Annotated in this window: 56 protein-coding genes, 1 tRNA gene and 1 pseudogene (2 of these 58 cut by a window edge); 38 read left to right on the top strand and 20 right to left on the bottom strand. The window is 57.4% G+C overall.

The window, feature by feature from the left end:
- Both tamB and PU683_RS18470 read left to right on the top strand, forming a co-directional pair.
- Positions 1-50, top strand: partial view of an autotransporter assembly complex protein TamB gene (tamB, locus tag PU683_RS18475; RefSeq protein ID WP_277173965.1) — the 3' end only. Its footprint begins 3,727 nt before the window's first position; only the last 50 of its 3,777 coding nucleotides appear in the window; the start codon falls outside the window, past its left edge; it ends in the stop codon at positions 48-50.
- Between the two features lie 2 nt (positions 51-52).
- Positions 53-406: a gamma-glutamylcyclotransferase family protein gene (locus PU683_RS18470; RefSeq protein ID WP_277173963.1), complete on the top strand. Its 354-nt coding sequence runs from the start codon at positions 53-55 to the stop codon at positions 404-406.
- Between the two features lie 342 nt (positions 407-748).
- Here the strand turns inward: PU683_RS18470 and ppa are convergent, their stop codons facing one another.
- Positions 749-1,279 carry an inorganic diphosphatase gene (gene ppa, locus PU683_RS18465; RefSeq protein ID WP_277173961.1) on the bottom strand — a complete coding sequence of 177 codons (531 nt, stop codon included), beginning with the start codon at positions 1,277-1,279 and terminating at the stop codon, positions 749-751.
- 400 nt (positions 1,280-1,679) lie between these two features.
- Here ppa and ytfQ point away from each other — a divergent pair, with 400 nt between their 5' ends.
- From ytfQ to PU683_RS18435, 6 genes are all read left to right on the top strand, one after another.
- Complete coding sequence (ytfQ, locus tag PU683_RS18460; protein WP_023478471.1) at positions 1,680-2,636, top strand: galactofuranose ABC transporter, galactofuranose-binding protein YtfQ; 957 nt, start codon at positions 1,680-1,682, stop codon at positions 2,634-2,636.
- A gap of 54 nt (positions 2,637-2,690) precedes the next feature.
- Positions 2,691-4,193, top strand: a complete 1,503-nt coding sequence (gene ytfR / locus PU683_RS18455) for a galactofuranose ABC transporter, ATP-binding protein YtfR (protein ID WP_277173960.1) — start codon at positions 2,691-2,693, stop codon at positions 4,191-4,193.
- Between the two features lie 10 nt (positions 4,194-4,203).
- A complete protein-coding gene (gene ytfT / locus PU683_RS18450; RefSeq protein WP_277173959.1) occupies positions 4,204-5,229 on the top strand; it encodes a galactofuranose ABC transporter, ATP-binding protein YtfT in 1,026 nt (341 codons plus the stop codon).
- The gene (gene yjfF, locus PU683_RS18445; protein ID WP_277173957.1) at positions 5,216-6,214 is read left to right on the top strand and encodes a galactofuranose ABC transporter, permease protein YjfF; all 999 of its coding nucleotides are present in this window, start codon (positions 5,216-5,218) and stop codon (positions 6,212-6,214) included. Before ytfT ends, yjfF begins: the two co-directional genes overlap by 14 nt.
- A gap of 110 nt (positions 6,215-6,324) precedes the next feature.
- Complete coding sequence (locus tag PU683_RS18440) at positions 6,325-7,890, top strand: methyl-accepting chemotaxis protein (RefSeq protein WP_277173956.1); 1,566 nt, start codon at positions 6,325-6,327, stop codon at positions 7,888-7,890.
- Positions 7,891-7,906: 16 nt separating this feature from the next.
- A complete protein-coding gene (locus tag PU683_RS18435) occupies positions 7,907-8,404 on the top strand; it encodes a DUF2569 domain-containing protein (RefSeq protein WP_277173955.1) in 498 nt (165 codons plus the stop codon).
- A 44-nt stretch (positions 8,405-8,448) separates the two neighbouring features.
- Here the strand turns inward: PU683_RS18435 and fbp are convergent, their stop codons facing one another.
- Complete coding sequence (gene fbp, locus PU683_RS18430; RefSeq protein ID WP_023478503.1) at positions 8,449-9,447, bottom strand: class 1 fructose-bisphosphatase; 999 nt, start codon at positions 9,445-9,447, stop codon at positions 8,449-8,451.
- 279 nt (positions 9,448-9,726) lie between these two features.
- On the opposite strand from fbp, the gene mpl reads away from it, so the two are divergent.
- Positions 9,727-11,109: a UDP-N-acetylmuramate:L-alanyl-gamma-D-glutamyl-meso-diaminopimelate ligase gene (gene mpl / locus PU683_RS18425; protein ID WP_277173953.1), complete on the top strand. Its 1,383-nt coding sequence runs from the start codon at positions 9,727-9,729 to the stop codon at positions 11,107-11,109.
- A 57-nt stretch (positions 11,110-11,166) separates the two neighbouring features.
- Here the strand turns inward: mpl and PU683_RS18420 are convergent, their stop codons facing one another.
- Together PU683_RS18420 and yjgA are read right to left on the bottom strand one after the other, a co-directional pair.
- The gene (locus PU683_RS18420) at positions 11,167-12,375 is read right to left on the bottom strand and encodes an aldose 1-epimerase family protein (protein WP_277173951.1); all 1,209 of its coding nucleotides are present in this window, start codon (positions 12,373-12,375) and stop codon (positions 11,167-11,169) included.
- A 258-nt stretch (positions 12,376-12,633) separates the two neighbouring features.
- Complete coding sequence (gene yjgA / locus PU683_RS18415; protein WP_277173950.1) at positions 12,634-13,191, bottom strand: ribosome biogenesis factor YjgA; 558 nt, start codon at positions 13,189-13,191, stop codon at positions 12,634-12,636.
- A 94-nt stretch (positions 13,192-13,285) separates the two neighbouring features.
- On the opposite strand from yjgA, the gene pmbA reads away from it, so the two are divergent.
- From pmbA to PU683_RS18350, 13 genes are all read left to right on the top strand, one after another.
- Positions 13,286-14,638 (top strand): metalloprotease PmbA, encoded by a 1,353-nt coding sequence (gene pmbA / locus PU683_RS18410; protein ID WP_277173948.1) that lies wholly within the window; start codon positions 13,286-13,288, stop codon positions 14,636-14,638.
- Between the two features lie 55 nt (positions 14,639-14,693).
- Complete coding sequence (gene cybC / locus PU683_RS18405) at positions 14,694-15,080, top strand: cytochrome b562 (RefSeq protein ID WP_277173947.1); 387 nt, start codon at positions 14,694-14,696, stop codon at positions 15,078-15,080.
- 841 nt (positions 15,081-15,921) lie between these two features.
- Positions 15,922-16,260, top strand: coding sequence for a glycine dehydrogenase (locus tag PU683_RS18400; protein ID WP_083699312.1), 339 nt, complete (start codon positions 15,922-15,924; stop codon positions 16,258-16,260).
- 10 nt (positions 16,261-16,270) lie between these two features.
- Positions 16,271-16,633 (top strand): SFCGS family glycine-rich protein, encoded by a 363-nt coding sequence (locus PU683_RS18395; RefSeq protein ID WP_277173946.1) that lies wholly within the window; start codon positions 16,271-16,273, stop codon positions 16,631-16,633.
- 2 nt (positions 16,634-16,635) lie between these two features.
- A complete protein-coding gene (locus tag PU683_RS18390) occupies positions 16,636-16,932 on the top strand; it encodes a DUF4312 family protein (RefSeq protein ID WP_277173945.1) in 297 nt (98 codons plus the stop codon).
- Positions 16,933-16,983: 51 nt separating this feature from the next.
- Entirely contained in the window at positions 16,984-17,760 is a 777-nt protein-coding gene (locus PU683_RS18385) for a DUF4311 domain-containing protein (protein ID WP_277174333.1), read from the top strand.
- Positions 17,761-17,769: 9 nt separating this feature from the next.
- The gene (locus PU683_RS18380) at positions 17,770-18,411 is read left to right on the top strand and encodes a DUF4310 family protein (RefSeq protein ID WP_277173944.1); all 642 of its coding nucleotides are present in this window, start codon (positions 17,770-17,772) and stop codon (positions 18,409-18,411) included.
- 42 nt (positions 18,412-18,453) lie between these two features.
- Positions 18,454-19,587, top strand: coding sequence for an amidohydrolase/deacetylase family metallohydrolase (locus tag PU683_RS18375; RefSeq protein ID WP_277173943.1), 1,134 nt, complete (start codon positions 18,454-18,456; stop codon positions 19,585-19,587).
- Positions 19,571-20,689: a DgaE family pyridoxal phosphate-dependent ammonia lyase gene (locus PU683_RS18370; RefSeq protein WP_277173942.1), complete on the top strand. Its 1,119-nt coding sequence runs from the start codon at positions 19,571-19,573 to the stop codon at positions 20,687-20,689. Before PU683_RS18375 ends, PU683_RS18370 begins: the two co-directional genes overlap by 17 nt.
- Positions 20,686-21,423, top strand: coding sequence for a 2-dehydro-3-deoxy-phosphogluconate aldolase (gene dagF / locus PU683_RS18365; protein WP_277173940.1), 738 nt, complete (start codon positions 20,686-20,688; stop codon positions 21,421-21,423). Before PU683_RS18370 ends, dagF begins: the two co-directional genes overlap by 4 nt.
- A gap of 93 nt (positions 21,424-21,516) precedes the next feature.
- Positions 21,517-23,427: a BglG family transcription antiterminator gene (locus tag PU683_RS18360; protein WP_277173939.1), complete on the top strand. Its 1,911-nt coding sequence runs from the start codon at positions 21,517-21,519 to the stop codon at positions 23,425-23,427.
- 78 nt (positions 23,428-23,505) lie between these two features.
- Entirely contained in the window at positions 23,506-23,748 is a 243-nt protein-coding gene (locus PU683_RS18355; protein WP_277173938.1) for a type II toxin-antitoxin system RelB/DinJ family antitoxin, read from the top strand.
- Positions 23,738-24,022: a type II toxin-antitoxin system RelE family toxin gene (locus PU683_RS18350; RefSeq protein ID WP_277173937.1), complete on the top strand. Its 285-nt coding sequence runs from the start codon at positions 23,738-23,740 to the stop codon at positions 24,020-24,022. The genes PU683_RS18355 and PU683_RS18350 overlap by 11 nt, the downstream gene beginning before the upstream one ends.
- A gap of 5 nt (positions 24,023-24,027) precedes the next feature.
- On the opposite strand, the gene nrdG is transcribed toward PU683_RS18350, so the two are convergent.
- The 3 genes from nrdG to treR all read right to left on the bottom strand — a co-directional run bounded on the left by nrdG (position 24,028) and on the right by treR (position 28,359).
- Positions 24,028-24,492, bottom strand: coding sequence for an anaerobic ribonucleoside-triphosphate reductase-activating protein (gene nrdG, locus PU683_RS18345; protein WP_277173936.1), 465 nt, complete (start codon positions 24,490-24,492; stop codon positions 24,028-24,030).
- A 439-nt stretch (positions 24,493-24,931) separates the two neighbouring features.
- Positions 24,932-27,067: an anaerobic ribonucleoside-triphosphate reductase gene (gene nrdD, locus PU683_RS18340; RefSeq protein ID WP_277173935.1), complete on the bottom strand. Its 2,136-nt coding sequence runs from the start codon at positions 27,065-27,067 to the stop codon at positions 24,932-24,934.
- Between the two features lie 347 nt (positions 27,068-27,414).
- Complete coding sequence (gene treR / locus PU683_RS18335) at positions 27,415-28,359, bottom strand: trehalose operon repressor TreR (RefSeq protein ID WP_277173934.1); 945 nt, start codon at positions 28,357-28,359, stop codon at positions 27,415-27,417.
- Positions 28,360-28,552: 193 nt separating this feature from the next.
- On the opposite strand from treR, the gene mgtL reads away from it, so the two are divergent.
- The 3 genes from mgtL to PU683_RS18325 all read left to right on the top strand — a co-directional run bounded on the left by mgtL (position 28,553) and on the right by PU683_RS18325 (position 34,142).
- Positions 28,553-28,603, top strand: coding sequence for a mgtA regulatory leader peptide MgtL (mgtL, locus tag PU683_RS22475; protein WP_431190968.1), 51 nt, complete (start codon positions 28,553-28,555; stop codon positions 28,601-28,603).
- A gap of 138 nt (positions 28,604-28,741) precedes the next feature.
- Positions 28,742-31,450: a magnesium-translocating P-type ATPase gene (mgtA, locus tag PU683_RS18330; protein ID WP_431190951.1), complete on the top strand. Its 2,709-nt coding sequence runs from the start codon at positions 28,742-28,744 to the stop codon at positions 31,448-31,450.
- A 307-nt stretch (positions 31,451-31,757) separates the two neighbouring features.
- On the top strand, positions 31,758-34,142 hold the full coding sequence (locus tag PU683_RS18325) for a beta-N-acetylhexosaminidase (RefSeq protein WP_277173933.1): 2,385 nt from the start codon (positions 31,758-31,760) through the stop codon (positions 34,140-34,142).
- Between the two features lie 161 nt (positions 34,143-34,303).
- Here the strand turns inward: PU683_RS18325 and ridA are convergent, their stop codons facing one another.
- From ridA to PU683_RS18305, 4 genes are all read right to left on the bottom strand, one after another.
- Positions 34,304-34,690, bottom strand: a complete 387-nt coding sequence (ridA, locus tag PU683_RS18320) for a 2-iminobutanoate/2-iminopropanoate deaminase (protein ID WP_277173932.1) — start codon at positions 34,688-34,690, stop codon at positions 34,304-34,306.
- 75 nt (positions 34,691-34,765) lie between these two features.
- Positions 34,766-35,227 (bottom strand): aspartate carbamoyltransferase regulatory subunit, encoded by a 462-nt coding sequence (gene pyrI / locus PU683_RS18315; protein WP_277173931.1) that lies wholly within the window; start codon positions 35,225-35,227, stop codon positions 34,766-34,768.
- Between the two features lie 13 nt (positions 35,228-35,240).
- Positions 35,241-36,176 carry an aspartate carbamoyltransferase gene (gene pyrB / locus PU683_RS18310; protein WP_277173930.1) on the bottom strand — a complete coding sequence of 312 codons (936 nt, stop codon included), beginning with the start codon at positions 36,174-36,176 and terminating at the stop codon, positions 35,241-35,243.
- The gene (locus tag PU683_RS18305; RefSeq protein ID WP_223284269.1) at positions 36,169-36,315 is read right to left on the bottom strand and encodes a pyrBI operon leader peptide; all 147 of its coding nucleotides are present in this window, start codon (positions 36,313-36,315) and stop codon (positions 36,169-36,171) included. The genes pyrB and PU683_RS18305 overlap by 8 nt, the downstream gene beginning before the upstream one ends.
- A gap of 251 nt (positions 36,316-36,566) precedes the next feature.
- On the opposite strand from PU683_RS18305, the gene PU683_RS18300 reads away from it, so the two are divergent.
- Positions 36,567-37,019, top strand: coding sequence for a YhcH/YjgK/YiaL family protein (locus PU683_RS18300; protein ID WP_277173929.1), 453 nt, complete (start codon positions 36,567-36,569; stop codon positions 37,017-37,019).
- A gap of 33 nt (positions 37,020-37,052) precedes the next feature.
- Here the strand turns inward: PU683_RS18300 and argF are convergent, their stop codons facing one another.
- A complete protein-coding gene (argF, locus tag PU683_RS18295) occupies positions 37,053-38,057 on the bottom strand; it encodes an ornithine carbamoyltransferase (protein ID WP_277173928.1) in 1,005 nt (334 codons plus the stop codon).
- Positions 38,027-38,122 (bottom strand): putative translational regulatory protein ArgL, encoded by a 96-nt coding sequence (gene argL / locus PU683_RS22470; RefSeq protein WP_431190967.1) that lies wholly within the window; start codon positions 38,120-38,122, stop codon positions 38,027-38,029. The genes argF and argL overlap by 31 nt, the downstream gene beginning before the upstream one ends.
- A gap of 97 nt (positions 38,123-38,219) precedes the next feature.
- On the opposite strand from argL, the gene rraB reads away from it, so the two are divergent.
- From rraB to PU683_RS18280, 3 genes are read left to right on the top strand one after another with little or no spacing between them, the layout of a single operon-like run.
- Positions 38,220-38,645, top strand: coding sequence for a ribonuclease E inhibitor RraB (gene rraB, locus PU683_RS18290; RefSeq protein WP_277173927.1), 426 nt, complete (start codon positions 38,220-38,222; stop codon positions 38,643-38,645).
- A 46-nt stretch (positions 38,646-38,691) separates the two neighbouring features.
- Entirely contained in the window at positions 38,692-39,450 is a 759-nt protein-coding gene (miaE, locus tag PU683_RS18285; RefSeq protein ID WP_277173926.1) for a tRNA isopentenyl-2-thiomethyl-A-37 hydroxylase MiaE, read from the top strand.
- A gap of 20 nt (positions 39,451-39,470) precedes the next feature.
- Positions 39,471-40,292 carry a topoisomerase II gene (locus PU683_RS18280; protein WP_277173925.1) on the top strand — a complete coding sequence of 274 codons (822 nt, stop codon included), beginning with the start codon at positions 39,471-39,473 and terminating at the stop codon, positions 40,290-40,292.
- 28 nt (positions 40,293-40,320) lie between these two features.
- Here the strand turns inward: PU683_RS18280 and PU683_RS18275 are convergent, their stop codons facing one another.
- Positions 40,321-40,824: a GNAT family N-acetyltransferase gene (locus PU683_RS18275; RefSeq protein ID WP_277173924.1), complete on the bottom strand. Its 504-nt coding sequence runs from the start codon at positions 40,822-40,824 to the stop codon at positions 40,321-40,323.
- Between the two features lie 191 nt (positions 40,825-41,015).
- Between PU683_RS18275 and PU683_RS18270 the strand changes: the two genes are divergently transcribed.
- Complete coding sequence (locus PU683_RS18270) at positions 41,016-42,218, top strand: YjgN family protein (RefSeq protein ID WP_277173923.1); 1,203 nt, start codon at positions 41,016-41,018, stop codon at positions 42,216-42,218.
- A 125-nt stretch (positions 42,219-42,343) separates the two neighbouring features.
- Here the strand turns inward: PU683_RS18270 and PU683_RS18265 are convergent, their stop codons facing one another.
- The 3 genes from PU683_RS18265 to pepA all read right to left on the bottom strand — a co-directional run bounded on the left by PU683_RS18265 (position 42,344) and on the right by pepA (position 47,273).
- On the bottom strand, positions 42,344-45,199 hold the full coding sequence (locus PU683_RS18265; protein ID WP_277173922.1) for a valine--tRNA ligase: 2,856 nt from the start codon (positions 45,197-45,199) through the stop codon (positions 42,344-42,346).
- Positions 45,199-45,642, bottom strand: coding sequence for a DNA polymerase III subunit chi (holC, locus tag PU683_RS18260; protein WP_277173921.1), 444 nt, complete (start codon positions 45,640-45,642; stop codon positions 45,199-45,201). The genes PU683_RS18265 and holC overlap by 1 nt, the downstream gene beginning before the upstream one ends.
- A gap of 119 nt (positions 45,643-45,761) precedes the next feature.
- Positions 45,762-47,273 carry a leucyl aminopeptidase gene (gene pepA, locus PU683_RS18255; RefSeq protein ID WP_023480432.1) on the bottom strand — a complete coding sequence of 504 codons (1,512 nt, stop codon included), beginning with the start codon at positions 47,271-47,273 and terminating at the stop codon, positions 45,762-45,764.
- A 153-nt stretch (positions 47,274-47,426) separates the two neighbouring features.
- Here pepA and PU683_RS18250 point away from each other — a divergent pair, with 153 nt between their 5' ends.
- The 5 genes from PU683_RS18250 to PU683_RS18230 all read left to right on the top strand — a co-directional run bounded on the left by PU683_RS18250 (position 47,427) and on the right by PU683_RS18230 (position 51,991).
- Positions 47,427-47,477, top strand: coding sequence for a hypothetical protein (locus tag PU683_RS18250; protein WP_216848985.1), 51 nt, complete (start codon positions 47,427-47,429; stop codon positions 47,475-47,477).
- A 63-nt stretch (positions 47,478-47,540) separates the two neighbouring features.
- Positions 47,541-48,641 (top strand): LPS export ABC transporter permease LptF, encoded by a 1,101-nt coding sequence (gene lptF / locus PU683_RS18245; protein ID WP_277173920.1) that lies wholly within the window; start codon positions 47,541-47,543, stop codon positions 48,639-48,641.
- Entirely contained in the window at positions 48,641-49,726 is a 1,086-nt protein-coding gene (gene lptG, locus PU683_RS18240) for an LPS export ABC transporter permease LptG (protein ID WP_277173919.1), read from the top strand. Before lptF ends, lptG begins: the two co-directional genes overlap by 1 nt.
- A gap of 49 nt (positions 49,727-49,775) precedes the next feature.
- The gene (locus PU683_RS18235; protein WP_277173918.1) at positions 49,776-50,267 is read left to right on the top strand and encodes a hypothetical protein; all 492 of its coding nucleotides are present in this window, start codon (positions 49,776-49,778) and stop codon (positions 50,265-50,267) included.
- Positions 50,268-50,353: 86 nt separating this feature from the next.
- Positions 50,354-51,991 (top strand): dihydroxyacetone kinase subunit DhaK, encoded by a 1,638-nt coding sequence (locus PU683_RS18230; RefSeq protein WP_277173917.1) that lies wholly within the window; start codon positions 50,354-50,356, stop codon positions 51,989-51,991.
- A gap of 172 nt (positions 51,992-52,163) precedes the next feature.
- Here PU683_RS18230 and ahr read toward each other — a convergent pair whose 3' ends face one another.
- The gene (gene ahr / locus PU683_RS18225) at positions 52,164-53,183 is read right to left on the bottom strand and encodes an NADPH-dependent aldehyde reductase Ahr (RefSeq protein WP_023480305.1); all 1,020 of its coding nucleotides are present in this window, start codon (positions 53,181-53,183) and stop codon (positions 52,164-52,166) included.
- Between the two features lie 235 nt (positions 53,184-53,418).
- Between ahr and PU683_RS18220 the strand changes: the two genes are divergently transcribed.
- Positions 53,419-53,871 (top strand): lysozyme, encoded by a 453-nt coding sequence (locus PU683_RS18220; protein WP_277174331.1) that lies wholly within the window; start codon positions 53,419-53,421, stop codon positions 53,869-53,871.
- Here the strand turns inward: PU683_RS18220 and PU683_RS18215 are convergent.
- Entirely contained in the window at positions 53,868-54,446 is a 579-nt protein-coding gene (locus tag PU683_RS18215; protein ID WP_277174330.1) for a class I SAM-dependent methyltransferase, read from the bottom strand. The genes PU683_RS18220 and PU683_RS18215 overlap by 4 nt on opposite strands.
- Positions 54,446-55,468, bottom strand: coding sequence for an HNH endonuclease family protein (locus tag PU683_RS18210; protein ID WP_277173916.1), 1,023 nt, complete (start codon positions 55,466-55,468; stop codon positions 54,446-54,448). The genes PU683_RS18215 and PU683_RS18210 overlap by 1 nt, the downstream gene beginning before the upstream one ends.
- 221 nt (positions 55,469-55,689) lie before the next feature.
- Here PU683_RS18210 and PU683_RS18205 point away from each other — a divergent pair.
- Both PU683_RS18205 and PU683_RS18200 read left to right on the top strand, forming a co-directional pair.
- A tRNA-Leu gene (locus PU683_RS18205) sits at positions 55,690-55,774 on the top strand.
- A 189-nt stretch (positions 55,775-55,963) separates the two neighbouring features.
- Positions 55,964-56,231, top strand: a pseudogene (locus PU683_RS18200) (tyrosine-type recombinase/integrase) (it continues 983 nt past the right edge of the window).

Raw genomic sequence — 56,231 nt, 5'->3', positions numbered from 1 at the left:
TGTCTGGCGTAGATCAGGCACTAGATTTGCTCTATCAGTTTGAGTTTTAGCAATGCGAATATTTGTCTACGGCAGTTTACGACGCAAGCAGGGCAACAGCCACTGGATGACCAACGCTCAGTGGCTGGGCGACTTCAGCGTTGAAAATCATCAGCTGTACAGCCTGGGGCACTACCCGGGCGCGGTGCCGGGCGACGGCAGCGTGCTGGGTGAAGTCTACCGCATCGACGCCTCAACGCTCGGTGAGCTGGATGCCCTGCGTACCGCAGGCGGCGAGTATAAACGGCAGTTGATCCAGACGCCGTACGGTAGCGCATGGATGTACGTCTACCAGCGTTCGGTCAAGGGGAAAACCTTGATTGAAAGCGGCGACTGGCTTGACCGCGACCACTATCAAAAGCAGTAATCAGTCACAGAGAACCGCGCCGATGGCGCGGTTTTTTTTGCGCCGCGCATGTTTGCCGGATGGCGCTGCGCTTATCCGGCCTACGTTTGACCGCAACCTCTGTAATTTCACATGCCAGAGGCGCAGTTCGTAGGCTGGATAAGGCATCGCCATCATCTGGCAAAGCAGGTCAGCACCGAAAGCCGGACATTCGCAGTTCGTAGGCCGGATAAGGCATCGCCGCCATCCGGCAAAGCAGGCCAGCGCCAAAAGCCGGAGGAACAACCCGCTATCCCCGATCCGCAGCCATAAAAAAAGCCCTGCGCGCGTTATGCGCTACAGGGCTTCTTTTAAGAAATGGGCTTACTTCTTGGCAGCACGCTCGAAGGAGGCAACGATTTCAGCTTTCGCCGCGTCAGCGTTGTCCCAACCGTCCACTTTCACCCATTTGCCTTTCTCGAGATCTTTGTAGTGCTCGAAGAAGTGGGTGATCTGTGCTTTCAGCAGTTCCGGCAGGTCGTTCACATCTTTAATGTGATCGTACTCTTTGCTCAGCTTGGTGTGCGGAACCGCAACCAGTTTGGCATCTTCACCAGATTCGTCGGTCATTTTCAGCACGCCAACCGGACGGCAGCGGATCACAGAGCCTGGCTCCAGCGGGTACGGCGTCGGCACCAGCACGTCTACCGGGTCACCATCCAGAGAGAGGGTGTGGTTGATGTAACCGTAGTTGCACGGATAGAACATCGCGGTGGACATGAAGCGGTCAACGAACAGCGCGCCGCTCTCTTTGTCGACTTCGTATTTGATCGGGTCAGCGTTAGCCGGAATTTCGATAATGACGTAGATATCTTCTGGCAGATCTTTACCCGCCGGGACGTTGAGTAAGCTCATGTTTGTTTCCTTTAAAATGTGTGGCAAACAAGTGCCGGGTATTATAGCCAACTGGCGGTGAATGTCTTGGGCTGTTTTACTCGGCTGCCACTTTTCAGACCCTTTACCGGCGCCATTTCATGACAACTTTGTCCATATCCATAGCAGCATACTGAATAATTTTGTGTAAACGATTACAGCGAAAAAATGCGTTTTTGCTGCGTCAGTAAATTTCTGCAATTTCAAGGGAGATTCCTGCTGTGTTTCGCCTCCCCTTTTCGCGCGCCAGATCGCAACTGATAACTAACAATTCATTCACTTTTCCGATTTGTGATGTAACTCATTTTGTTACATCTCCGATTGTCTATAGTTTCCCCGCAGGCGAAGTAGTAGCCAACAATAACCCTACGAGGATGCTCTTATGTGGAAGCGTTTACTTCTTGTCACAGCAGTTTCGGCAGCTATGTCGTCTATGGCGATGGCTGCGTCGTTAACCGTGGGATTTTCGCAGGTCGGCTCGGAGTCCGGCTGGCGTGCCGCTGAAACCAACGTTGCAAAAAGCGAAGCCAGCAAACGCGGCATTACGCTGAAGATTGCTGACGGTCAGCAAAAACAGGAGAACCAGCTTAAAGCGGTGCGCTCCTTTATCGCGCAGGGCGTCGATGCCATCTTTATCGCCCCGGTGGTTGCTACCGGTTGGGAGCCAGTACTGAAAGAAGCGAAAGAGGCGAAGATCCCGGTCTTCCTGCTCGACCGCTCCATCGATGTGAAAGACAAGTCGCTCTATATGACTACCGTCACCGCTGACAACGTTCTCGAAGGGAAGCTGATTGGTGAATGGCTGGTGAAAACCGTCGCAGGTAAACCGTGTAACGTGGTTGAACTGCAGGGCACCGTTGGCGCAAGCGTCGCCATCGACCGTAAGAAAGGGTTCGCGGAAGCGATCTCTAAAGCCTCTAATATCAAAATTATCCGCTCTCAGTCCGGTGACTTTACCCGCAGTAAAGGTAAAGAGGTGATGGAGAGCTTTATCAAAGCCGAGAACAACGGCAAAAACATCTGCATGGTTTACGCCCATAACGATGACATGGCGATTGGTGCCATTCAGGCCATCAAAGAAGCGGGCCTGAAACCGGGCAAAGATATCCTCACCGGCTCTATCGACGGCGTACCGGATATCTACAAAGCGATGATCGATGGCGAAGCCAATGCCAGCGTCGAGCTGACGCCGAACATGGCAGGCCCGGCCTTCGACGCGCTGGAGAAATTCAAAAAGGATGGCACCGAGCCGCCGAAGTTGACCATTACCAAATCCACCCTCTATCTGCCGGATACGGCGAAAGAGGAGCTGGAGAAGAAGAAAAACATGGGCTACTGAGTCCTGTCGTCCCTCTCCCCACCAGGGAGAGGGCATCTGTGTAAGGGGTCAACAATGAACGCGGAAGCACACCAGGAAATCCTGCGTACCGAAGGCTTAAGTAAATTCTTTCCCGGCGTAAAAGCGCTCGATAACGTGGATTTCTCGCTGCGACGCGGTGAAATCATGGCCCTGCTCGGCGAGAACGGCGCGGGTAAATCGACGCTTATCAAAGCGCTGACCGGGGTTTACCACGCGGATAAAGGCACCATCTGGCTCGAAGGCAAGGCCATCAATCCCAAAAATACCGCCCATGCCCAACAGTTGGGGATTGGCACCGTTTACCAGGAAGTGAACCTGCTGCCGAATATGTCGGTGGCAGATAACCTGTTTATTGGCCGTGAGCCGCGTCGCTTCGGCCTGCTGCGCCGTAAAGAGATGGAGCAGCGCGCCAGCGAGCTGATGCAATCTTACGGCTTCTCGCTCGACGTGCGCGAGCCGCTTAACCGTTTCTCCGTGGCGATGCAGCAGATTGTCGCTATTTGCCGCGCCATCGATCTCTCGGCGAAAGTGCTGATCCTCGATGAGCCAACCGCCAGCCTGGATACCCAGGAGGTGGAGATGCTCTTCACCCTGATGCGCCAGCTGCGCGATCAGGGCGTCAGCCTGATCTTCGTGACCCACTTTCTCGACCAGGTTTACACCGTCTGCGATCGCATCACCGTGCTGCGCAACGGTAGCTTTGTCGGCTGTCGCGAAACGCGCGAGCTGCCGCAAATTGAGCTGGTGAAGATGATGCTGGGTCGCGAGCTGGAGAGTAACGCCCTGCAGCGCGCCGGGCGCACGCTGCTGAGCAACAAGCCGGTGGCCGCCTTTAACAACTACGGTAAGAAAGGGGTGATCGCCCCGTTCGATCTTGAGGTTCGTCCCGGTGAGATCGTCGGCCTCGCCGGGCTGCTCGGCTCCGGGCGCACCGAAACGGCAGAGGTGATCTTCGGTATCAAACCCGCCGATAGCGGCAGCGCGGTGATCAAAGGCCAGCCGCAAACTCTGCGTTCGCCCCATCGCGCCTCCTGTCTTGGGATCGGTTTCTGCCCGGAAGATCGTAAAACCGACGGCATTATCGCCGCGGCTTCGGTACGCGAAAATATCGTGCTGGCTCTGCAGGCCCAGCGCGGCTGGCTGCGGCCGATTCCGCGTAAAGAGCAGAACGCGATTGCCGAGCGCTTTATCCGCCAGCTTGGGATCCGCACGCCGAGCGCCGAACAGCCGATTGAGTTTCTCTCCGGTGGCAATCAGCAAAAAGTGCTGCTCTCGCGCTGGTTGCTGACGCGCCCGCAGTTCCTGATCCTCGATGAGCCCACGCGCGGGATTGATGTTGGCGCACATGCTGAAATCATCCGCCTGATCGAAACCCTCTGTGCCGACGGGCTGGCGCTGCTGGTGATCTCCTCTGAGCTGGAGGAGCTGGTGGGCTACGCGGATCGGGTAATCATCATGCGCGATCGCAAGCAGGTCGCCGAGATCCCGCTCGCCGAGCTTTCCGTTCCGGCAATCATGAATGCCATTGCGGCGTAAGGAGTAGAGTGTGATGCCTCAATCACTGGGCCAACAAGCGCAGCCGAAGCGCCGTTTTAGCTGGCCGACCGGCACGCCGCAGATCTTAGCCCTGCTGCTGGTTTTACTGGTGGACAGCCTGGTCGCGCCCCATTTTTACCAGGTGGTGCTGCAGGATGGTCGCCTGTTTGGCAGCCCAATCGATATTCTTAACCGCGCTGCGCCGGTCGCGCTGCTGGCCATCGGCATGACACTGGTGATCGCTACCGGCGGCATCGATCTCTCGGTGGGCGCGGTGATGGCGATTGCCGGCGCGACGGCAGCGTCACTAACCGTTTCTGGTCATAGCCTGACGGTGGTGCTGCTGGCGGCGTTGGCAACCGGCGTGCTGGCCGGGCTGTGGAACGGCATTCTGGTGGCGATCCTCAAGATCCAGCCCTTTGTCGCCACGCTGATCCTGATGGTCGCCGGGCGCGGGGTCGCGCAGCTTATCACCTCCGGGCAGATCGTTACCTTTAACGCGCCGTCGCTGGCGTGGCTCGGCAGCGGCTCGCTGCTGCTCTTTCCAACGCCGGTGATCATTGCGCTGGTGACGTTAATCATCTTCTGGCTCTTTACCCGCAAAACGGCGCTGGGCATGTTTATCGAAGCGGTGGGGATTAATATTCGCGCGGCAAAAAACGCCGGGGTGAATACGCGGCTGGTGGTGATGCTCACCTATGTGCTGAGCGGCGTTTGCGCGGCCATCGCCGGTGTGATTGTCACGGCCGATATTCGCGGTGCGGATGCCAACAACGCCGGACTGTGGCTGGAGCTGGACGCCATTCTGGCGGTCGTGATTGGCGGCGGCTCGCTGATGGGCGGGCGCTTCAACCTTGTGCTGTCGGTGGTGGGGGCGCTGATTATTCAGGGCATGAACACCGGTATTCTGCTCTCCGGTTTTCAGCCGGAGCTTAACCAGGTGGTGAAAGCGGTGGTGGTGATGTGTGTGCTGATTGTCCAGTCGCCGCGCTTTATTGCGTTGCTTAAAGGAGTGCGCGGTCATGATAAAACGTAACCTGCCGTTGATGATCACGCTGGGCGTTTTCGTGCTCGGCTACCTCTACTGTCTGACGCAGTTTCCCGGCTTCGCCTCGACGCGCGTCATCTGTAATATCCTGACGGATAACGCCTTTCTGGGCATTATCGCCGTCGGCATGACCTTTGTGATCCTCTCCGGCGGTATCGATCTCTCCGTCGGCTCGGTGATCGCCTTTACCGGCGTCTTCCTGGCGAAAGCGATTGGTGCCTGGGGCATCTCGCCGCTGCTCGCCTTCCCGGTAATTTTGCTGATGGGCTGCGCCTTCGGTGCCTTTATGGGACTTTTGATCGATGCGCTGAAAATCCCGGCATTTATCATCACCCTCGCCGGGATGTTCTTTCTGCGCGGCGTCAGCTACCTGCTCTCGGAAGAGTCGATTCCCATTAACCACCCGATGTATGACACCCTTTCCAGCCTCGCCTGGACTATCCCAGGCGGCGGGCGGCTAAGCGCGATGGGGCTGCTGATGCTGATGGTGGTGGTGGTCGGTATTTTCCTTGCTCACCGTACCCGGTTTGGCAACGAAGTGTACGCCATTGGCGGTAACGCCACCTCGGCGAACCTGATGGGCATCTCGACGCGCAGCACCACCATTCGCATCTATATGCTCTCAACGGGGCTGGCGACACTTGCCGGGATTGTCTTCTCGATCTACACCCAGGCAGGCTATGCGCTGGCGGGCGTGGGCGTTGAGCTGGACGCGATTGCATCTGTGGTGATTGGCGGCACGCTGCTGAGCGGCGGTGTTGGCACGGTGCTCGGTACGCTGTTCGGGGTGGGTATTCAGGGGCTGATTCAGACCTATATCAACTTCGACGGCACGCTCAGCTCCTGGTGGACGAAGATCGCCATCGGTATTCTGCTGTTTATCTTTATTGCACTGCAACGCGGTCTGACGGTGCTGTGGGAGAGCCGGCAGAACTCGCCGGTGACGCGGGTAAGCCCAACGGCAACAAAGTAACAACATATTGATATTGCTCTTTTTCCTCTAAAGGAATTCCGGTAGCGGCCGATAACTGTCGAATGGGCTTAATCTACGCCAAAAAGTTCTTCGCTACCGGAATCCACATCATGCTTAAAACGCTTTCGATCCGTACGGGCTTACTTTCTCTGCTGGCTGTTATGACTCTTCTGCTGCTGCTGGTCAGCGGTATCGGTATTTATGCACTCAATAAGAGCTCCGCGTCGCTGGCTCGCATCAACCAGCTACAGGGCGAAAAGATGGCGCGCCTGAACAGCGGTTACACCATGATTTTGCGCGCGCGCAACGAAGCGGGCCAGGCGGTGCGCATGATGGAGGTGGGCCTGCTTGATGATGCAGCCAACTCCGTAAAACTGATTAATAACGAAATCGCGCGCGGCGAGAAATCCCTTACCGGGGTTATCAACGCGGGCGTTGATGACGAGCAGGGCGCGGCGCTGCTGGCAAAGGTGGCGAAAAGCTATGGCGATTACGTCACCCAGGGCATTAAGCCGATGCAGGACGCGCTCAATCAACAGAGTGCCGACGCCTATTACGAACTCCTCGAAAGCAAACTGATCCCCGTCTCCCGACATTTTGATAACGATATGCAGGCCTTCCAGGCATGGGGGGAAGCGCGCGGTAAAACCGAAGTGGCGGCGGTGCAGAGCAGTAAGCGCTTTGTGATGACGCTGATCTTTGTCGTCGCGCTGCTGGTCGCCGGGATTATCGTGCTGGCCTGGCTGGCGCTGCGCCATATGCTGCTTAAACCGCTCGACACCTCCATCCAGCAGCTTGAACAGGTGGCGGCGGGCAACCTGATCGCTACGAAAACCGAGGTGACGGGGAGAGAGTTTAACCGCCTGAATGCGGCGATTGAGGAGATGCGCCATGCGCTGATCGGCTCGGTGATGCGCGTGCGCGACGCCAGCTCGCAGATTGATACCGGCAGCCGGGAGCTGGCGGCCGGCAACCTCGATCTCTCCCAGCGTACCGAATCGACCGCCACATCCCTTGAGCAAACCGCCGCCAGCATGGAGCAGCTCACCGCCACGGTGAAGCTCAACGCCGACAACGCCGAGCAGGCGCATACGCTGGCGAAAGCTGTCTCTGATACCGCCGATCGCGGCAGTGAAATGGTCTGCTATGTGATTGAGAAAATGCGCGATATTGCCGGCAGTTCCGATCGCATCGCCGATATTCTCAGCGTCATTGATGCGATTGCTTTCCAGACCAATATTCTGGCGCTCAACGCCGCCGTCGAAGCAGCGCGCGCGGGCGAGCAGGGCAGAGGCTTTGCGGTGGTGGCGGGCGAAGTGCGTAGCCTCGCCAGCCGCAGCGCCGATTCGGCGAAAGAGATCCGCCAGCTTATCAGCAGCTCGCAGGCGCAGGTCTCCGAAGGCAGCGAACTGGCGATGCAGGCCGGTGAAACGATGGACGAAATCGCCGAAGAGGTGTTGCGAATGACGCGCTTGATGCGCGAGATAGCCAACGCCTCTCAGGAGCAGAGCCGCGGCATTGAGCAGGTCAATATTGCGGTCAGCCAGATGGATGAAACGGCGCAGCAGAATGCGGCGCTGGTACAACAATCATCTGCGGCGACGCGCTCGCTGGAGCAGCAATCACGCGAGCTGATCGACGCGATGTCATCGTTCCGTTTGCAGACGCAAGCATAATCAAAGGTTAGGTGTCATGGCTGTATGTATTCAATGTGATAGCGAGGCGCTGAAGGGCAGCGACTTCTGTGCCCTCTGCGAGGAGCGCGAGTTTAAAAAGATCCGTGGCTGGCTCTATGTTCCGGCGGTGGGGTTGATTGCGGCGATCATCATCAACCTGATATCCATTAACTTTACGCTGCGCTTATTAATGGAGAACTTCGCGCTGATTGGCGGGGCGCAAAAGGGGATCCTCTTTTTCGAGCTGGCGTCGTTTGTTGGCATGTTTGCCTATGCGCTGTTTGTCAGCAGCCTCTTTTTCCGTAAGAAGCGTCAGCTGCCGCGGCATTACATTGTGTTGGTGGGGCTGGGCACGGCCTTTGTCGCCGTCGATCTGCTGTTAGGGCACCACTATCTGAATGTGCCTTACCTCTTTGAGACGGTGAAACCGCTGGTGCGCAATGTGCTGAGCGCCTGTATCTGGATCCCTTACTTCATCGTTTCCGAACGCGTAAAACGCACCTTTGTGAAGTAACGATCTGCCGGAGGGCCATCGCGCCCTCCGGCCATCACAAGCTATTATGCGTCCGGATACTCACGCATATAACGCTCAACATCATCCACCATATGCTCATTGCCGACGAAGAACGGACGGCGCTGGTGCAGGCTTTCTGGCTGGATATCAAGAATACGCTCTTTGCCGTCGCTCGCTTTACCGCCGGCCTGCTCCGCGAGGAAGGCCATCGGGTTGCACTCATACAGCAGGCGCAGTTTCCCTTGCGGGTGGCTGGCGGTGCTCGGGTAGAGGTAGATGCCGCCTTTCAGCAGGTTACGGTGGAAATCCGCCACCAGTGAACCGATGTAGCGCGAGGTGTAAGGGCGATGGGTCGCTTTATCCTCTTCCTGGCAGAACTTGAGATACTTCTTCACGCCCTGCGGGAATTTGATGTAGTTCCCTTCGTTGATTGAGTAGGTGTTGCCGCGTTCCGGGAAGCGCATGCGCTCCTGGGAGAGGCAGAAGACGCCCAGTGAAGGATCGTAGGTGAAGGCATGAACGCCGCAACCGGTGGTGTAGACCAGCATTGTCGACGAGCCGTAAACCACATAACCGGCAGCAACTTGTTTATTACCCGGCTGCAGGAAATCCTCTTCGGTGACCGGCGTGCCAACAGGCGTGACGCGGCGGTAGATAGAGAAGATGGTGCCGACAGAGACGTTAACGTCGATGTTGGAGGAGCCATCCAGCGGGTCCATCAGCACCACGTATTTAGCGTGTTCGCACCCTTCGAAAACGACGATCTCATCTTCTTCTTCAGAGGCGATACCGGCGACGATATCGCGGGCGCGCAGCGCAGACTTCAGTTTTTCGTTCGCAAACAGGTCGAGTTTTTGCTGCACTTCGCCCTGTACGTTCTCAGCACCGCTGGCACCCAGGATATCGACCAGACCGGCCTTATTGATATCGCGATGAATGATCTTGGCGCCCAGTTTTATCGCCGACAGCAAAGCAGTCAGTTCACCCGTCGCATGTGAGAACTCATGCTGCTTTTCGACAATAAATTCACCTAACGTTTTCATAACACTTTCCCTGCATTTTTGAATATGGAGTAAAGCGATTGTAGCCTGCGGTTTTCAGCTTACGGGTCGGGCACGTTCAGCAGCCTCAACCGTCGAAACGGTCACGGCCGAAACTTTCGTAAACGAAAACGCAGCGGACATGCAACAATACTAACAAACATTCAAAACTTCGCGCACAGGTGAATCGCGCCAGCGGGGTACGGATTATCCTGAAATGCATTTCTCAGACGTTAAACATATGCGTAAAATGTGCGCCAGGTTAAGCAAGGATAATGATGTATGCGCATTCATATTTTGGGGATTTGTGGCACTTTCATGGGCGGGCTGGCCATGCTGGCGCGCTCGCTGGGCCACCAGGTAACGGGTTCGGATGCCAATGTCTATCCGCCGATGAGCACGCTGCTTGAGAAGCAAGGCATTGATTTAATTCAGGGATATGATGCAAGCCAGCTCGATCCCGCACCCGATCTGGTGATCATCGGCAATGCGATGACCCGTGGAAACCCGTGTGTTGAAGCGGTGCTGGAGAAGAACATTCCGTTTATGTCCGGCCCGCAGTGGCTGCATGATTTTGTGCTGCGTGACCGCTGGGTTGTGGCGGTTGCCGGTACGCATGGCAAGACCACCACTGCCGGGATGGCGACCTGGATCCTCGAAGCCTGCGGCTATAAACCCGGTTTTGTCATCGGCGGCGTACCGGGTAATTTCGATGTTTCCGCGCGTCTCGGCGAGAGCCCTTTTTTCGTTATCGAAGCTGATGAGTATGACTGCGCCTTCTTCGATAAGCGCTCTAAATTCGTCCACTACTGCCCGCGTACGCTGATCCTCAACAACCTTGAGTTCGATCACGCGGACATCTTTGACGATCTGAAAGCGATCCAGAAACAGTTCCACCACCTGGTGCGCATTGTGCCGGGGCAGGGGAAAATCATCTGGCCGGAAAACGACATCAACCTGAAACAGACGATGGCGATGGGCTGCTGGAGCGAGCAGGAGCTGGTGGGCGATCAGGGCCATTGGCAGGCGAAGAAGCTGACCACCGATGCCTCAAGCTGGGAAGTGTGGCTCGATGGCGAATGTGTCGGTCAGGTCAACTGGGGCCTGGTGGGCGAGCACAACATGCATAACGGTCTGATGGCGATCGCCGCCGCGCGTCATGTTGGCGTCACGCCTGCGGATGCCGCTAACGCGCTCGGTTCATTTATCAACGCCCGGCGTCGCCTTGAACTGCGCGGTGAAGCGCACGGTGTTTGCGTGTATGATGATTTCGCGCACCACCCGACGGCAATCCTCGCCACACTCGCTGCCCTGCGTGGCAAAGTGGGCGGGACGGCGAAGATCATCGCCGTGCTGGAGCCGCGCTCCAACACCATGAAGATGGGGTTGTGCAAAGATGACCTCGCGCCGTCGCTGGGCCGCGCCGATGAGGTCTTCCTCCTGCAACCGCAGCATATTCCGTGGCAGGTAGCGGAAGTGGCAGAGGCCTGTATCCAGCCTGCGTACTGGAGCGCAGATGTCGATACGCTGGCCGATCAGATTGTGAAAAGCGCCCAGCCGGGCGATCACATTCTGGTGATGAGCAACGGCGGCTTCGGCGGCATTCACCAGAAGCTGCTCGATAAGCTGGAGAAGAAAGCGCAGCTGGCGACTGAAAAAGCCTGATAGCTGACGCGTAAAAAACCGCGCACGGGAGACCGGCGCGGTTTTTTTATGCCTGCGTTACTCTTTCGCCATCGGCGTATCGATGGATTGCGGCGCTTTATCGCCCTGAATGGTTTTCACCCGCTCTTCAACTTTTGCCACCTGATCGCGGTTATGCAGCAGCGTATAGGTAAGATCGAAGTGGGTACTCTGACCTGCCTGGAGCTGCTTAACGCGTTTCTGCTCGCGCTCAATGGTCACCGGGTAGGCGTAGCTGGTGCCCGGCTCGATGCCGGTGACGTAACCCTGTTTTTCGGTATCGGTATTTTTCCACAGCGTCAGCACCGGCAGCTGATCGGTGTTGTAGTCAATCGCCACCCCTTTATCGCCCGCTTTATTCAGCAGCGCGGCGACGGTCTGCTTGTTGGCATCGGCCAGCGGTTTGATATTAAAGACCATTTCGTCGAAGCCTTTGGTTGGCCCGGCATAGGTTTGCCACGTTTTCATGCCGCCTTTGGCGTAGTCATTGAACGGGCTTACGCTCTCCAGCGGCGTGATAAAGCGCGCGCCCTCTTCGAGGATCGGTTTGCTGAAGTTGCTGTGATAGATGATCTGGTAATCATGCGGATAGTCGGCGTGGTTGGTCAGCACGTCGTGCAGGCTGAAGCTGTTGCTGCCCGGAATGTAGCGCAGCTCCATCTCGGTTTGCAGATCGGCTTTTTTAAAGGTGCTCTCTTTCACCAGCCCGCGGATGCGGATCTCATACGGCACTTTTTCGCTGACCTCGACGGAAACCTGCGATGCTGGCGTGTTGCCCGCTTTGCCGTGCAGCGTGTAAAGCTGCCCGTCAGCCGTCACCGGATGGCCGGTCCACTCATAGCCGCAGCGCACCACCATTTCGTTGAACCCTTCCAGCCAGCCAAGACCGTTGCGGCTCTCCAGGTTGATAAAAGCCGGGTTTACCACCTCTTTCACCGGGGAACTCCAGCCCATATGCACGCCGAAACCATCGGCGTAGAGCAAATTCATCCCGCGCGTCGGGCTCAGGGCGATAGTCAGGCCGTTTTTGCTGGTCAGCTTGATGACTTTACTGCCCTCCTGCTTGCCGCCGTGCAGCACCACCTGCTCAATGCTGAACTGCTGATCCTTAATGTTCAGCTGATCGCTGGTGATACGCCAGTTTCCCTGCTCAATGCCGCCTTCAGCACTTGTCAGCACCCAGGTTTTCGCCATCACCGGCGCGGACACCAGCAGCGCAATAGCGGAGAGCATTACGGTCTTTTTCATCTTTTCTTCCTTTTTAGCTGAATCGATTACCTGCGTTACAGCAGGAATCTACGTTTTGCGCCGTCAGGAAAATGTGATCCGTTTCATCTGCTGAAAATGAGCGTCAGATGGAGGTAGAAATGGAGATATTGATCGCATTTACTAATGAAATGAAACTAATAGAAGGCGTGAATATGTGAGGTGGGTCGTTTTTAGCTTTAACGTTTCAGCTTAAAAGGGATAAAAAACCCTCTTCGTTTAAAGAGGGTTGCGTGCGGATTAGCTCTCTTCGCTGCTCTCTGCGAGTTCACGCAGATACTGGAAGATCAAACGCGCGGTTTTTGGCGGCTTGTTGGTCTCTTTCTCTTTTTTGGCGTTGCGGATCAGCGAGCGCAACTGCTGACGGTCAGCATTGGGCCACAGATTCAGCACGTCCGGCACCGCGTCATCACCCTCTTCAATCAGGCGATCGCGCAGGTGTTCAAGTTTATGGAAGAAGGCGACCTGCTGGTTATGGCGGTTTTTCAGCTTATCCAGCGCCTGGCGAATCGGCTCGACATCGCGCTGACGCAGTATTTTACCGATCAACTGCAACTGACGGCGGCGACCCTCTTTCTTGATGCGCTGCGCCAGCTCAATGGCGTCGCGCAGATCCTGGTCGAGCGGGATCTTATCCAGCGCGTTTTTTCCCAGGTCTACCATTTCGGCGCCAAGCTGCTTTAACTCTTCAGCATCGCGCTTAATTTCACTCTTACTGACCCAGATGATCTCATCATCTTCGTCTTCGCTCTCGTTACCGGGCACGTCGTCGAGCCAGTCGTCGGGCTGCTTTGTCATCTCAGGCTCCTTAAAAAAGAGGCTAATGTTACCAGTTAAGGCGCGCACTGAAAAACGGTTCTCTGTTAGACTTCAAAGATTCTCTCCCTTAATTATGGCATTGGCGATGAAAGTAATCACACAAGTGGCACAACAGCGCAAAGTTCTGGAAGAAGCGGTCGCAACCGCGCTTGATCTGGCCTCAGGTCGTTCGGATGGCGCGGAAGTGGCGGTCAGCAAAACCACCGGTATCGGCGTCAGCACCCGCTATGGTGAAGTGGAGAATGTCGAATTTAACAGCGATGGTGCTCTGGGCATCACCGTTTATCATCAGAACCGCAAAGGCAGCGCCTCGTCAACGGATCTCAGCCCGGAGGCGATTGCCCGCACGGTGCAGGCGGCGCTCGATATTGCCCGCTACACCTCGCCAGACCCGTTTGCTGGCGTGGCAGAAAAAGAGCTGCTGGCCTTTGACGCGCCGGATCTCGATCTTTTCCACCCGGCGGAAGTGACTCCCGATGAAGCGATTGAGTGGGCGGCGCGCGCCGAGCAGGCGGCGCTGAAAGCGGACAAACGCATCAGCAATACCGAAGGCGGCAGCTTCAACAGCCACTACGGCATTAAAGTCTTCGGCAATAGCCACGGCATGCTGCAGAGCTACTGCTCCAGCCGCCACTCGCTGTCGAGCAGCGTGATTGCCGAAGCGAATGGCGATATGGAGCGCGATTACGCCTACACCATTAGCCGCGATATCAACGAGTTAAAAACACCAGAGTGGGTGGGTGAAGAGTGCGCCCGCCGTACGTTGTCGCGCCTCTCGCCGCGTAAACTGTCGACCATGAAAGCGCCGGTCATTTTCGCTAATGAAGTGGCGACCGGGCTTTTTGGACACCTGGTTGGCGCGATTGCCGGCGGCGCGGTCTATCGCAAATCTACCTTTTTACTCGATTACCTCGGCAAGCAGATCCTGCCGGAGTGGTTAACCATTGAAGAGCATCCGCACCTGCGTAAAGGGCTGGCCTCCACACCGTTCGACAGCGAAGGCGTGCGCACCGAGCGCCGCGATATCGTGAAAGAGGGCGTGCTGATGCAGTGGCTACTGACCAGCTACGCGGCGCGCAAACTGGGGCTGAAAAGCACCGGCCACGCGGGCGGTATTCACAACTGGCGCATCGCCGGGCGTGGGTTGAGCTTTGAACAGATGCTGAAAGAGATGGGCACCGGTCTTGTGGTCACTGAGCTGATGGGCCAGGGCGTGAGCGGCATCACCGGCGATTATTCGCGAGGCGCGTCGGGTTTCTGGGTAGAGAACGGTGAAATTCAGTATCCAGTGAGCGAAATTACCATTGCTGGCAACCTGAAGGATATGTGGCGCAATATTGTTACCATCGGTGACGATATTGAACAGCGCAGTAACATCCAGTGTGGTTCAGTGTTGCTGCCGGAGATGAAGATCGCCGGACAATAACTCGTGGCGCGGCGTTCTGCGCCTTTAAGCGTGATAATAAAAAAGGAAATGAGCAATGCGTAAAAACCTGTTAGCGATCCTTGCAGTGTCGTCGTTGTTTGTGGGTTCAGCGGTGTTTGCCGCTGACCTTGAAGATGATATGGAAACGCTGAATGACAACTATAAAGTGGTGCAGAAAACCGACGATGCGTCTGAGTTGAAAGAGGCGTTAGGGAAAATGCGCACCGCCGCGCAGGACGCCCAGAAAGAGACGCCGCCGAAGCTGGAAGGGAAAGCGCCGGACAGCCCGGAGATGAAGGATTTCCGCCACGGTTTTGATATTTTGATTACTCAGATCGACGGCGCGCTGAAGCTGGCGAACGAGGGCAAAGTGAAAGAGGCGAAGGCTGCTGCGAAGGAGATTGCCGGTACCCGCAATACCTATCATCAGAAATTCCGCTGATCGAATTCCATCGGGAAAGAGCCGCCACCTCACCGTCGCGGCTCTTTTTTTATGCCGTTTTCCGGCTTACGTGATGCGCCGTTGTAGGCCGGATAAGGCGCAGCCGCCATTCGGGAATGGGGTTTGCATATGACTCTGGTGGTATTGTTCCGTTCACCATGCGGTGGGGAGTTTCATTAACCACTCATGCGGTGAACGGGACAAGGGGGGGACCGCTCCCCCCTTGTCAATCCCCGCGGCCCCGCGAGGAAATCGGTGCTGCGCACTGCGCTCACCTCCCGCGTGCCTGACTGCGGCCGGCTCGACTCGACTTGCTCGCCCGTTCCGGGACTCGCTCCCTGTCTCGGTTCGCCTCTGTCCGCCATCCATGGCGTCCAGACCTTGTCATTCACGCTTCGGTTCGCCGATTTCAGCGGGGACACAACCCCTCGCTGTGAATCCACAGATAAAAGCCGCACCAGTGTCGCTGAAGGCGCGTTTTGGTAGGCCGGATAAGCAGTACGCGCCATCCGGCAATGGTGCCGCGGAAACATTGCCGGATGGCGGCTCCGCCTTATCCGGCCTACGCCGTTTCAGCAACTCCCCCAATAAGCAAACCTTATCTCCCTCACACTTTCCTCGCGTGCTTGCCCCTTTTTTTCTGCTCTATAAGGCGCCAAATCCTGCCCGCATCACCCAACTCTGTGACCGCCGTTCAGTGAAAAATCCCTCCGTGTGCTTTTTTTGTGGCGCAGATCACTAACACCCTCCCGGTTTCCACTTCGAAGTGGAAAACTCCTCGCTACAAACTCCCTCTTTGCGCCGTTAGCTTTACTCCTGAGCCATCAACGGGGTACGACGAGTGAATAACGGAGCGGTAATGAACGATGCGACCATGCAGGCGGCGCAAACGGCAACCCTGGCGGAGCGCATGCTGTCGCAGGTCTACACCTTACTTCATGCGCAGAACATCACGCCAAATGCGGTGCAGCAGCAGATGCTGACCTCCCATCTTCGCGCGATGGCGCACCGGTCAGTGACCGGCGAGCCGCTGCCGGAAGTGGATGCCAGCCTGTTTGATGAGATCTCGCCTGAATCGATGCGCCTTGCCCATGACGTGGTAGCGGCGTTTGGCAATCTCCCGGAAGAAGAGGCCTGGCTGCTGTCAGTGCACTTCGAAGTGGCAAAAGAGAACCTTTAAGGAGCAAACCATGGAACAGATTACCGTAGTGATTGGCGACCGCCTGGGCAAAGGGCAGAAAGTTGCGGCAGGCGTAGAGAGAGCGGGCGGCCGCGCGGTGGTGGTACCGGGCGTGGCGGCGGATATGAAACTCGGCGATGTGATGAACGCGGAAAATGCCACCTTCGGCATCTCCTTTTGCGGCAGCGGCGGCGCAGGCGCAATCACCGCGCAGAACAAATATGGCTATAAAGCGAAACATGGTATGCGCTCCATCGACGAGGGCGTTACTGCCATAAACGAAGGGTGCAACGTACTCGGTTTCGGCTTTATGGATAAAGAAGAGTTAGGCGAGCGCCTGGTACAGGCGTGGCAGAAAAAACACGGCGCATAACCATGAAAGAACAGTTCACCACCACGGTCAGGGTGAAGGGCAAGGGCGACGCTAAAGCGCGCGCCTTTGCTGACGCGCTGAACCATGTTCAGGCCGCGGTGATGAAGGCGTCGCCGCACATTTTACTGCGTATTGAGCCACAGGATGTGCAGGTCGTTCAGGCGCAGGAAACGACGCGCAAAGAGGCCTTTCTGTTCCTCTTTCTGCGTCGCGAAAGACGCACCTACAGCGTGGAGCTGGAGGTGACCGTCAACGTGACCGCCATCAATCTCGATAGGGTGGAGTTCGTCACGCACTAACTTACCGCATACCCCGCAGGCGTTGCTGGCAGGGTAGAAGAGGGCAGAATGATGTTCTTAATCATACTAATAAAATCGCTCATTATCGGCGGCCTTGTCGGCGTCGGCGTGGGCGCCGGGGCTGCACGCATGTTCCACGCGCCAACCACCCAGGGGATGGGCGCGTTTCGTACACTGGGCGAGCTGAACTCCTGCGAAGGGGACCCGGCTTCGCACTTCTCCTTTGGGTTAGGCTTCTTCTTTAACGCCTGGGCCTCCTCCGTGGCGGCAGGCTCGTTTACCCAGGACGTTGACCACCGCATCATCCCCAACTGGGGCGCAGCGGCGCTGATGGTCAAAAACCGCAACGTCGGTGAAACCCTGCACGATCCGAAAAAGATGGCCATTGCCTGTGGCTTGATCGGCATGGTGGTCGTCACCTTCCTTAACCTTACGGCGTCGTCCGTTCCGGCGGCGCTGCAGGTGACAGCCGTTAAAGTGTTGGTGCCCGCCGCTAACCTGCTGGTTAACACCATCATGCCGGTGATCTTCTGGCTGGCGGCGATCGACGCGGGCAAAAAGTCGGGTTTCTGGGCGACAGTCTTCGGCGGTGCGGCGCAACTGATTATGGGTAACGCCGTACCGGGCCTGGTGCTCGGCATCCTGATTGGCAAAGGGGTGGAAGAGAGCGGCTGGAACCGCGTCACCAAAGTGATGATGAGCGCCATTGTCGCCCTCTTTGTGCTGAGCGCCTTCTTCCGCGGCTTCGATCTGAAAATGATTGAGTCATTCCACCTGAGCGCGCCGAACTGGCTGGAGCTCATTCACAACTCGCTGAGCGGCAAATAAGGATCTGCAATGGAAGAGAATAAAGGCTTCTGGTACGCCGACTGGTCATTCCCGATCTTTGTTGGCCTGCTCTCCTCCGGCGTCTTTGCCGGAACGCATATGTACTACCTCTACGGCATCGGCGCGTTTAACGAAGTGGCGTTTGTCTCAATGCTGCGCGCGGGGATGGACACCGGCGTTTATGGCGCGGTAGCGGCCTTCGGTGCCAGCTTCCTGTTTGCGCGCATTATCGAGGGGTCGCTGGTCGGCATTCTCGATATCGGCGGCGCAATCCAGACCGGCGTCGGCCTCGGCGTTCCGGCGCTGCTGCTCGGCGCGGGCTTTGTCTTCCCGGTCGCCAACTTTGTTGCGTCACTGGTCACCGGACTGGTGATTGGCCTGGCGATTGGTTACCTGATTATTCTGGCGCGTAAATTCACCATCAATCAGAGCGACTCCACCTACGGCGCAGACGTGATGATGGGCGCAGGGAACGCCTCTGGCCGTTTTCTTGGTCCACTGATCATCTTAAGCGCGATGACTGCCTCGATTCCGATTGGTATCGGCTCGCTGGTGGGCGCGCTGCTCTTTTACCTCTGGCAAAAGCCGATTACCGGCGGCGCTATCCTCGGCGCAATGTTGCTGGGCGCGATCTTCCCGGTCGCACTCTGATCCACTCGGGTGCTGCGGCACCCGTCACTTCTGGAGAGAGATATGTTTGATTTACTCCTGCGCCGGGCGCGTCTGGTGGACGATACGGTAACGGATATCGCCCTCAGCGACGGGAAAATCGCCGCACTGGGCGAAATTAGCGGTCCGGCAGTGAAAATGGTCGATCTGGCAGGCAAACACTATGTTAGCGCCGGATGGATCGACTCCCACGTCCACTGCTACCCCAACTCGCCGATTTACCATGACCGGCCGGACAGCGTCGGGATTGAAACCGGCGTCACCACGGTTATCGATGCCGGCAGCACCGGCGCGGATGATATTGATGACTTCTACGCCGTTACCCGCCAGGCAACGACGGAGGTTTACGCCCTGCTCAATATCTCCCGCGTCGGGCTGATTGCGCAAAACGAGCTGGCGAAGCTCGACAATATTGACGCCAGCGCCGTGCGCGCTGCCGTTCAGCGCCATCCCGATTTTATTGTCGGCCTGAAAGCGCGTATGAGCAGCAGCGTGGTCGGCGACAACGGCATCACGCCGCTGGAACGCGCGAAAGCGATGCAGCAGGAGAATGGCGATCTCCCGCTGATGGTGCACATCGGCAATAACCCGCCGGATCTCGATGAGATTGCCGACCTGCTGAGTGCCGGAGATATCATCACCCACTGCTACAACGGCAAGCCGAACCGTATTCTGACGCCGGGCGGCGAACTGCGCGCCGCGGTGACCCGTGCTATTACGCGCGGCGTGCGCCTTGATGTCGGCCACGGCAGCGCCAGCTTCAGCTTTGCGGTAGCAAAACAGGCCATCAGCCTCGGCATTTTGCCGCACACCATCAGTTCCGATATCTACTGCCGCAACCGCATCGACGGCCCGGTGCGATCGCTGGCGAACGTGATGTCCAAATTCCTCGCTATCGGCCTCTCGCTGCCGCAGGTGATTGCCTGCGTGACCGAACACGCCGCCGACGGCCTGCGGCTGGCGAAAAAGGGGCGTCTGGCCGTTGGCTTTGATGCCGATCTGACGATTTTCGATCTGCGCCGCCAGCCGGTGCTGTTCACCGATGCGGAGAACAGCGCCTTGCAGGCCGACCAGTTACTTACGCCGCTGGCCGCCATTCGCGCTGGCCGGGGCTATCTGACCGAACAAGGGAGGGCAGAGCATGTCTTCGATTTATGAGAAGTACCAATTAAAACAGGTGATTAACGCCTCCGGGCGCATGACGGCGCTCGGCGTCTCGACCCCGCGCCCGCAAGTGGTTGAGGCGGCGTTGCAGGGCATGAATCACTACTTCGAAATGAAAGACCTGGTGAATAAAACCGGTCACTACATTGCGAAGCTGCTGGATGTTGAAGGCGCGACTGTCGTCTCCTGCGCCTCGGCCGGGCTGGCGCAAGCCGTGGCCGCCGTGCTGGTGAAGGAGAGCGACTGGCTGCTGGAGAACCTGCATAGCACGCCGATTGAAAATAATGAGATTGTGCTGCCGCGCGGGCACAACGTCAATTACGGCGCGCCGGTCGGCACGATGGTGGCGCTCGGCGGCGGCAAAGTGGTTGAAGCCGGTTACGCCAATGAATGCTCCGCCGATCAGCTGGCGGCGGCTATCTCTCCGCGTACTGCGGCGATCCTCTTTATCAAGTCTCATCACTGCGTACAGAAGAGCATGCTCAGCGTGGAGCAGGCCGCCGTGGTGGCACGTAAACATAATCTGCCGCTGATTGTCGATGCCGCCGCCGAAGAGGATCTGCAATGTTACTACCGCGCCGGGGCCGATCTGGTGATCTATAGCGGCGCGAAGGCGATTGAAGGGCCAACCAGCGGGCTGGTGATTGGCAAAACGCAGTATGTCGAGTGGGTCAAACGCCAGACGGCGGGCATTGGCCGCGCAATGAAGGTGGGCAAAGAGGGCATTCTTGGCCTCACCTGCGCCATCGAGCACTACCTCAGCGCGAAAAAGGAGAGCGGAGCGGAGATGGTCGTCAAAATGACCCCTTTTATTGAGCAGCTCAATACCCTCAACGGCGTCAGCGCCCGCGTGGTGTGGGACAGCGCCGGACGCGACATCGCCCGCAGCGAAATCAAGTTTGACGAAGCCGTCACCGGCATCGCTACCGGTGAGCTGGTCGAGGCCCTCAAACAGGGGGAGTACGCCATCTATTTTCGTGGCTACAAAGCCAATGAAGGGATTATCGAAGCCGATGTGCGCAGCGTCAGCCCTGAGCAGCTGACCATCATTGCGCAACGCATCGCACAGGAACTGAATAAGGAGCCACGTCCATGAAACTGACCCCCAACTTTTACCACGACCGCGTCTGCCTGAACGTGCTGGCGGGCAGCATCGATAACGCCAGCGCCATCTATGAAGCGGCTGAAGGGCATGTGCTGGTCGGTGTGCTGTCAAAAAACTACCCGGATATCGACTCGGCGGTGGCCGATATGCGCCAGTACGCGCTCAGGATCGATAACGCGCTCTCCGTCGGCCTCGGTGCGGGCGATCCGAATCAGTCCGCGATGGTCAGCGCCATCTCCCGTGAAGTTCAGCCGCAGCATGTCAACCAGGTCTTTACCGGCGTGGGGACCAGCCGGGCACTGCTCGGGCAGCGTGAGACCGTGGTTAACGGTCTGGTGTCGCCCACCGGCACGCCGGGGCAGGTGAAAATCTCCACCGGGCCGCTCAGCAGCCAGGCCGCCGATGCGATTGTGCCGGTGGAGACGGCGATTGCCCTGCTGAAAGATATGGGCGGCAGCTCCATCAAATATTTCCCAATGGGCGGGCTGCAATGCCGGGAGGAGTACAAAGCCGTTGCCGAAGCCTGCGCGCGGCATGACTTCTGGCTGGAGCCGACCGGCGGTATCGATCTGGAGAATTTCAGCGAGATTTTAGAGATCGCGCTGTCGGCGGGGGTCAGCAAAATCATTCCGCACATTTATAGTTCAATTATTGATAAGGTGAGTGGTGAGACCCGCCCGGCGGATGTCCGCCAGCTGCTCATGATGACTAAAGCGCTGGTATAACGGTCAATGCCGGATGGCGGCTGCGCCTTATCCGGCCTGATTTACCGGCCAGGCTTCAGCGCCCTCCGGCACTTTTAACCATGAGGTAACGACGTGCGATTCCCGAACCAACGTTTAGCGCAACTCTTCAGCCTGCTGCAAAACGAGACGCTGCCGCAGGATGAGCTGGCGCAGCGGCTGTCGGTCTCCACGCGTACCGTCCGCGCCGATATCAGCGCGCTGAATGCGCTGCTGGAGAACCACGGCGCGCAGTTTATCCTGAGCCGCGGCAGCGGCTACCAACTGAAGGTGCTGGATGCCGCGCTTTACCATACGCTGCAGGCGACGCGCCCGCGCGCGCTGCGCATTCCGCGTACCGGGCCGGAGCGGGTGCACTATCTGGTGGTGCGTTTTCTTACCTCGGCCTTCTCCCTCAAGCTGGAGGATCTGGCGGACGAGTGGTTTGTCAGCCGCGCCACGCTGCAAAACGATATGACCGAGGTGCGCGAGTGGTTCTCCCGCTACCGACTGACGCTGGAGACCCGCCCGCGCCACGGCATGAAGCTCTTCGGCAGCGAGATGGCGCTGCGCGCCTGTCTCACCGATCTGCTGTGGGAGCTGGCGCAGCACAATGCCCATAATCCGCTGATTACCGAAGATGCGCTCAACGCGGGCGTGCCGGAGGCGCTGGCACCGTTTCTGCACGACTGTTTTAACCGCTACCATATTCGTCTCACCGATGAGGGCGATCGCTTTATTCAGCTCTACTGCGCCGTTGCCGTGCGGCGTATCAGCGAAGGGTTTCCGCTCTCGGAGTTCACCGCTGACGATGGTGATGAGCAGGTGCACCACGCCGCGCGTGATATCGCCAGTGCGTTGCAGCAGCTGGCGGGCAAACCACTGGCGGAAGCGGAAGAGCACTGGCTGCGGGTGCATATCGCCGCCCGCCGGGTGCAGGATCCGGCGCCCAGCGCCATCAGTGCCGATGATGATGAAACGCTGGTGAACTACATTCTTGGCTATATCAACACGCACTATAACTACAACCTGCAGGGCGACGCGCAGCTGCATGCCGACCTGCTGACCCATATCAAAACCATGATCACCCGCGTGCGCTACCAGATCATGATCCCTAACCCCTTGCTGGATAATATAAAACAGCACTACCCAATGGCGTGGGATATGACACTGGCGGCGGTATCAAGCTGGGGAAAATATACGCCCTATACCATCAGCGAAAACGAGATCGGTTTTCTGGTGCTGCATATCGGCGTCGGGCTGGAGCGGCACTACAACGTCGGCTATCAGCGCCAGCCGCGCGTGCTGCTGGTGTGCGATGCCGGGAATGCCATGGTGCGGATGATTGAGGCGGTGCTGGCGCGCAAATATCCGCAAATCGTGATTACCCGCACCGTGACGCTGCGCGACTACGAGCAGTGCGACACGCTGGCGGAGGATTTTGTTATCTCTACCGCGCGCATCAGCGAAAAAGATAAACCGGTGGTGACGATTGCGCCATTCCCCAGCGACTATCAGCTGGAGCAGATTGGCAAACTGGTGCTGGTGGACCGCACCCGCCCGTGGATGCTGAAGAAGTATTTTGACGCCGCGCACTTTCGCATTATCGACGAGGCGATGGATCAGCAAACCCTGTTCCGCACCCTCTGTGCTGAGTTGCAGCAGGAGGGCTTTGTCGATGGCGAGTTCCTCGATTCAGTGGTGGAGCGCGAAGCGATTGTCAGCACCCTGCTCGGCGAAGGTATCGCGCTGCCGCACGCCCTGGGCCTGCTGGCGAAGAAAACCGTGGTTTATACCGTGCTGGCCCCGCAGGGCATCGTCTGGGGCGATGAGACGGCGCACGTCATCTTTTTACTGGCGATCAGCAAAAGCGAGTATGAAGAGGCGATGGCCATCTACGATATTTTTGTCACCTTCCTGCGCGAGCGTGCCACCGCGAGGCTCTGCGCCTGCGCCGATTTTGAGACCTTTCAACGCGTGGCGATGGCCTGCGTAAGCCGGTTTTGAGAGTTGTTATCCAAAAACAAATGTAATGCCAATGTAATGCTATATTGCATTACACATTCCCACGTGCCCGGAGGCATAATGGCAACGCTCAATGTTCGACTGGATGACAAGCTCAAAGAGGAGGCCTGGAAAGTGCTGGAGAAACTCGATATTACGCCCACTGAAGCGGTGCGCCTGCTGTTTCAGTACGTCGCCGAGAATGGCCGAATGCCGGTTAAAACCGTCACGGTGAGCGAAGACGAAGCGGCACTGCTGGAGGTGGTCAGAGAGCGCCTGACGAACCCGCAAAAAGGGATCAAGGTCAGGCTTGATGATCTATGAGCTGGCGTTTGATCCGCGCGCGTTGAAAGAGTGGAACAAACTGGGCGAGACGGTTCAGGCGCAGTTTAAAAAGAAGCTCTCGGAGGTGCTGGTTCAGCCGAGAGTTGAAAAGGCCCGGCTGCATGGCTTGCCGGATTGCTACAAGATAAAGCTTCGTGCCTCCGGCTATCGGCTGATTTACCAGGTCAAAGACAACGTGGTGACGGTGTTTGTCGTGGCGATCGGTAAACGTGAAAAAGAGGCTGCTTATCACAGCGCTGAACATCGCCTGTAACCCCCTCACCGCAAATAGTGCACTACCTGATTGCTGCTACCGCGCCAGATCAGCATTGGGTCTTTCAGATCCTGCATAAACTTGCCGTCGATCAGCACATTAATCAGATCCACAACCTCCTGCTGCGCGGCGCTTAGCTCACCGATTTGGTAGCCGGTCCACACCCAGATATCCTTGCCGGGGCACTCGGTGCGGATGCGCTTCACCAGCTTTAAAATATCAGGCACGTTTTGCGGATGGAGTGGATCGCCGCCGGAGAGCGAGATCCCCTGGCGCTTGATGCGCGTGTCGTTGAGATCGGCGATGATCCGATCCTCCATCGCCTGGGTAAACGGCACACCTGAGTTGAGCCGCCAGGTGCTTTTGTTGTAGCAGCCGGGGCACTCATGCACGCAGCCGGAGACAAACAGGGTGCAGCGGGTTCCTGGGCCGTTGACGATGTCGACGGGGTAGTATTGATGATATTTCATTTTCGCTTTGCACTTGACGCCATAACTGTGTTGGCTGCTCTCACTCACCCGGGTCACTTACTTATGTAAGCTCCCCGGGATTCCTTCGTTTGCCGCCTTGTTATGACGCCAATTGCTTTGCGAACTCGCTTCCTGCCTGACGCCATAACTGTGTTGGCTGCTCTCACTCACCCGGGTCACTTACTTATGTAAGCTTTCCGTGATTGCTTCGTTTGCCGCCTCGTTATGACGCCAATTGCTTTGCGAACTCGCTTCCTGCCAGACGCCATAACTGTGTTGGTTGCTCTCACTCACCCGGGCACTTACTTATGTAAACTCCCCGGGATTCCTTGTGCCGACGCCCATTTTTCGCGAAAGCGTCTCTGAGTGACTTTGCAAAAACCTCTATGGGCGCAATCGCAGGCCCGATAAGCGTAGCGCTATCGGGCACATCGCTGGCCTAACCCATCTGCCCATTACCGAGGTGTTTCACGCGGCGTTTTACTTCTTCTTGCTTGCCAGCGTTGAACGGACGCGCGTCCGGGCTGCCGAGATAACCGCACACGCGGCGGGTAACCGATACGCGGGAGGCGTCATGGTTGCCGCATTTCGGGCAGGTAAAACCCTTGCTGGTGCAGGCAAACTCGCCGGTGAAACCGCACTCATAACACTCGTCAATTGGCGTATTGGTGCCGTAATAGGGCACATGCTGGTAGCTGTAATCCCACACATCCTCCAGCGCGCGCAGGTTGTGCTGAATGTTCGGATACTCCCCGTAACAGATAAACCCGCCGCTGGCTAATGGCGGATAGGGCGCTTCAAAGTCAATTTTGTCGTATGGGTTCACCTTCTTCTCCACGTCGAGGTGGAAGCTGTTGGTGTAATACCCTTTATCGGTCACGCCATCGATCACGCCAAAATCGGCAGTATCGATGCGGCAGAAGCGGTCGCAGAGGTTTTCGCTCGGCGTGCTGTAGAGGCTGAAACCGTAGCCGGTCTCCTCTTTCCACTGATCCACCGCCTGGCGCAGACGCTCAACAATCTTCACCCCTTTCGCGCGCAGGGTTTCGCTGTCGTAGATATGTTGATTGCCGGAAAGGGCATTGATGGTCTCATGAATGCCGATATAGCCCAGCGAGATCGACGCGCGGCCATTTTTAAAAATCGGTGCAATATCGTCGTCGGCTTGCAGTCGCACTCCGCATGCACCCTCCATATAGAGGATCGGCGCCACGCGCGCTTTTACCCCTTCGAGGCGGGCGATGCGGGTCATCAGCGCTTTACGCGCCAGCGCTAAGCGGCTATCCAGTAGTTTCCAGAAAGCGGCCTCATCCCCTTTCGCTTCCAGCGCAATGCGCGGCAGGTTCAGGCTGATAACGCCAAGGTTGTTACGCCCGTCGTGGATCTGCTCACCGTTCTCTTCATACACGCCGAGGAAGCTGCGGCAGCCCATCGGTGTTTTAAACGAGCCGGTCACTTTCACCACCTGGTCATAGTTGAGAATATCCGGATACATACGCTTGCTCGCGCACTCCAGCGCCAGCTGTTTGATGTCGTAATTCGGGTCGCTGAACTTATGATTCAGCCCGTCGCGAATGGCGAACACCAGTTTCGGGAATACCGCAGTTTTGCGGTTTTTACCCAGCCCGGCGATGCGGTTACGCAGAATTGACTGCTGGATCAGCCGCGATTCCCAGCTGGTACCGAGGCCAAACCCGAAGGTGACAAACGGCGTCTGGCCGTTGGCGGTATGCAGCGTATTGACTTCATACTCCAGCGACTGAAACGCGTCGTAGCACTCCTTCTCGGTGCGCGAGCGGGCGTAGCCGTCGGCGTCCGCGATCTGCCACTCATTCGCCACTTTGCGATGTTTTTCAAAGCTTTCAGTCACAAACGGCGCCAGCACTTCATCAATGCGGTTGATGGTGGTGCCGCCATAAATATGGCTGGCGACCTGAGCGATAATCTGCGCGGTGACCGCCGTGGCGGTCGAGATCGATTTCGGCGGTTCAATCTCCGCATTGCCCATCTTAAAGCCGTGGGTCAGCATCCCTTTCAGGTCGATCAACATGCAGTTGAACATCGGGAAGAAGGGCGAGTAGTCGAGATCGTGGTAGTGAATTTCGCCGCGCTCATGGGCCTGCACAACATCGCGGGGCAGCAGGTGCTGGCGGGCGTAGTGTTTAGCGACAATCCCCGCCAGCAGGTCGCGCTGGGTCGGGATCACTTTACTGTCTTTATTGGCATTCTCGTTAAGCAGCGCCGAGTTGGTCTGCTCCACCAGGCCACGGATCTCCTGGTTCAGGCGGCCACGCTTTTCGCGGGCGATATCGCGGTCGTGACGGTACTCAATATAGGCGCGCGCCAGCTGCTTGTAAGGGCCGGACATCAGCTGATTTTCAACCGCGGTCTGGATTTCGCTGATATCGACCTGCGCGCGATGCTGCATCTGGTTACTAATAACTGCTGCGACGGTGGCGCAATAGTCTGCGTCATCGACTCCCGCTGCGGTTGCGGCGCGCCAGATTGCCTCCTGGATTCGCGCTGAGTTGAAAGGCACTTTACAGCCATCTCGTTTCATCACATGCGGTGTCATGATCACTTCCTTCTGCAAAACAGGTTATCCACACGATAAAGACGCCCCATCGGTTGGTTATTCATTATTAAAACCAATAAGTTCGTCCCGTTCTGGCCCCGATTATCCACAGAATGACGTGCATTCCGGGCGGTAGGTTTGTTCGAATAGTAGTCGATAACTACAACATGTAGGGCCGGTGGGCATTCTAATTTCTATATATAGTGATTTGCATCAAAGATGTTTGCTTCTTTTTTGACTCAGAACAAAGTAAAAATCTGACGCTACGGCGGGCGGGGAATTCAGAGGAGCTATAAAATTTAACGCTTTCATTATGCTTAAAAATGCATCAAAAAAGCGTATGAATGTTAAACCAGACGGGCTGGGATCACATGCTGGCGCAGGGCGTCAGCGTCGGTTACCTGGGCGATCAGCTGCGTGGCCGCCTGAAGGCCGGCTTCGGCGTAGCCCGGATCGACGGTAAGGATCTCAGGGTGGAGAAAACTGATAAGCGAGGTATTGCCGACGCTGGCGAGCTGAAGGGTGATACGCCGCTCCTGCAGATATTTGCTGGCGCCCAGAGCCAGGCTGTCGCTGGCGCAGAGCAGCGCCGTGGTTTCGGGCATCAGCACCTGCGCCACGTGATCGTAGCCCGGCTGCATACCAAGGCCGGGCAGCACCGCGCGCGGCGTCAGATGATGCTGGCGGCAGAACGCCTCATATGCCTGGTGGCGACGCTTGCCAGTGGTGACGTCGCTGTGCGGGACGCCAATAAAACTGATGTTGCGGTGGCCCTCTGCGTAGAGCTTCGCCATCAGCAGTTCAATGGCGCCCTCATCGTCATAGCTGACGGATGAAAAGCCGCTGACATCCCGCGCCATCAGCACCAGCGAGTCGCGCCAGGCGGCAAGCAGGCAGGGCGTAATTCCGGTAAAGCCGAACAGCACCACGCCATCGATATTACGCTGGCTCAACATCTGCAAATGCTCCGCCACCAGCTCCGGTTTGAAACGGCTCTCCATCATGATTGGGTCGTAGCCCTGCTCATAAAAGGCCGGCAGCATGGTTTGCACCGCCAGGTTTTCGGCGCGGGAATCGAGCCGCGTCACGATAATAGCCACCACTTTATCACTCTGCCCGCGCATGGCGCGCGCGGAGCGGGAAGGGGAGAAGCCGTGCTGATTCACCACCGCCGCCACCCGTTCGCGCGTCTGCTGGCTGACGCCATTTTCATTATTCAGCACGCGCGAGACGGTCGATTTTCCCACGCCGCTTAAACGCGCGATGTCATTAATGGTCAGCCGGTTTGGCATGCAGTACTCCTGATACTGGCGATGGGGGTTGGCAGAGTCAGAAAGTGTTGCACTCCAAAGCGAATAACAACAATGAGTAAAGTCTGGTTTATCCCTGCGCGCCGTGAGTCGCGGTACGTATACGTTCGGTTTACGTTTTGGGGTATATGATACCGCTGCGTAATCATTCCCTTTAACCCTTACCGGAGGCGATATGGATCCCGATCCCACCCCTCATCCCCGATGGAGAAGACCCTTCCGGTAAGCCCGCCTCTGCTGCCTTACCGGATGTGTAAGGCAGCGACGTCATATCGTCCCTGCCCGCGTTATTAACACCTGCTGGTGCGGCGTTGTCGCGCCCGTAGTCAAAGCACCCGCGTGAGGCGGGGGCAAGGACATCGCTATGCTGAAAAATATGACCCGGCAGCTTTTTGCTCGCCTGAACCGCCACTTACCGCGCCGCCTGGTCGCGCGCGATCCGCTTCCCGGCGTGCGTAGCGTCACCCAGGGCGAGATCCCGCCCTCAATGAGTGAGCGCTGCCTGCAAACTGCGCTGATGGATCAGGCGCAGCTGTGGGAAACCTTTAACAGTCACCCGGAGGGGTTAAACGCGCAAGAGGTACGGCTGGCGCGGGAGATCCACGGCGAAAACCTCATTCCGGCGCAGAAACCGTCGCCGTGGTGGGTGCATCTCTGGCTCTGCTACCGCAACCCGTTCAACCTGCTGCTCACCGTGCTCGGCATCATCTCCTATGCCTCGGAAGATCTCTTTGGCGCAGGGGTGATCGCGCTGATGGTGGCGATCTCAACGCTGCTGAACTGGTTGCAGGAGGCGCGCTCGACCAAAGCGGCGGATGCGTTAAAAGCGATGGTGACCAACACCGCGACGGTGAGGCGCGTGGTCAATGATACCGGCGAGAGCGACTGGTGCGAGCTGCCGATCGATCAACTGGTGCCGGGCGATATCGTCAAACTCTCTGCCGGGGATATGATCCCGGCAGATCTGCGCATTGTGCAGGCGCGGGATCTCTTTGTCGCTCAGGCGTCCCTGACCGGTGAATCACTGCCGGTTGAGAAGAGCGCCATCACCCGCCAGGTGGCGCAGAGCAACCCGCTGGAGTGCGACACCCTCTGCTTTATGGGCACCAACGTCGTGAGCGGCACGGCGCAGGCGCTGGTGATTGCCACCGGCGGCCAGACCTGGTTCGGACAGCTCGCCAGCCGCGTCGGCGAGCAGGAGAGCGAACCGAACGCCTTTCAGAAGGGTATCGGCCGCGTCAGCCTGCTGCTGATCCGCTTTATGCTGGTGATGACGCCCATCGTGCTGTTGATTAACGGTTTTACCAAAGGCGACTGGTGGGAAGCGGCGCTGTTTGCCCTCTCTGTCGCCGTTGGGCTGACCCCGGAGATGCTGCCGATGATTGTCACCTCGACGCTGGCGCGCGGCGCGGTGAAGCTGTCGAAACAGAAGGTGATAGTCAAACACCTCGACGCCATTCAGAACTTTGGCGCGATGAATATTCTCTGCACCGATAAAACCGGCACACTGACGCAGGACAAGATCGTGCTTGAGAACCACACCGATATCAGCGGCAGAGTGAGCGAGCGGGTGCTGCACTGCGCATGGCTCAATAGCCATTATCAGACCGGCCTGAAAAACCTGCTTGATACCGCGGTGCTGGATAGCGTCGAGGCGGAGATGGCGCAAACGCTCGCCGCGCAGTGGCGTAAAGTGGATGAGATCCCGTTTGATTTCGAACGCCGCCGTATGTCGGTGGTAGTGGCGCAGGATGCAGGCGCACACCAGCTGATCTGTAAAGGGGCGCTCAGCGAGATGCTCAACGTCTGTGCCCATGTGCGCTACAACGGCGAGATTGTGCCGCTGGATAACAGCATGTTGCGGCGCATTGAGCGCGTAACCAGCACCCTCAACCGCCAGGGATTGCGGGTGGTGGCGGTGGCGACCAAATATCTGCCCGCACGCAGCGGCGACTATCAGCGTATTGATGAGTCGGATCTGATCCTTGAGGGGTATATCGCCTTTCTCGATCCGCCAAAAGAGAGCACTGCCCCGGCGTTGAAGGCGCTGAAAGCCAGCGGTATCACCGTCAAAATCCTCACCGGCGACAGCGAACTGGTTGCCGGCAAAGTGTGTCACGAAGTGGGGTTAGCGGTGAGCGATGTGCTGATTGGCAGCGAAATCGAACGTATGAGCGACAACGAGCTGGCACACGTGGCGCAGCATGTCACGCTGTTTGCCCGCCTGACGCCGATGCACAAAGAGCGCATTGTGCGCCTGCTGAAACGCGAAGGGCACGTGGTGGGCTTTATGGGTGACGGTATTAACGATGCGCCAGCCCTGCGCGCTGCGGATATTGGTATCTCGGTGGATGGCGCAGTCGATATCGCCCGTGAAGCGGCGGATATTATCCTGCTGGAGAAGAGCCTGATGGTGCTGGAGCAGGGGGTTATCGAAGGGCGTCGTACCTTTGCCAATATGCTCAAGTACATCAAAATTACCGCCAGCTCGAACTTCGGTAATGTCTTTAGCGTGCTGGTGGCCAGCGCGTTTCTGCCCTTTCTGCCGATGCTGCCGCTGCACTTGCTGATTCAGAACCTGATTTATGATGTTTCGCAGGTGGCGATCCCATTTGATAACGTCGACGAGGAGCAGATCGCCAAACCGCAGCGCTGGAATCCCGCCGATCTCGGGCGTTTTATGGTCTTTTTCGGCCCAATTAGCTCCATTTTCGACATTATTACCTTTGCCGTAATGTGGTGGGTATTTAAGGCGAACAGCGTCGAGGCGCAAACCCTGTTCCAGTCCGGCTGGTTTGTGGTGGGCGTGCTGTCGCAAACGCTGATTGTGCATATGATCCGTACCCGCCGCGTGCCGTTTATTCAGAGCCGTCCCGCCTGGCCGCTGGTAGCGATGACGCTGATGGGCATCTGCGTCGGCATTGCGCTGCCCTTCTCACCGCTGGCGGGCTACCTGCAGTTACAGGCTCTGCCGCTCGGGTATTTCCCGTGGCTGGTGGCGATCCTGGCGGGGTATATGATCCTGACCCAGTGCGTGAAGGGGATTTTTTACCGCCGTTACGGCTGGCAATAGCGCGAATAAGTGCCGGATGGCGCTGCGCTTATCCGGCCTACGCCGTTTCAGTGACATGGTTTTTTGTAGGCCTGATAAGGCGAAGCCGCCATCAGGCATTTCGCCGGAGAGCGATGCGCGGGCTGTTTGCCGGATAGCGCTTTGCTTATCCGGCCTCCGGGGCGGTGCTGTTTGTCGGGGGGATGTGACCGGGCATTTCTCTTAAATGAACCGGCGTGTGATCGCCGTCGGGCCGCGCGCTTGACGGTGAAAATGTGTGCATGTTACCTGAGTGTTTTGCTTCGCTCTCCCCGCTTAAGGAACCTGCATGTTACGTTACAGCCTCTTGTCCGCCGGACTGCTGCTCGGCTTCTCTGCCCTTGCCGCGCCGGCGGGCGATCTCCCGTTAATGCCCTGGCCTGCCAGCGTGACGCGTCCGGCGGAGCAGGGCGCGCTGGTATTAAATAATCAACTGACCATCCGCGTCAGCGGCGACGATGCCGACGAGATCATCACCCAACTACGCCAGCGTATCGCGCGGCAAACTGGCTGGACGCTGCAGCCGCAGGCGGCAAATCCACCGAATGCCACGATTACGATCGCCATTGCCCACAAGGCAGCACCGATTCCGGCGCTGGAGAGCGATGAACGCTATACGCTGACTATTGACAGCAGTGGCGCAAGCATTGCGGCCAACACCCGCTTCGGCGCACAGCGCGGTATCGAGACGCTGCTTCAGCTTCTGCAAAACAGTGCCGAACAGACCCAGCTCCCCTGGGTGACTATCGAGGATGCGCCGCGCTTCCCGTGGCGCGGGCTGCTGCTTGATTCAGCACGTCACTTTATTCCCGTTGAGGACATAAAACGGCAAATTGACGGTATGGCGGCGGCAAAGCTCAATGTGCTGCACTGGCATCTGACCGACGATCAGGGCTGGCGGTTTGCCTCAACGCGCTACCCGAAATTGACCCAGCTTGCGAGCGACGGGCTTTACTACAGTCAAGCGCAGATGCGCGAGGTTGTGCGTTATGCGGCGGCGCGCGGCATTCGCGTGGTGCCGGAGTTGGATATGCCAGGCCACGCTTCCGCGATTGCGGTTACCTACCCGGAGCTGCTGAGCGCGCCGGGGCCGTATGCCATGGAGCGCCACTGGGGGGTACTGAAACCGGTACTTGATCCAACAAAAGAGGCGACCTACGCCTTTGCAGAGGCGATGGTGAGCGAACTGGCGGCGATCTTCCCGGATGCCTACCTGCATATCGGCGGCGATGAAGTGGACGATACGCAGTGGAAAAACAACCCGCGAATTCAGCAATTCATGCGCGATCATCAGCTCAAAGATAGCCACGCGCTGCAGGCCTACTTCAACCGCAAGCTGGAGAAGATCCTCGAAAAACATCACCGCCAGATGGTCGGCTGGGATGAGATCTTCCACCCGGATCTGCCGAAAAGTATTGTGATCCAATCCTGGCAGGGGCAGGACGCGCTGGGCGAGGTGGCGAAGCAGGGCTACAAAGGCATTCTCTCTACCGGTTTTTATCTCGATCAACCGCAATACACTGCCTATCACTATCGCAATGAGATCGTGCCGCAGGGGTTAAATGGCGTGGATGAGATTGGCGATAATGACAGCGCGCAGAGCTGGTCATTCTCCATGCCGCGCCTGAAAGGCAGCCCGGTTGAAGGCAGTTTTACGCTGGTGAAAGGCGACGAGGGATGGCGAGGGTTTATTGATTTCAAAGGCAAATCCCGCCGCGCGGTGGAGAGTATCAGCTGGCGTAGCGACGATCAGGTGACCTTTACCGTCGACAGCTGGATGGGCGAGACGCGCCCGGTGGTCACCCTTGCAGGCGATAAATTGAGCGGCTATTTCCTGCTGGGCAATGTGCGTTACCCCATTAGCGGCGCGCGGCTGGAAACGGTGCCAGAAGGGATCGCGCCGGTGGTGCCGGATGGCGCGCAGCAGGCGAATCTGCTCGGCGGTGAAGCGGCGCTGTGGGCGGAAAATGTCGCGGCGCCGGTACTGGATATCAAGCTGTGGCCGCGCGTTTTTGCGGTGGCGGAGCGTTTGTGGTCGGCACAGGATGTCAACGACAGCGAGAATATGTATAGGCGTTTGCAGGCTGTCGATAGCTGGTCCGCGGTCTCGGTTGGCCTGCAGCAGCATAGCCAGCAACTGATGCAGTTCACCCGACTGGCGAACAGCGCCGATACCGTGCCGCTGCAAATCCTCGCCCAGGCCCTTGAGCCTGCGCACTATTACACGCGTCAGCACCTGAAGTTTCAGGCGGGAAACTATCATCAGTTTGAGCCGCTTAACCGTCTCGCGGATGCGCTGTTTGCCGAGAGCAGCACGGTGCGGCAGATGAACCAGTGGGCGGATCGGCTGATTAGCGACGCGGAGGATAACGCCAGCGCTGCGGCGTTGCGCCACCTGTTTACGCGCTGGCAAAACAATACCAGCGATGCGCTCACGCTCTGCGAGGCGAACTACTCGCTGAAAGCGATAAAACCGCTGGTGCAGGAGGTCGACAAACTGGCGGCAATTGGCCTGCGTTTAACCGATCTCGTCGCCCGTCAGGGAACGCTTGATGATAAGGAGATTGCTTCAATTCAGCGTGAACTGGATAGCGCGGCGCAGGTGCAGGATGAAGTGGTGATTGCGGCAGTCTATCCGCTGGAAAAACTGCTGCGCGCGACGGTTAACCGCTAGATAGCGTGCTGCATGGCTTGATCTGTTTGCCGGATGGCGCTGCGCTTATCCGGCCTACGCCGTTTCAGTGACATGGGTCCCAGGCCTGATAAGGCGCTGTTTCGTAGGCCTGATAAGGAGCAGCCGCCATCATGCAGGAGTGCTGATGGCGGCGGTAAGCATTAACGACGCACGGCGATGGCTTCGATTTCGATTTTCACATCTTTCGGCAGGCGGGCCACTTCGACACAGGAGCGCGCCGGGAAGGAGGCGTTATGCTCGGTGAAAAAGGCTTCGTAGGTGGCGTTAACGGTGGCGAAATCGTTGAGATCTTTGACGAAAACGGTGGTTTTCACGACGTCGCCCACGCTCAAACCAGCCGCTTCAACGATCGCTTTCACATTCTCCAGCGACTGACGCGCCTGCGCGTCGATCGCATCCGGCACGCTGCCGGTTTTCGGATCGACCGGGATCTGACCGGACGTCAGGATCATACTGCCGAGATCGACGGCCTGCACATAGGGACCAATCGCGGCTGGCGCGTTTTCCGTAGCGATAACTTTAGTCATAAATCACTCCTGTAATCTGCGGTAAAAGGGATGCCGTTCCATTATAGGGAGGGCACCTGGCTTTACCAGCCGCAATTAGCTGGCCAGCACCACGTGGTGCGAGAACTCTTTTTCACAATATTTGCACTTCAGCGTGATCTCATTTTCGCGCTTTTTCACCGCAAAACTCGACGAAACCGGCTCGGCGTGGCTGATGCAGTTGCTGTTCGGGCAGGTCAACACGCCGCTGATGCGCTCCGGCAGGCTGGGTCGCGATTTACCCACGACTTCATACTCATCAATGCGGTTTACCGTCGCCTGCGGTGCATAGAGCGCCAGCTGGTTCACCTGCTCATCGGTCAGAAAGGTATTCTCAATTTTAATCAGATCCTTGCGGCCCATTTCACCGGAAGGCAGATTCAGACCGATGGTGATGCGCTGATCGGTTTCCGTCAGCTTAAACAGCGTCAGCAGTTTAAAACCGATGCGCGCCGGAATATGGTCAATCACGGTGCCACGTTTGATGGCTTCGACCTGAAGTTTGTTGTCATGCGTCATTGTCGTTTCCCTCTTACAGAGCCAAATCGCGATTCAGAACCAGCGCCAGCAGCGCCTGGCGGGCGTAAATACCGTTCCCGGCCTGCTGGAAGTACCAGGCGTGCGGGGTTTTATCAACATCGGTGGTGATCTCATCGACGCGCGGTAGAGGATGCAGCACTTTCATATTGCTACGCGCGCCCTCAAGGTCCGCGGCGCGCAGCACAAACTGCGCTTTGACGTTGGCGTATTCTGAAGGGTCGAGGCGCTCCTTCTGTACCCGCGTCATATAGAGAATATCGACCTCGGCCATCACCTCGTCGATGCTGGCATGCAGGCTCCAGGCGATCCCTTTTTCGTCAAGCATATCGAGGATGTACTGCGGCATCGCCAGCGCGTCCGGGGCGATAAAGTAGAAGCGGTTTCCGGTGAATTTCGCCAGCGCCTGCGCCAGTGAGTGCACGGTACGGCCATATTTCAGGTCGCCCACCATCGCGATATTGAGATTCTCCAGCCGACCCTGGGTCTCCTGGATAGTGAAGAGATCCAGCAGCGTCTGCGTCGGATGCTGATTCGCACCGTCGCCCGCGTTGAGGATCGGAATGCCGCCGGAGAACTCCGTCGCCAGGCGCGCCGCGCCCTCCTGCGGGTGGCGCATCACAATCGCATCGACGTAGGTGCCAATCACCGAAATGGTGTCCGCCAGCGTTTCACCCTTCTTGCCGAGCGAGGTATTGCTGCTGTCGGAGAAGCCAACCACGCTGGCGCCCAGGCGGTGCATCGCGGTTTCAAAGGATAAACGCGTGCGGGTGGAGGCTTCAAAGAAGCAGCTGGCAATCACCTTATGCTTCAGCAGCTCCGGCTGCGGGTTAGCTTTCAGGCTCGCCGCCGTGTGGAGTACCTGTTCAAGTTCTTCGCGGCTGAGATCGTTTATGGAAATGATATGTTTCTGATATAGCGGATTAGCCATGGTTATCTCCTGACGACGGCGCAAAAAAAAGCCCCTCAAAAGAGGGGCTGGATATAGGGTAAGCCACGGGAGCGAAAAACGGCAGGCCGGCGCCTGTATTCAGACGCGGTAAGAGAGACTCTCGAACACACTGGACCATGCTTCCTCCCGGCAAATTGTCCCGGATTATACGCAGCTGTTTTCACGGATCAAGCGTTTGATGCACACTTTACGCAGTGCAAACGGTTCTCTATGAATAGTAATGCGTTTTTAATGCCGCTTATGCGCCCGCGGCTCGTCAGAGTTGAAATATGCGTTAACGCAAAACTCAGGCAGATAGGGGTAGCAGGCGCGGGGGAATCCCCGTATAAATGGTGTAAATGAAACGCTGTTTTAATTGAGGGTTTAGCAATGATCGTTGGCAATATTCACCATTTACAACCCTGGCTGCCGGCAGAGCTGCGTCAGGCAATCGAGCATATCAGGCAGCACGTCAACGCCGAGACGCCGGTTGGCAAACATGAGATTGACGGCAGCCGCCTTTTTTATCTCGTGTCGGAAGATATGACGCAGCCCTTTGCGGAGCGCCGCGCCGAGTACCACGCACGCTATCTGGATATCCAGATTGTTTTAAAAGGCGAAGAGGGGATGACCTTCAGCACGCAGCCTGCGGGCGCGCCGGATACCGACTGGCTGGCGGATAAAGATATCGCCTTTTTGCCGCAGGGCGAGCAGGAGAAAACCGTAGTGCTGAGCGCCGGCGATTTTGTCGTCTTCTACCCGGGCGAAGTGCATAAACCACTCTGCGCGGTCAACACGCCCGCGCAGGTGCGCAAAGTGGTGGTTAAGCTGCTGGTGGCCTGAGGGTGCCCCTCTCTGCGAGGAGAGGGGAACGCGTTACTCGCTGAGCGTGGCGACCATCACCGCTTTGATGGTGTGCATGCGGTTTTCTGCCTGATCAAACACCACGCTTGCCCGCGATTCGAACACCTCATCCGTCACTTCCATGCCGCCGTGCAGACCGAACTCTTGCGCCATCTGCTTGCCAAGCACGGTCTGATCATCATGAAACGCCGGCAGGCAGTGAAGAAACTTCACCTGCGGGTTGCCGGTCAGCGACAACATTTTGCTGTTGACCTGGTAGGGGCGCAGCAGGGCGATGCGCTCCGCCCACTTCTCTTTCGCTTCGCCCATCGATACCCAGACATCGGTGTAGATAAAGTCCGCATCTTTCACGCCGGCAGCAACATCTTCGGTGAGCAGGATATTGCCGCCATTTTTCACCGCCTGCGCCTGGCACTCGGCTACCAGGCTCGCCTCTGGCCAGCAGGCTTTCGGTGCCACAAGGCGCAGATCAAGACCGACCAGCGCGGCGGCCTCCAGCATCGAGTTACCCATGTTGTTACGCGCATCGCCCGCATAGACCAGCGTCATCTGGTTAAAAGCTTTGCCCGGCAGGTGCTCGCGCATGGTGAGCAGATCCGCCAGCAGCTGCGTGGGGTGAAACTCATCGGTTAAGCCGTTCCACACCGGCACGCCCGCATAGCGCGCCAGGGTTTCAACAATCTCCTGGCCGTAGCCGCGATACTGAATGCCGTCATACATCCGGCCCAGCACGCGCGCGGTATCCTTAATTGACTCTTTATGCCCGATTTGACTACCGCTTGGGCCGAGGTAGGTGACGCGAGCGCCCTGGTCGTAAGCGGCAACTTCGAAAGAGCATCGTGTACGGGTAGAGTCTTTTTCGAAGATGAGCGCGATGTTTTTGCCGGTAAGTTTCTGGAATTCCTGGCCTTTTTTCTTGTCTGATTTGAGTTGCGCGGCAAGTTGCAGCAGAGCGTGGATTTCAGCAGGGGTAAAATCGAGCAGTTTCAGAAAATGTTTCTGGTAAAAAGATGACATTTTTTCCTCACATGGCGAATGCCACTTATTGAATTAAAATTCAATCTATATGTATGAATATTCATTTGCAACCCTGATGGATAAATCTTTTCGGCGAAGAGTGGAGGCAATGGCAGCGGTGTGTGACAATAAGAGTATCTGCCACTTTGATGAGGAACGACCATGGCAAACCCGGAACACCTGGAAGAGCAGCGCGAAGAGACGCGTTTGATTATTGAAGAGCTGCTGGAAGATGGCAGCGATCCTGATGCGCTCTACACCATTGAGCATCACCTGTCGGCAGATGATTTCGAAACGCTGGAAAAAGCGGCCGTTGAAGCCTTCAAACTCGGCTACGAAGTGACCGAGCCGGAAGAGCTGGAGCTGGAAGGGGGCGAAGTGGTGATCTGCTGTGACGTGCTGAGCGAAAGCGCGCTGAATGCCGATCTGATCGACGCGCAGGTTGAGCAGCTGATCAATCTGGCAGAGAAATTCGACGTTGAGTACGACGGTTGGGGCACCTACTACGAAGACCCGAACGGCGAAGAGGGCGACGACGAAGACGACGAAGATTACGTTGACGAAGAAGATGACGGTGTCCGTCACTAAGTGAACGTTGCGGCAGCCCCGCGCTGCCGCAAAGCAAGGAAATGCCATGGATTACCCGCAACTACTCGCCCCGGTTCGCGCTTTTCTGCACTGCCCAACTCCCCCCGCCTGGATAGAAAAAGCCCGTCAGCCCGAGATGCTGCCGCTGCTGCTTACGGATCATCTGGTCTGCGAACTGAAGGCCGCACAAACCGCCATGCTGCTGGTGCGCCGCTACGTTGCCGATAAAACCGGCTCAGAGGCGCTGCTGGCCTGGCTGAAGCCCTATGAAGCATTCACCTTCCGCGAAGGCCCCGAGCCCGACTTTGTCGCCCTGCATAAGCAGATCGGCAAAAGCGTGATGCCGCAAACCGATGATGCCTGGGGCCAGGCGCTGATCGATAGCATGGTGCTGCTGATCAAAGAGGAGCTGCACCACTTCTGGCAGGTGCGCGAAGCGATGCTCGCCCGCAACATTCCCTATGTCAAAATCACCGCCAGCCGTTATGCCAAAGGGATGCTGAAAGAGGTTCGCACTCATGAACCGCTGACATTGGTCGATAAATTAATTTGCGGTGCCTATATCGAAGCGCGCTCCTGTGAACGCTTCGCCGCACTTGCGCCGTATCTTGATGCGGATTTGCAAAAATTTTACCTGTCGCTCCTGCGCTCGGAAGCGCGCCACTATCAGGATTACCTTGCGCTGGCGCAGCAGATTTCGGCCACCGATATTGCGCCGCGCGTGCGTCATTTCGGCGAAGTAGAGGCGGCGCTGATTAGCTCACCGGATGCGGAGTTCCGTTTTCACAGCGGCGTACCGGCCTGATTTGAGATCAAAGGAAAAAAATGAACTGGACACATATGCTGATGGCGGGCTACGCCGGGATGGCGATCGCCGTGGTCGCCAGCCTGCTGCGTAAAAAAGGGTGGCTGAGCAAAGGCAGCGCGATCGTGCTGGTGGTAGTGTTTATCGCCCTGTGGAACGTGATCGATATTAAATATTTGCAGGGAGAGAAGTTAGCCCAGACCGCGGATGAGAAGTTTGACGCAACGGTGCAGCAGATCCCGGCGTGGAAGTTTATCGCCGAGCACGATCCCGCCCTGATGGCGAAACTGCGTGCGCAGGTGATGGTGATGATGAAAGAGGGGGCGAATGAGCAGAAAGTGATCGACGCCATTCAGCCGCAGATCCTCGCAGTGCAGATGGAGCGTTTGCAGTTTGCGCCGGACGATCTGGTGGTCGCCGAAATGCGCGTAATGATGGAGCAGGCCGCCGAAATCCAGGCGAAGAGCGATGATGCCTGTTTTCGCTTCCAGTATCCGGCGGTAAAAGGGGGCATCAACCCGGTGCGCTTTATCTCCCCGGAGATGTTAAAGCGCCGCCTCGATACCGAAGCCGCAATGCTTAACGCCTCTTATGGTCCGAATAAACATACGGTAACCGCCGAAGAGCGCGCCAACGCGCAGCGGGATATCGCTACGGTGGTGCAGCCGATGGCGCAGAAGTATGGTCAGGATCTGCAACTGCTGGATGCGCCGCAAAATGCCATCGGCAAAGAGAAGCTGGTCTGCGATATGCTGCAACAGCTTTGGGGAGATGTACTGGCGTTACCGCCGCAGAAAGCTGCCGCAATTGTACGGCTGGTGCTGGCGACGGAAGAGCAGTAATGGCGCAGGCCGAAGCGCCCGCAGCCGACTAGAGCGTTTTTAACATCCGCACTTCGCAATCGACGTGTCCGGTGCAGCCCAGCGGGCCGTCGATATGCGTAAACCCCAGATGCTCATACAGACCGATAGCGTCGGTTAAAAAGGCAGTGGTCTCTAAATAGCAGCGCGTGAAGCCGCTTTTTTTTGCGTGATCGAGCGCCATCAGCGCCAGCTTTTTCGCCAGCCCCTGGCCGCGCGCGCAGGGCAGAAAATACATCTTTTGCAGTTCGCAGATATCCGGCTCGCTGCACTTCAAGGGTGCCACGCCGCCGCCGCCCACCACCTCGCCATTCAATTCAACGATCCAGTAAGCACAGCCTTCGCGGCTATATAACTGATAAAGCTCGTCCAGTTCAGGATCGGCCACGGTGTAGCCTTTATCGGCCGTCAGGCCATATTCGGCTGACACCTGACGGATCACCGAGGCGATAGCCGCATTATCTGTCGCGGCAATGCGGCGCATTTTGACCTCTACCGGCGCGGTTACATTCATTTTCGCACTCTGTCTGTTGCTTTTTCGGGGATCCTGGTTAATACCACTACAGGGCGCATCTGGCAAGACCAGGAATATTGGGCGCTATTTTTTTGACCGTAAGGTATTTACACTGCACAGTGGAGATAATTCTTAAGCAATATTGCTGTGGTTAACTCCGTTAGCACCTCTTTTTTACAATAAGGATTGTTATGACTTCCGAAATTCATGCTTCTGTGGCGGCACCTGCGCGCCATTTCCGCTTTCAGGGTAGCGGAAAAGGCTATTTCGTTGTTTGGCTGGTCAATATTCTGCTGACCTTAATAACACTGGGGATTTATTTGCCGTGGGCGTTAATTCGCGCGCGTCGTTATTTCTACGAAAACACCGATCTGGAGGGCGCGCGTTTCTCTTATCATGCGACCGGGCGTTCAATTTTCGTGGGCTGGCTCTGCTTGCTGGCGTTATATGTGATTTTTTTAATCAACATCGTGCATCAGAACACGCTTCTGCAGCTCTGCATGATGGGCTTATTTATTCTCTTCTTCCCGTGGTTAATTACGCAGGGTCTGCGTTATCAGATGCTGATGACCGAGATTAATGGTGTGCGCTTCAATTTTTACGCCAGCCCGCTGCGTGCGTGGTGGGTGATGATGGGCTGCCCGCTGCTGATTATCATCGCCACCGTGGTTATTTTCTCGCTGTTTACCTCTTCGGCGGTCAGCGCGGGCTCTTATGCTGCCACTTTCACCCTGATCGCTATTGGTTCACTGGTATTACTGCTGGGCATTGCCGTGATGCAGGGGGTATTTGCCGCGCAGTGGTTTGGCATGCTGGTTAATAATTTGCAGTACAGCAAATTAAAATTCTCCGGCAACTTCTCAATGAAGAAATGCATCACCATCGTGGTGCTGTCGATGCTGCTGTTTATTCCCTTTATTGCGCTGGTAATGGTAATGATTGTGCCGTCGATGATAACGATGATGCAGGCCGCTTATATGGTGCAGGGCGACCCTGAACAGATGGCAATGATGATGGGGCCGCTCTACGGCAAAATCATTCTGAGCTACCTGATCTATATTTTTGGCGCGGTGGTCTGCTTTACTTTCGCTTTCGTCAAGCTGCGCGCTTATCTCTACAGCCAGCTGGCGCTGGAAGGTGAGATTCGCTTCTCATCCACCGTGACCGTTGGGCGCATGCTCTGGCTCTCCATCAGTAATATGGCGGTGTGCCTGGTGACGCTGTTCCTGGCGTGGCCGTGGGCGAAAGTGCGTATGACCCGCTACCTGCTGGAAAATACCCATGTGCACGGCAATCTGGAAGCGCTGACGCTGGAAGATCACGGCATTCAGCCAGCGAAAGATCCGGCCAACCTGCTGGCGCGCGGTTTGTCGTTCTATCCGGTGGCGATTTAATCCCCTGGAGAGTGCCGGATGGCGGCTTCGCCTTATCCGGCCTACAGGATGACAAAATAGCGCGGGTTATCCCGCGCCAATAAAAAAGCCGGGCGCGATGCCCGGCTTTTTTTTCGTGCTGATGATTACAGCGCGGCGATAACCGCCTGCTGCTCAATCAGCTTCGCTTTGGTCTGCGCGTAGCCGTCGAGCTTTTCACGCTCTTTGGCGATCACCGCTTCTGGCGCGCGGGCAACAAAGCCTTCGTTACCCAGCTTGCTCTCGATGCGGCCAATCTCCTGCTCGACCTTCGCCACCTCTTTCGCCAGACGCGCCAGCTCGGCCTCTTTGTCGATAAGGCCGGCCATCGGGATCAGCAGCTCAGCGCCATCAACGATCTTCGTGACCGAGACCGGCCCTTTATCGTCGGCGGAAAGCAGCGTGATGCTCTCCAGGCGCGCCAGCGTCTTCAGGAAGCTCAGGTTGTCGTTTACGCGACGCTGCGCTTCAGGGCTGGCGCTGCGCAGCAGCAGCTCAAGCGGTTTACCCGGGGCGATGTTCATCTCCGCGCGGATATTACGCACCGCAACGATCGCCTGCTTCAGCCACTCGGTATCGGCAACCGCCTGCTCATCCACCTGCGCTGCGTTAAAGGCCGGGAACGGTTGCAGCATGATGGTATCGGCATCGATGCCTTTCAGCACTTTCACGCGCTGCCAGATGGTTTCGGTGATAAACGGAATGATCGGATGCGCCAGACGCAGCAGACCTTCCAGCACCGTCACCAGCGTGTTGCGCGTGCCGCGCAGCTCCGCTTCTGAACCGCCGTTCATCACCGGCTTAGTGAGTTCCAGATACCAGTCACAGAACTGGTTCCAGGTGAACTCATAGAGAATGCCGGCTGCAATATCGAAGCGGAAATTGTCCAGCGCTTCGCGGTAGGCTTTGATGGTCTGGTTGAACTCGGCGAGGATCCAGCGATCCGCCAGCGACAGCACCATGTCGCCGCCGTTGAAGCCGCAATCCTGCTCTTCGGTGTTCATCAGCACAAAGCGGCTGGCGTTCCACAGCTTGTTACAGAAGTTACGGTAACCTTCGAGGCGCTTCATATCCCAGTTGATATCGCGACCGGTAGAGGCGAGCGCGGCGAGGGTGAAACGCAGGGCGTCGGTGCCGTGCGGCTCGATGCCGTCCGGGAACTGCTTCTCGGTGCGCTTACGGATTTTTTCCGCCAGCTGCGGCTGCATCATGTTACCGGTGCGTTTTTCCAGTAGATCCGGCAGCGAGATACCGTCAACCATATCCAGCGGATCGATAACGTTGCCCTTCGATTTCGACATCTTCTGCCCTTCATCATCGCGGATAAGACCGGTCATATAGACGGTCTTAAACGGCACCTGCGGTTTGCCGTTCTCATCTTTGATGAAGTGCATGGTCATCATGATCATGCGCGCGATCCAGAAGAAGATGATGTCGAAGCCGCTCACCATCACGCTGGTCGGGTGGAACTGACGCAGCGCGTCGGTGTTTTCCGGCCAACCGAGAGTAGAGAAGGTCCACAGCGCGGAAGAGAACCACGTGTCGAGCACGTCGTCGTCCTGGCGCAGGGCGACATCCGCAGAGAGGTTGTTCTCCTGACGTACTTCCTCTTCGCTGCGGCCAACGTAGACGTTGCCGTCGTTGTCATACCATGCCGGAATGCGGTGACCCCACCACAGCTGGCGGGAGATACACCAGTCCTGAATGTCGCGCATCCAGGAGAAGTACATGTTTTCATACTGCTTCGGCACGAACTGGATATCGCCGTTTTCGACCGCTTCAACGGCCGGTTTCGCCAGCACATCGGCGCGCACGTACCACTGATCGGTGAGCATCGGCTCGATCACCACGCCGCCGCGATCGCCATATGGGACAGTCAGGTCGTGCGGTTTGATCTCTTCCAGCAGGCCAAGGGCGTCAACGGCGGCGACGATCGCTTTACGCGCGGCAAAGCGCTCCAGCTTCTGGAACTCAGCCGGGATGTCGCTGGCGTAGACGTCAGATTCATTGCCTTTGGTGTCATACACCTCTGCACTTTCACGGATATCACCGTCAAAGGTCAGAATGTTGATCATCGGCAGGGCGTGACGACGACCCACTTCGTAGTCGTTAAAGTCGTGCGCCGGGGTGATCTTCACGCAGCCGGTGCCCTTTTCCATATCGGCGTGTTCGTCACCCACAATCGGAATGCGGCGATTCACCAGCGGCAGCAGCACGAATTTGCCAATCAGATCTTTGTAGCGCGGATCTTCCGGGTTTACCGCAACACCGGTATCGCCGAGCAGGGTTTCCGGACGGGTGGTAGCCACCACCAGGTAATCTTTACCGTCGGCGGTTTTCGCGCCGTCAGCCAGCGGGTAGCGGATGTGCCACATCGAGCCTTTGGACTCGCGGTTTTCCACTTCCAGATCGGAGATCGCGGTGCGCAGTTTCGGGTCCCAGTTTACCAGGCGTTTGCCGCGGTAAATCAGATCCTCTTTGTAGAGACGGACGAACACCTCTTTCACGGCATTGGAGAGGCCTTCATCCATGGTGAAGCGCTCGCGCTCCCAGTCCACGGAGTTGCCAAGACGGCGCATCTGGCGGGTGATGGTGCCGCCGGATTCCGCTTTCCACTGCCAGATTTTGTCGATAAAGGCATCGCGGCCGTAATCGTGGCGGGTTTTCCCCTCTTCAGCGGCAATCTTACGCTCCACCACCATCTGGGTGGCGATACCCGCGTGGTCAGTACCGGCCTGCCAGAGGGTGTTTTTCCCCTGCATGCGCTGGTAGCGGATCATGGTGTCCATGATGGTCTGCTGGAAGGCGTGGCCCATATGCAAACTGCCGGTGACGTTCGGCGGCGGGATCATGATGCAGAAGCTTTCCTGGCTTTCATCACCGTTCGGTTTGAAATAGCCCTGCTTTTCCCACTGCTCGTACAGCGGCTGTTCGATATCTTTGGGGTTGTATGTCTTTTCCATTATTTCCAGGTTGCCGTGTTCAGGTTAAAACCGGCCACGCGGTAGGCTTTATAGCGTTCGCGAGCCAGTTGTTTCAGGGAGTCTTCGTGAGGAACGAAGTCTATCACTTCTGTGAAAGCGGTGGCAAAATCTGCAAATTCCGCGCGCAGGCTGATTAAGATGTCACGCGGGCTGCTGTTACGTTTCGCCGGCCAGGCTATCTCGACCGGCGCACCGCCGCGCGGACCTTCACCGGCCAGGTTGTGCGGCACAAAACTCTCTGCCGGTCGCGCCCACAGCGCTTCATCAAGACGAATGGCCTGCTGCTCATCGACGCAGGCGATCAGCACGCGTTTGCCATGACGCCAACGTTCTGCGGCAATCTCACACACCAGCTGCTCGACGGCGCTTAAGCCATCGGCGGTGTTGTCACTGTCGAGAAGATAGAACGTCGCATTTTTCATATATGGGGCTTTTGGTTGAGGTTTTAAATGCAAAGCCCGGTGGCGCTACGCTTACCGGGCCTACGCTGTTTTGTAGGCCGGATAAGGCGCAGCCGCCATCCGGCGAACAAAGTCACATGTTACTCTTCGCCGTTAAACCCGGCGCGATTGAGCAGGAACTGCGACAGCATCGCGACCGGGCGGCCGGTGGCGCCTTTCGCTTTACCGGAACGCCACGCGGTGCCGGCGATATCCAGGTGCGCCCAATTGTATTTGCGGGTAAAGCGCGCGAGGAAGCAGCCCGCGGTGATCGCACCGCCAGGACGGCCGCCGATATTCGCCATATCCGCAAAATTGGACTCTAACTGCTCCTGATACTCATCGCTCATCGGCAGACGCCAGGCGCGATCGCCCGCCTGCTCGGAGGCACCAATCAGCTCATGGGCCAGCGGATTGTGGTTCGACAGCAGACCAGTGATGTGGTGACCCAGCGCAATTACGCAGGCGCCGGTTAACGTCGCCACGTCGATCACCGCTTCCGGCTCGAAACGCTCAACGTAGGTCAGCACATCGCACAGCACCAGGCGGCCTTCGGCATCGGTATTAAGCACTTCAACCGTCTGGCCGGACATGGTGGTGAGCACATCGCCCGGGCGGTACGCGCGTCCACCAGGCATGTTTTCACACCCCGCCAGCACGCCGGTGACGTTGATCGGCAGTTGCAGTTCAGCCACCATGCGCATTACGCCATACACCGCCGCCGCGCCGCACATGTCGTACTTCATCTCATCCATGCCTTCGCCAGGCTTGAGCGAGATACCGCCGGAGTCAAAGGTCAGCCCTTTGCCGACCAGCACAATCGGGCGCGCGTCTTCAGACGGATTGCCCTTGTACTCAATTACCGACATCAGCGATTCGTTCTGCGAACCCTGGCCGACGGCGAGATAGGAGCACATGCCCAGCTCGCGCATCTGCTGTTCGCCAATGACGCGGGTGGTGACATTTTTGCTGTAGGAGTCCGCCAGCTGGCGCGCGTGGGAGGCAAGATAGGCCGGGTTACAGATATTTGGCGGCATATTGCCGAGATCTTTCGCCGCTTTGATACCGGCGGAGATTGCCAGACCATGCTGGATCGCGCGCTCGCCGCTGGTCAGCTCGCGACGGGTCGGCACGTTGAAGACCATTTTACGCAGCGGGCGACGCGGCTCGCTCTTGGTGGTCTTCAACTGATCGAAGCTGTAGAGGGTCTCTTTCGCCGTCTCAACGGCCTGGCGCACTTTCCAGTAGGTGTTGCGCCCTTTAACGTGCAGTTCGGTCAGGAAGCAGACCGCTTCCATTGAGCCGGTATCATTCAGCGTATTTATCGTTTTCTGAATGACCTGCTTGTACTGACGCTCATCTAATTCACGCTCTTTTCCGCAGCCAATCAGCAAAATACGTTCGGAAAGCACATTTGGCACATGGTGAAGCAGCAGGGTTTGACCCGGCTTGCCTTCCAGTTCGCCGCGACGCAGCAGCGCACTGATATAACCGTCGCTGATTTTATCCAGCTGCTCGGCAATCGGAGAGAGCCGGCGCGGTTCAAAGACGCCAACAACGATGCAGGCACTCCGCTGTTTCTCCGGGCTACCGCTTTTTACACTGAACTCCATGCACTACGCTCCTGAATCTTAAAGACAACGGCGGCGGCTACGGATAGAATTGCAAGCTTTCGTAACTCAGGTCCGCTGTTGCGGTGACTTCGTGTTAATCTTAACGTTACTGCGGTTTCGGCACGTCAGAATCGGGTCTCACGCACGTATCCGCTGAGTATATTAATCTTAGCGATCATTTCGACGACTCAAGAGAATAAATGACGTTTAAGCCATGAAACAAGCGATTTTCCAGGAAAAAGACTGGTTTTTACGGGCGTAATTAAAGTGATAATCACAAGATATCTGGTGCGGGAGACGCTAAAAAGCCAGCTTGCAATCCTATTCATCCTGCTTCTGATTTTCTTTTGTCAGAAATTGGTCAGGATTTTAGGCGCAGCCGCTGACGGCGAAATCCCCACGAACCTCGTTCTCTCTCTGCTCGGGCTTGGCGTGCCAGAGATGGCGCAGCTGATCCTGCCGCTGAGCCTCTTCCTGGGTCTGTTGATGACGCTGGGTAAACTTTATACAGAAAGTGAAATTACGGTGATGCACGCCTGCGGCCTGAGCCGCGCAGTGCTGGTGAAAGCGGCGCTGGTGCTGGCGCTCTTTACCGGCATTGTGGCAGCGGTCAACGTGATGTGGGCCGGGCCGTGGTCTTCCCGCCATCAGGATCAGGTGCTGGCCGATGCCAAAGCCAACCCTGGCATGGCGGCGCTGGCGCAGGGGCAGTTCCAGCAGGCGACGGACGGCAACTCGGTGCTCTTCATCGAAGGCGTGGACGGTAAGAACTTCACTAACGTCTTCCTTGCCCAGCTGCGTCCAAAAGGCAACGCCCGTCCTTCTGTGGTGCTGGCAGACTCCGGGCAGCTCTCCCAGCATAAAGATGGTTCGCAGGTGGTGACTCTCAATAGCGGTACGCGCTTTGAAGGCACTGCGATGCTGCGCGATTTCCGCATCACCGATTTCCAGAACTACCAGGCCATTGTCGGTCACCAGGCTGTGGCGCTCGATCCGACGGATACCGAACAGATGAATATGCGTACGCTGTTCAATACCCACGATCCCCGCGCCAGCGCGGAATTGCACTGGCGTTTAACCCTGGTTTTTGCCGTGGTCATGATGGCGCTGATGGTGGTTCCGCTGAGCGTGGTCAACCCGCGTCAGGGCCGCGTGCTCTCGATGCTGCCGGCAATGCTGCTCTATCTCATCTTCTTCCTGTTGCAGACCACCCTGCGCTCCAATGGCGCGAAGGGGAAGCTCGACCCGATGATCTGGATGTGGGTGGTTAACCTGAGCTATCTGGCGCTGGCCGTGGTGCTGAACCTGTGGGATACGGTGCCAATGCGCCGGGTTCGCGCCCGTTTTACCCGTAGAGGAGCGGTATAATGCAGGCTTTTGGCGTTCTCGACCGCTATATCGGTAAAACCATTTTTACCACCATCATGATGACCCTGTTCATGCTGGTATCGCTCTCGGGCATTATCAAATTTGTCGATCAGCTGAAAAAAGCGGGGCAGGGGAGTTACGACGCCCTCGGCGCAGGGATGTATACCCTGCTCAGCATGCCGAAAGATATCCAGATCTTCTTCCCGATGGCGGCGCTGCTTGGCGCACTGCTCGGCCTCGGCATGCTGGCGCAGCGCAGCGAACTGGTGGTCATGCAGGCCTCTGGCTTCACCCGTATGCAGGTTGCGCTGGCGGTGATGAAAACCGCGATTCCGCTGGTGCTGCTGACCATGGCAATTGGCGAATGGGTGGCACCGCAGGGCGAGCAGATGGCGCGTAATCAGCGTGCGCAGTCGATGTATGGCGGCTCGCTGCTCTCGACCCAGTCTGGCCTGTGGGCGAAAGATGGCAATAATTTCATCTATATCGAACGGGTGAAGAGCGATATCGAACTGGGCGGCGTCAGTATCTATGCGTTTAATAAAGAGCGCCGTTTGCAGTCGGTGCGCTATGCCGCGTCGGCGAAGTTCGACGCCGAGCATAAAATCTGGCGCCTGTCGCAGGTCGATGAGTCTAACCTGACCGACCCGAAACAGGTGACCGGCTCGCAGACCGTAAGCGGGACCTGGAAAACCAACCTGACGCCGGACAAGCTCGGCGTGGTGGCGCTCGATCCTGATGCGCTCTCTATCAGCGGCCTGCACAACTACGTGAAGTACCTGAAATCGAGCGGCCAGGACTCCGGGCGTTACCAGCTCAATATGTGGAGCAAGATCTTCCAGCCGCTCTCCGTGGCGGTGATGATGCTGATGGCGCTGTCGTTTATCTTCGGCCCGCTGCGCAGCGTGGCGATGGGCGTGCGCGTTATCACCGGCATCAGCTTCGGCTTTGTCTTCTATGTGCTGGATCAGATCTTCGGCCCGCTGACGCTGGTCTACGGCATCCCGCCGGTGGTTGGGGCGCTGCTGCCAAGCGCCTCCTTCTTCCTGCTGAGCCTGTGGCTGATGTCGCGAAAGAGCCAGTAAATAATCAAGAGAGGCTGCGGCCTCTCTTCTTTTTTGCAAGGAGCAGACGATGTTATCTCTCGCCAGGCGCTTTGCGCTCCGTTTCTCCACCGCACTGCTGTTCGGCATTCTCAACGCCCTTTTCACCCTGGCGGTATTGGGCGGGCAGTGGTTAACCTCGGCTGCGGGCGACAGTGCGCTGCTGGCCTTTGAAACCATCGTTACGGTGCTGGCGCTGCTGCTGGTGCAGTGGCTTATCCGCCGGGCCGCTGCGCTGGCGCAAGCCGTCGGCACGGTGCGCCGCGGCTCGCCGGAAGAGGCACAGGCGGATCGCGTGCTGGCACGCTTTACCGCGGCGGAGACCCTGCTCAGTGAACTGTCGATCAGCGTCCTGCTTCCGGCGATTGCCGCGTTTTTCCTGCTCGATTCGCACCTTGCGATGTACCTCCATGGCGGCCTGCTGGCGCTGGCGCTTGCCGTCAGCTTCTGGCAAGGCAACCGTCTCGACACGTTACGTCATACCCACGGTTACACCACTGATTTTGGCCGCACCACGCCCTGATACCTTTCAGTAAAATCTGGTCTTTGCCCCGCTGCGCCCGGCGCGGGCTATGCTTGAGGGATGTTTCACTACACTCCCGGAAGATTATGTCCAGATTCTTTTTCAATGACCGCAAACAGCTGGTCAACGACGCCATCGAAGGGCTGGTGATCTCGGCCCCGCACGGCAACCTTGTTCGTCTTGAGAGCGATCCGGCGATCCGCATCGTCGCCCGCGCCGACTGGGATAAAAGCCGTGTGGCGGTTATCTCCGGCGGCGGCTCCGGCCATGAACCGGCCCACGCCGGGTTTGTCGGCAAAGGGATGCTCACTGCCGCCGTCTGCGGCGATCTCTTTGCTTCACCGAGCGTAGACGCGGTGCTGAATGCCATTGTGGCGGTGACCGGCGATCGCGGCTGCCTGCTGATTGTCAAAAACTACACCGGCGACCGGCTCAACTTCGGCCTCGCAGCGGAGAAGGCTAAACGCTACGGCCTGAAAGTGGAGATGGTGATTGTCGCCGACGACATCGCGCTGCCGGACAACAAACAGCCGCGCGGCATCGCCGGTACGGCGCTGGTGCACAAAATTGCTGGTTACGCCGCAGAGCAGGGTAAATCCCTAAGCGAAGTGCGCGACCTCGCCCAGCAGGCCTGCGACAACGTCTACAGCCTCGGGCTGGCGATGGAGAGCTGCAACCTGCCGGGCAGCGACAGTGAAGAGGGGCGTATTCAGCAGGGCCACGTTGAGCTTGGCCTCGGCATTCACGGCGAGCCGGGTGCCAGCACCCTTGAGACCCATAACAGCAAATCGCTGATCGAGACGCTGGTTGAACCGCTGCAGGCGGCGGTTGGCAACGATCGCGTTGCGGTGCTGATCAACAACCTCGGCGGCGTCTCGGCGCTGGAGATGGCGCTGCTGACCAAAGAGCTGGCTCATTCCGCGCTGAAAGATCAACTGGCCTACCTGATTGGCCCCGCGCCGCTGGTCAGTTCGCTCGATATGAAGGGCTTCTCCCTTTCGCTGCTGCGTTTAACGGATGAGTTTGAGCAGGCGCTCTGCGCCGAAGTGCAGACCGTTGGCTGGCAGAAGCCGGTCACCTTTGCGCCGATGAAAACCCAGCCGCATAAAGCGGTCTATGCCGGGCTGGAGAGTGAGCCTTCCGATAACCCGCAGGTGAAAGCGCTGGTGGGCCGCGCCGCGCAGACGCTGATCGATCTGGAGAGCCGCCTCAATGCGCTGGATGCGAAAGTGGGCGATGGCGACACCGGCTCGACCTTTGCCGAAGGCGCGCGCGAGATCAAGCGCCTGCTGGAGCAGAACGCGCTGCCGCTGAACAACACCGCGCAGTTGCTGCAACTGATTGGCGAGCGACTGGCGACGGTGATGGGCGGCTCCAGCGGCGTGCTGATGTCGATCTTCTTTACCGCCGCAGGCCAGGCGGTGCATAGCGGCACGCCGTTGCCCGACGCACTGCTGCTGGGGTTAAAGCAGATGAAACACTATGGCGGGGCGGATCTCGGCGACCGGACGCTGATCGATGCGCTACAACCGGCGCTGGAGGCGCTGCGCGATCGCGGATTAGCCGCTGCCATCGATGCGGCGCAGAAAGGGGCCCAGAGCACCGCCACCATGCAGAAAGCGGGCGCGGGGCGTTCATCGTACGTTAACAGTGAGAACCTTGAAGGCGTGACCGATCCCGGCGCCGTGGCGATTGCCGAGGTGTTTGCCGCGACAGGGAAATAAGAAGCGGTGCCCGGTGGTTCACCGGGCACTGTCGCCGTAGAGCAGATGTCGCTGAAACCGCGTAGGCCGGATAAGGCGAAGCCGCCATCCGGCATTAAACTCGCACGCTCAACAACGCGGCGTCCGGCGTAAAACCTGCCCGGCGGCATTGACGCTCACCGGGCTGAACGGTTTAAAAATCCGCTTTCAACACCACGCGATAACGCGCTTTACCGTCGCGCACATGCTGCAACGCTTCGTTGATCTGCGACATCGGGAACATCTCGATGGTCGGCGCAACCTTCGCACGACCGGCAAACTTCATCAGCTTACGCAGCTCATACGGCGTACCCGTTGCGGAACCGGAGACGCTGCGATCGCCGCCAATCAGTGTAAAGGCCGGCACTTCCAGCGGCTTCATCACGGCACCGACAGTGTGGAAGTGACCGCCGTGCGCCAGCGCTTCGAAGAAGGGCAGCCAGTCAAGATCGACGTTCACGGTGTTGATGATCAGATCATACTGACCCGCGCGCGCTTTCAGCGCTTCCGGATCGCGGCTGTTCACCACATAGTCCGCGCCCATCAGACGCACTTCCGCCTCTTTTGCCGGGTTCGAGCTGAACGCCGTCACTTCGCAGCCCATCGCGCGCAGCAGTTTGATGGCGATATGGCCCAGACCGCCAATACCGATCACACCAACGCGGCTGGTGGCGGTGATGTTGTGCATCAGCAGCGGTTTAAAGACGGTGATGCCGCCACACAGCAGCGGACCGGCGGTTTCAATATCGATGCTGTCCGGCAGGGGAATCACCCACTGCCAACCGGCGCGGATTTTATCGGCGAAGCCACCGCGGTTCAGAATGGTCGGCACCGCGCCTTCCAGGCAGTTGATCTGGTTGCCGTCGATACAGGCGTCGCAGTGGCCGCAGCTGTGCGCTGTCCAGCCGATACCCACGCGCTGACCCACTTTCAGCCCTTTGTTCTGCGCGGCGTCACCCAGTGCCACCACGTGGCCAATCACCTCATGCCCGGCAACCAGCGGATACTGGGAGAAGCCCCATTCGTTGTCGATCATCGACAGGTCAGAGTGGCAGATCCCGCAATAATCCACGGCGACTTCAACATCTTCAGCCGCCAGCGGGCCTGCATCGTACTCCTGAAGCTCAAGCTCGGCGCCTGCCTGCGGCGCGGCGTAGTTTTTGATGATGCTCATCACGGATTCCTTTATGTTGAGGGAGACGCTTGAAGTGTAGGGCATCTGCGGCGGCTCTGGCAGCCTGTGGCTGTGCATACCGCCCGTTTCGTTAAGCGATTGCTCTGAAAGCCGCGTTTTTTAGGATTTTCCATCCGCATATTAAGCCGCCGTGACTTTGCAACACGATGTGTCCGAACCATCCTCAAATGAGGGCGCAGCGCTCAGCGCCACACTCTCTACAGGAGCAACGATGATGGCGAATCAACCGCAACACACCGGCGACGCTGGCGTCGCGTTAATCAAATCATTTGAAGGGCTACGGCTGGAGAAGTACCGCGATGCCGTTGGCAAGTGGACCATTGGCTACGGTCACCTGATCCTGCCGAACGAGAGCTTTCCACACCCTATCACCGAAGCGGAGGCTGACGCACTACTGCGCCACGATTTACAGGTGAGCGAGCGCGGTGTGCACCGGCTGGTGACGGTCGATCTCGACCAGAATCAGTTTGATGCGCTGGTGTCGTTTACCTTCAACCTCGGCGCCGGGAACTTGCAGAGCTCGACGCTGCTCAAGCTGTTAAATCAAGGCGACTATACGCAGGCCGCCGACCAGTTCCTGCGCTGGAACAAAGCGGGCGGCAGAGTGCTGCCCGGCCTGACGCGGCGGCGCGAAGCGGAGCGGGCGCTGTTTTTGCAGGCGGGTTAGCGCTTGTTAACCAGCGCGTTTAGCCAGCTTTCATCGTGATCGGGGCGCTGATCCTGTGTTATCCACATTTTATGGATTATCAGCTCAGGCAAGGGGGCCAGCAGCGCGGTCAGCCGGGTCTCCGTCATATCGCTAAAACGGCGGCCCGCCAGTTCGCGCTCGCTGTCGCCATATTTAAACGACAGATACCAGATGCCGCCGGGTTTCAGCGCGCGCGCCAGGGTGTTTATCACCGCAGGTAGTTCGTTATACGGGACATGCAGGAGCGAGGCGCAGCACCAGATCCCGTCATACTTCTGCGTTTCATTCAGCTGGTCGAAGGTCATCTCCTTGACCGGCAGCCCGCTGTAGTGACGCGCCAGCGCCACCAGTTCGGCAGAGGCGTCGAACGCTTCGACGTTATAACCTTTGCGGGCAAAGGCCAGCGCATCGCGCCCGGAGCCGCATCCTGCATCCAGCACGCACGCCTGTTCCGGCAAGTGCACCATAAAGTCGGCGTACAGCGGCGACATATCGAGATCGACCGTGCCGTCGAAGAAGGTTTGTGCATGGTTCTGGTAGTAGTTCATCGTCATCATAGCACTCGCTGTTGTTCTCTCTCTGGGGCCCAGGTTTTCAGCTGAGAAGCCAGCGCCGCATTCCAGCGGTCATTCAGGAAGGCTTTGCGCTTCGGCTCGCTGTTACCGGTCTGGTTGATAATCGCCTCATGCAGCGGCAGGCGGCTATTAATAAAATACTCATTGCGGGCATGCAGGCGCGCCAGCAGCGGCAATGTTGGCAACTGGGCGAACTTACCCTGCGCGCCACGGTTGCAACTCTGGCAGGCCAGCACCAGGTTCCAGACGCCGTTGAGGTTGACGCCCGGCAAACCTGCGCGCGCCATCAACGGGATAAAGTGATCGACGTCGGCTAATAACGGATCGCCGTTTTCGAGACTGATCGGCGCATGGCAGTAAAAACAGTGCCCTTTCTGGTAACCATTGAGGCTGTTACGGCAACTGGTCAGCGTGATGCGCGCGCTTTTAAGCTGGGTAAAGAGCGTTTGTTGCTGGTCATCATAGTGAACGTCCAGCAGCTGCGGCGGCAGGTTCATCTCCCAGGCCTTTTCGACCAGCGTCCAGCGCGCATCCGTCTCATGCACCAGGTTCTGGAACTGCGGCGTCTGCGTCAGGCGGTAAAAATCATCCGTCAGGCGAATGCCTTTGCCTTCGCGCTGCTCATCAATAAAAAACTGCTTCTCAATCGGCCCACCGTTGACGTTATGGAACGCCTTCAGCACCACTTTAAAACCCTGCTTCGCCGTCACCTGCAACAGCTCATCGTAACTAATCTCGCCCCGATTAAACTGCAAGCAGGCGGTGATAAAGGGGCCAGGTTTGCTGGTGTTGAGGATCTGCTTTGGTGCGTTTTTCAGGTGCGCACAGATATGCTGGCTAAAGGGGATCGCCAAATCCTGCAAGGAGATGAATGTGTTGCTGCGGTCGATATCGTACAGCGCATGCGCCAGCGCGAACTTATAGGTCGCGAAGTTGTTGCCAAAGAGGATCACTCCCCGCCAGTAGTTCTCCAGCGTGGGATCGACCTGGTAAAAACGCATAGGTTTTCCTGGTGATGGATTACCGGTGAATGTTACGCGATCACATAACAAATGCGCAGTGATGTAAATCACCGAACAATTGGTTTGGTGAATTTATGAGGGGAGGTGAGGGGGCGGTTTAGCGCTGAAAATTTCAGCACTTGGCAGGCGTTACGCGCGGCGCTGCTTGCATGGAGGCGATTGACAGGTATAATCCAACACGTTTCCGCATCCCCTTCCGTGCCGGAGTGGCGAAATCGGTAGACGCAGTTGATTCAAAATCAACCGTAGAAATACGTGCCGGTTCGAGTCCGGCCTTCGGCACCATACAAAGCTTTTTTCAAGTCTACTAACGTCTACTTTAGTCCATAAAAACAGCGAGTTAAGCAGGTTCCTGGCTTTCCTTAGTCTGTCCACGTCTACTCAATTCCTTGAACATATACCAACTGATGATGGTATAACTGTTGGTATTCCCGGTTCGATAGATTTTGATACCAACACTGGAGGTATCAACTGATGGCTCTCACCGATATCAAAGTTAGAACTACCAAGCCCTCCGACAAACCTTTCAAACTCACTGATGGGCAGGGGATGCACTTGCTGATCAACCCCAATGGCTCAAAATACTGACGACTTCAATATCGTTTCGACGGTAAACAGAAAGTTTTAGCATTGGGTGTCTACCCAATGGTCTCTCTTGGTGAAGCTCGCAGGAAACGAGATGAGGCCAAAAAGTTGGTTTCTGATGGTATCGACCCTTCCGAGAAGAAAAAAGCAGACAAGA

Origin of the sequence: Candidatus Kosakonia sp. 282A-S69 (genome assembly GCF_029433855.1) — a bacterium.
GTDB classification, from domain to species: Bacteria; Pseudomonadota; Gammaproteobacteria; order Enterobacterales; family Enterobacteriaceae; genus Kosakonia; species Kosakonia cowanii_A.
The sequence above is the reverse complement of the archived record's forward strand: the minus strand, read 5'-3'. Positions and strand labels throughout refer to the sequence as shown.

Coding starts and splice junctions, on each gene's coding strand:
- ppa (WP_277173961.1), bottom strand. CDS start 1,279: ATGAGCTTACTCAACGTCCCGGCGGGTAAAGATCTGCCAGAAGATATC.
- lptG (WP_277173919.1), top strand. CDS start 48,641: ATGCAGGCTTTTGGCGTTCTCGACCGCTATATCGGTAAAACCATTTTT.
- fbp (WP_023478503.1), bottom strand. CDS start 9,447: ATGAAAACGTTAGGTGAATTTATTGTCGAAAAGCAGCATGAGTTCTCA.
- rraB (WP_277173927.1), top strand. CDS start 38,220: ATGGCAAACCCGGAACACCTGGAAGAGCAGCGCGAAGAGACGCGTTTG.
- ytfR (WP_277173960.1), top strand. CDS start 2,691: ATGAACGCGGAAGCACACCAGGAAATCCTGCGTACCGAAGGCTTAAGT.
- PU683_RS18355 (WP_277173938.1), top strand. CDS start 23,506: ATGGCAACGCTCAATGTTCGACTGGATGACAAGCTCAAAGAGGAGGCC.
- PU683_RS18390 (WP_277173945.1), top strand. CDS start 16,636: ATGAAAGAACAGTTCACCACCACGGTCAGGGTGAAGGGCAAGGGCGAC.
- PU683_RS18305 (WP_223284269.1), bottom strand. CDS start 36,315: ATGGTCCAGTGTGTTCGAGAGTCTCTCTTACCGCGTCTGAATACAGGC.
- PU683_RS18270 (WP_277173923.1), top strand. CDS start 41,016: ATGACTTCCGAAATTCATGCTTCTGTGGCGGCACCTGCGCGCCATTTC.
- PU683_RS18325 (WP_277173933.1), top strand. CDS start 31,758: ATGTTACGTTACAGCCTCTTGTCCGCCGGACTGCTGCTCGGCTTCTCT.
- PU683_RS18380 (WP_277173944.1), top strand. CDS start 17,770: ATGGAAGAGAATAAAGGCTTCTGGTACGCCGACTGGTCATTCCCGATC.
- miaE (WP_277173926.1), top strand. CDS start 38,692: ATGGATTACCCGCAACTACTCGCCCCGGTTCGCGCTTTTCTGCACTGC.
- nrdD (WP_277173935.1), bottom strand. CDS start 27,067: ATGACACCGCATGTGATGAAACGAGATGGCTGTAAAGTGCCTTTCAAC.
- pyrB (WP_277173930.1), bottom strand. CDS start 36,176: ATGGCTAATCCGCTATATCAGAAACATATCATTTCCATAAACGATCTC.
- PU683_RS18265 (WP_277173922.1), bottom strand. CDS start 45,199: ATGGAAAAGACATACAACCCCAAAGATATCGAACAGCCGCTGTACGAG.
- mgtA (WP_431190951.1), top strand. CDS start 28,742: ATGCTGAAAAATATGACCCGGCAGCTTTTTGCTCGCCTGAACCGCCAC.
- PU683_RS18370 (WP_277173942.1), top strand. CDS start 19,571: ATGTCTTCGATTTATGAGAAGTACCAATTAAAACAGGTGATTAACGCC.
- PU683_RS18375 (WP_277173943.1), top strand. CDS start 18,454: ATGTTTGATTTACTCCTGCGCCGGGCGCGTCTGGTGGACGATACGGTA.
- PU683_RS18385 (WP_277174333.1), top strand. CDS start 16,984: ATGTTCTTAATCATACTAATAAAATCGCTCATTATCGGCGGCCTTGTC.
- PU683_RS18435 (WP_277173955.1), top strand. CDS start 7,907: ATGGCTGTATGTATTCAATGTGATAGCGAGGCGCTGAAGGGCAGCGAC.
- PU683_RS18440 (WP_277173956.1), top strand. CDS start 6,325: ATGCTTAAAACGCTTTCGATCCGTACGGGCTTACTTTCTCTGCTGGCT.
- PU683_RS18395 (WP_277173946.1), top strand. CDS start 16,271: ATGGAACAGATTACCGTAGTGATTGGCGACCGCCTGGGCAAAGGGCAG.
- ytfQ (WP_023478471.1), top strand. CDS start 1,680: ATGTGGAAGCGTTTACTTCTTGTCACAGCAGTTTCGGCAGCTATGTCG.
- dagF (WP_277173940.1), top strand. CDS start 20,686: ATGAAACTGACCCCCAACTTTTACCACGACCGCGTCTGCCTGAACGTG.
- yjfF (WP_277173957.1), top strand. CDS start 5,216: ATGATAAAACGTAACCTGCCGTTGATGATCACGCTGGGCGTTTTCGTG.
- PU683_RS18350 (WP_277173937.1), top strand. CDS start 23,738: ATGATCTATGAGCTGGCGTTTGATCCGCGCGCGTTGAAAGAGTGGAAC.
- cybC (WP_277173947.1), top strand. CDS start 14,694: ATGCGTAAAAACCTGTTAGCGATCCTTGCAGTGTCGTCGTTGTTTGTG.
- PU683_RS18210 (WP_277173916.1), bottom strand. CDS start 55,468: ATGCGTTTTTACCAGGTCGATCCCACGCTGGAGAACTACTGGCGGGGA.
- PU683_RS18420 (WP_277173951.1), bottom strand. CDS start 12,375: ATGAAAAAGACCGTAATGCTCTCCGCTATTGCGCTGCTGGTGTCCGCG.
- mpl (WP_277173953.1), top strand. CDS start 9,727: ATGCGCATTCATATTTTGGGGATTTGTGGCACTTTCATGGGCGGGCTG.
- nrdG (WP_277173936.1), bottom strand. CDS start 24,492: ATGAAATATCATCAATACTACCCCGTCGACATCGTCAACGGCCCAGGA.
- pyrI (WP_277173931.1), bottom strand. CDS start 35,227: ATGACGCATGACAACAAACTTCAGGTCGAAGCCATCAAACGTGGCACC.
- PU683_RS18215 (WP_277174330.1), bottom strand. CDS start 54,446: ATGACGATGAACTACTACCAGAACCATGCACAAACCTTCTTCGACGGC.
- holC (WP_277173921.1), bottom strand. CDS start 45,642: ATGAAAAATGCGACGTTCTATCTTCTCGACAGTGACAACACCGCCGAT.
- PU683_RS18220 (WP_277174331.1), top strand. CDS start 53,419: ATGGCGAATCAACCGCAACACACCGGCGACGCTGGCGTCGCGTTAATC.
- PU683_RS18230 (WP_277173917.1), top strand. CDS start 50,354: ATGTCCAGATTCTTTTTCAATGACCGCAAACAGCTGGTCAACGACGCC.
- ridA (WP_277173932.1), bottom strand. CDS start 34,690: ATGACTAAAGTTATCGCTACGGAAAACGCGCCAGCCGCGATTGGTCCC.
- argF (WP_277173928.1), bottom strand. CDS start 38,057: ATGTCATCTTTTTACCAGAAACATTTTCTGAAACTGCTCGATTTTACC.
- PU683_RS18300 (WP_277173929.1), top strand. CDS start 36,567: ATGATCGTTGGCAATATTCACCATTTACAACCCTGGCTGCCGGCAGAG.
- PU683_RS18275 (WP_277173924.1), bottom strand. CDS start 40,824: ATGAATGTAACCGCGCCGGTAGAGGTCAAAATGCGCCGCATTGCCGCG.
- PU683_RS18235 (WP_277173918.1), top strand. CDS start 49,776: ATGTTATCTCTCGCCAGGCGCTTTGCGCTCCGTTTCTCCACCGCACTG.
- yjgA (WP_277173950.1), bottom strand. CDS start 13,191: ATGACAAAGCAGCCCGACGACTGGCTCGACGACGTGCCCGGTAACGAG.
- pepA (WP_023480432.1), bottom strand. CDS start 47,273: ATGGAGTTCAGTGTAAAAAGCGGTAGCCCGGAGAAACAGCGGAGTGCC.
- ahr (WP_023480305.1), bottom strand. CDS start 53,183: ATGAGCATCATCAAAAACTACGCCGCGCCGCAGGCAGGCGCCGAGCTT.
- treR (WP_277173934.1), bottom strand. CDS start 28,359: ATGCCAAACCGGCTGACCATTAATGACATCGCGCGTTTAAGCGGCGTG.
- PU683_RS18280 (WP_277173925.1), top strand. CDS start 39,471: ATGAACTGGACACATATGCTGATGGCGGGCTACGCCGGGATGGCGATC.
- argL (WP_431190967.1), bottom strand. CDS start 38,122: ATGAATATTCATACATATAGATTGAATTTTAATTCAATAAGTGGCATT.
- PU683_RS18470 (WP_277173963.1), top strand. CDS start 53: ATGCGAATATTTGTCTACGGCAGTTTACGACGCAAGCAGGGCAACAGC.
- pmbA (WP_277173948.1), top strand. CDS start 13,286: ATGGCATTGGCGATGAAAGTAATCACACAAGTGGCACAACAGCGCAAA.